We start from the raw sequence: 57,671 nt of genomic DNA on the forward strand, positions 1-57,671 counted from the left end.
ACGCTCCCATAATTGAGTAGCCACTGTCTCGAGAACCATCGTCCTCACGTGCATTTTCACCCAACGACGCACCAACCCCAGCTAATGGATAAAACGAGAAACGTCCCATAGGTTTGAGTGCCTTAATATAGCTGTAAGATACATCCATACTTTCGTCGGCAACCAAATTCGCATTCAGGTTATAGGTTGCGTCTATTTGAGTGGCACTCATGGTGGTTAAATCAACAGAAAAATTACGGAAACGAAATGAATCGATTGAGTCTGTAGTTTTGCTATCACTGTCCCAACCTAATGTATCTCCGTAGATCCCTTTTACTTCAATGACATTCATTCCTGCGGTAGTTGCAATACCGGTGTCGTATGCTTGACCAATTTTAAGGTTAAGGCCTTTATTGGTTGCACCTATACCCACCTGTGTATATACAGCGAGTGGATCCGACATATCCTGTACTGCTTTTTCGTCAGCGGCAACCACGCTAAGAGGCACACTCAATGAGCATAAAAGAACAGAAAAGTACTGTGAGTTCATGTGTTGTCCTTACACAAAATAGAGATAAAAAATAGGTACTTTAAGTACTTATAGTCTATTTGCTCGATGAGTTCAATAATCGAGCTGATAAAGTTAGTAGGTTACAAGCGAAGCATGGGATAGATCAATTTAGGGCAATTTATTCATGTAAAGAGCGTAAAAAAAACCAGTAAAAAATCCCCTCACCACACTGCTTACACCAGAGCCTTAAGTGCATGTTTAGCCGTTTATAAATTTACAAATAAGGGCTGCTAGCAGCGATATCCACTGTGCTGTCTCCTTCATTTCATACTTGATTGCTTATTTGGTTGCTGAATAGGCATTTCTAAATATTTAAAAGTTAATAAAATCAACTTATTAATAAGGGCTGTGTGGATAAAAGAAAAGTTGATTTAAATCGTGTTTGCCTAATTTAGAAACTAGAAATGGTGGCTTTTTCATCTATACTGATTGTTGATTCATCATGAGACTATGATGTTATTAACAATGAAAAAGGATGATTTATGAAAAAACTACTCGCGGCAGCTATTTGCAGCTTGGTGTCCACCATAAGCCTTGCTGCAGATAAACCAAACGTGTTGGCCATTATGGTTGATGACGTTGCCCCAATTTCACTTAGTGCATATTCGCATGGTATGACTTACCCGACCCCAAACATCGACCGAATTGCTAATGAGGGTGCGCTTTTCACAGATCATTATGCGCAACCAAGTTGTACAGCAGGGCGAGCGGCATTTTTAATGGGTCAGTTACCAATTCGTACAGGTTTAACAACGGTAGGCCAGCCCGGTAACCCGTTAGGAATTAAAGAAGCCGATCCTACATTGGCTGAATTCTTAAAAGACCGTGGTTACATGACTGCTCAGTATGGTAAAAATCATTTAGGCGATTTGGATGAACACTTACCAACTAAGCATGGCTTTGATGAGTTTTACGGTAACTTGTATCATTTAAATGTTTCTGAAGAGCCAGAACAAGCTGATTACCCTAAAGATCCGAAGTTTATAAAACAGTTTGGGCCACGAGGGGTTATTGAGTCATATGCTAATGGTAAAATTACGGATACAGGACCACTGACGCGTAAACGAATGGAAACGTTTGATGAAGAAGTGTTAGAGCGTTCGCTCAATTTTATGGAACGCGCTGTTAAAGCTAAAAAACCATTCTTTATTTGGCATGCCACTAGCCGCATGCATGTTTATACGCACTTAAAACCAGAAAGCCGTCATTTAGCAACCGATATTAGCTCGGAAGAAGATATTTTTGGTAGTGGTTTAATGGAGCATGATGGGCATGTTGGCAAACTGCTGGACAAACTGCTGGACAAACTGGATGAGCTAAAAATTGCAGATAACACCATTGTTATTTACACCAGTGACAATGGTCCAGAGCAATCAAGTTGGCCTGATGCAGGCACAACCTCGTTCCGTGGTGAAAAAATGACAACCTGGGAAGGGGGTGTTCGCGTCCCATTTTTGGTTCGTTGGCCTAACAAAATTCCGAAAGGCTTAAAGCTCAACGGTATTTCATCACATGAAGATGTTTTTCCGACTATTGCCGCTGCGCTCGGTGAGAAGAACTTACGTGAGAAACTGAAAAAATCAGATAAAGTTTATATCGATGGTGAAAATAACCTTGATTACTGGACTGGTAAAGCTGATAAATCTGCGCGTAACTTTTTCTTTTATTACTATGAGTCGCAGTTAACTGCTGTTCGTTTTGGCCCTTGGAAAATGCACTTTGCAACGAAGCCAACCGGTATTTACTACGATGATATGATCACTCACAGTATGCCCAAACTGTTCAACTTACGTAAAGACCCTTTAGAGCATTACGACGGGGTAACGGGTTTTCACCAAATCATGCGTAAGAGTTGGTTATTGCAACCTATTATTGCCAAGTTAAATGAGCATGTAAAAACGTTTGTTGAGTTCCCGCCTCGCCAAGAAGCAGCCTCACTGAATGTAAACGAAGCAATAGAAAAAGCGAAGTCATTAAATTATGGCCACTAAAGCCAAACAGAGTCTGTAATAAATAGGGCCTTTTTAGGCCCTTTTTATGGCGTGTTTATTTACCAATACTGTTCATCATTTCTAGTTGTTGAATAAACTGTTGAACTTGCTGATTGCTCGGTACAAGGCGCGCTAAGTTTCGTGCATAGAAGAGTGCTTGAGCGTAGTTTTCTTCACCAGCATACCACTGGGCTAAACTGTAACTGATGTCTGGGTTATTTGGTGCGAGTGTGAATGCATGTTCAAGGGCCGAAATGGCATGTGGCATGTCACCTAAGTCTTGCAACAACAACGCATAAGTAAAAGAGTAATTGGCATTGTTTTTTGCAAAATTAGCGGCATTTTTTAAGTGACCTAACGCAGCCTCTTTTTGCTTGGTGCGAATTAAGCTCATTGCCAATGCATAATGCAAATCGGCACTTTCATTATTTACATCTAAGCCTTGTTTCAAGGTTTTCTGGGCGGCCTCCTCATTTCCTTGATTCCGATATAAGTCGGCTAAGTTAACATAGGCAGGTGCAAAAATTGGCTCAATGCTGATTGCTTGCAGATAATGTGCTTTGGCTTCCTCTGGTTTTTGTAGAGTAAGGGCGAGATTACCTAAGTTGGTATGTGCGTACCCGCGCTCAGCTTGATACAGCTGGGTTTGTTTATATTCATTAAGGGCTTTATTCAGGCGCTCAGAGTCTGGTTCATTCAATCCACTTGGAAAAGCCTCCATTAGCATAGGCGCTAAGGCGCGGGCTGCTTCTGCTCTTATGGGAAGGTGCGTGTCATCAAGCAGTGGATTGAGCATTCGCCAGCGTTGGTTGATGTCAAAAGGCATTGCCGCTTCAATAGCTGCTTGGCGTTTCAGCGGCTCAGGATCTTTTACTGATCGCGCAATCGCAACTACGGCATTGTTATCGGGGCTGCTTGCTAAACGGCTCAGTGCCGATGCGCGAATAATGTCAGGAAATGATTTGTCTTGCACAATTTTTGTCAGCATGGCTGATGCATTGGGTAACCCATTATCAGCGACATGGAACGCCTGTGAAAAGTGCTCTTTGCCTAAATGTGCTGAATTTGGATGCCAGTTCCGTATCTGCTTTACTGCCCACTGAGGTGTTTTATCTTCATGGCAGCTATTACAGGCATTGGGTGCATTGGTTTTAAGAGTTAGGTCTGGACGAGGTACGCGAAAACTATGATCGCGTCTGGCATCAACTTGCATGTACGTAGTAGCGGGCATATGACAATCAACACATTGGCTACCTTCACTTTCGAGTTTATGACCGTGGTGCTCGGGTGTATCGAAATCGACTTGGCTGTGACACTGTGTACAGGTTTGGTTGCCGGGTAGTTTTAGCTTTCCTGAATGCGGGTTATGGCAATTACTACAGGTTACGCCTGCATTAAACATTTTACTTTGTAAGAATGAGCCCCACACATAATTTTCATCCCACACTTGGCCATCAACATGATAGAGCTCAGGCGTAAGCAGCGATCCGCGAAAATCCTGTAAAAAGCTATGGGGATCACTTCGGTCGTTAAGTTGCGAACGACGAGCATGACACGTTGCACAGACTTGAACTTGGTCGCTTTTTACGAGAGGTTGCACGCTTTTCATGCTGCCGTCTTTTTGGGTAGTGAACAACGGCGTTTGCGTATTTATATTGTTAGCAAAGCCTTTATCTGTTCTTTTTTTATCACCATTTGCCCATTTTAAGTGTTCAGTTGTATCGCCATGGCACGCTTTACAGCTGATGTTGATAGCGCTGTAGGTTGAATTAAAGCGGTTGGTGTTAAGATCGAATTGCTTTTTAAATTCAGTTGAATGGCAATCGGCACACATGTGATTCCAGTTTTGTCCTTTTTGTGACCAGTGAAATAAATCATGTTGTTTTTGCTCAGGATGAAGCACAAACCAGCGCTGCCCGCCGTTTTCCTTACTACGAGAATCCCACGCAAACGGAAAAAGCTGAATGTGGCCTCCTCCCATATCAAACATATATTGCTGCAGTGGCTCGTAACCAAATGTATATAAAACGGGATAGTCAGTCAGTGTGCCGTTAAGGTTTGGCATAGCAATAAATAGCTGTTGGTCGCGTGTATAAAAGCGTGCTTTTTGATCTTGGTATTCAAGTGTTTGATCATCAAAGTTGCCAAGCACTGTGGCCGGTGTGGCTTTTTCCATTGCATGAAAATGGTGTGATGTTTGCCAATCCTCGACCTGACTTTGATGACAATTAATACACGCAGGTTCTGCGAACACTTTCACAGCAACGAGACTGATAAAAATCCAGATTAGGCGCATCACTGAACAATTCCTTTTTATTTTTTTAGTAAACCTATTAATGAGTTATATCAGTTTGAGCTGCATAATCAAAGTACAGTATTAAATTAAAAACGCCCTGCTTTTTAAGGACAGGGCGTTTAGGGAAGTGCTTTATTCTGCTGCTTGTTTACGTGCTTTTAATTTTGCAGCATGGTCAATTTCAAATTCAGGCATGTCTTTATTACCCTTCATTAAATAGTTATCCATCCAGCGCATTAATCGTAAGCTGTAATCGTATTGAGCAGCCACTTTTCGGTTGCCGTGGCCTTCGCCTGGGTAATACACCAAACGCACATCTTTACCTTGTACTTTCATGTAGCGATATAGCTCCATTGATTGAGCAGGGTGTACGCGAGGATCATCTTTACCGTGCATAATAAGTAGCGGTGTTTTAGATTGACCAGCCCAATATATTGGGCTGCGCTCTAAGTACCACTGCCATTTATCCCACGGGTAAGAACGCGCGTGAACAAGGTTCATTTCATTCGAAATATCAGTTGTACCAAACTTAGAGAGTTGATTCGAAACACCCACAAACATGACGCTGGCAGCAAAGTGCTCGGTGAGCTTAGTTGCAGCCCATGCAGAGGCATAACCACCGTAAGAGCCACCGGTAATACCCACACGTTTGCTATCAACTAACCCCATTTCAACTAAATGGTTTTTAAAGTCGACAAGGTCATCAAACTCTTTACCTGCATAGTCGTTTTGGCCAAGCTTAGAGTAGTCAACCCCTTTACCTGTTGAACCGCGGTAGTTTGGATAAAACACTGCATAGCCGCGTGCTGCACCCATTTGCCCTGGGCGAGAGTAATTGGTTAACCAGCCATTTTTGTCATGACTTTCAGGCCCACCATGCACCGACATAATGAGTGGGTAACGGGTTCCTTCTTGGTAATCTAGTGGGTAAATTAATACCCCTTCAATGTCTACACCGTCGCGCGCTTTTAGCGAGATAGTCTCTTGCTTTGCAAAGCGTTTATCGCTCAACCAGCTGTTTGAATCGGTTAAGCGGGTGGCTTTATTACCGCGAATAATAAAGACTTCGTTCGGGTGCTGCGCCGTATTAGCGCGAACAGCAAGTGTTTTGTCTGAGTCAGATACGCTTAGGTTTGTGGCAATAAATTTGCCTTCTTTGATAATCTTTTTGTACTTATTGCTACCAGTTTTAATACTCGCAATAAAGCTTTCAGTGCCCACATTGGCTATAAAATTAAGTGTATTGCGTTTATGAGACCACTCAAAGTCAACAACATGCCCCATAAAGTTTGGCAGCCACTCAGTGATTTCGGCTGTATCAGTGTCGGCTATAAATAAGCGACCTGTGGCTGGGTCGTGTTTGTCTTCGGCCCCTAAAATAGCAATATATTTACCATCGGCAGACAGCTCAGCATCGCCTAGCTTGCCTTCTGTTTTAAAAGACAGAGTGACTTCATTGCTTGCAATATCATACAAGTGCCACATTGATTTAGTGTATTTATCATCAATAAGCGCTGTTGGTTGGGTTTTAACAAGTAGTTTTTGACCATTTGCAGACCAATTCATATCACTGACGTAGTCATTTACATTCAGTGCTGTAGGCTTTAATGGGGTGTTAGAGTTCGCTAAATCGACAATAAACAGCGCTTTATTATCCAGACCTAACTCATAAACTTCAGCCATAAAACCAAGTTTTTTTAGTTCTTTTTCAGACTTGTCTTTTGCTGGTAATGCCAAAATAGCCACATGTTGGTTATTTGGGCCTAATTTATAGCTTGAAATAGATGTGCCTTTTAACGACAACACTTTTTGCGCTTGGCCACCATCAACAGGGATTTGGTACAGGGAAGTGTATTCGTCATCATTCAATTTAGCTAAAAAGTACACCGTTTTGCTGTCGTTAGACCATTGAATGCTTTTGATATTGACCTTACCTGTAATGTAAGGACGTTCAACGCCTTTGTCGTCAACAATGAAAAGCTCACTGTAATTGTGGCCATTTTTATCTTTATATAATGTGCGCGGGACCGAGCGTGTAAAGGCAACATTATCGCCATCTGGGCTGACACTGGTTTGAACGACAGATTGAATCAATGGGATATCATCAATCGTGATAGTATCGTTGGCTACAGCAAATGTGCTAGACAAACCAACGGCTAAGGCTAAAACTGACTTTAGCATAGTGTTTTCCTTCGCTTGTTTTATTATTGTCACCGATTATAGCAATATGAAACAGGATTAGTAACGAATGCGGTTAATGACTATACCGAATGCCTAAATAGAAGCGACGACCATTTTTGTATATGCCTGTTGGAGCATACTGATTGCGCTCATAGGTATAGGTTGTTTCATTGGTGAGATTGATAGCATCAAAAATAATATCAAACTGTGTTGTCAGCTTAATAGTTAAGTTACCATCGAGTTGCCCAAAATTGTCCATTCTCTTGAATTCGAACTTATGTTTTATTATTTAGTTTTAAGTGCTTAGCTGCATACACAGAGCACTTAACGGGTGTCAAACTAACGCAACGTATAGCGTGCTTATTTTTCTTGCTCTGCCAAAAGGTAGCGCTGTCATAAAGTTTGAGTGGTTATTAAACGCTTTTCTTGATTGGGGAGTCTTGAATTTGAGTGAAAAGTTGTGAAATGTTAAAAATCAATTAAATTTAGACTTTTGTTTTGTTTAATATATTGATTTATTAGTATTTTTTATTTTTATTTTTGTTGGTTATTTTAATGAGTTAAATTTACTTATTGTTTTTTAGATAATTAAATAGCGGACATTCACAACTTTCAGATGAAAAAGTGGGCAAATTTAAAAACGATTCGATACTGATTAAAAGAAGCTGAGAATAAACACGAAGAAGGAAATTTTAAATTGTCGCGGGGCACCTAGGTATTTTGTTTGTATCAGTTATGCAGTAACCTCGTTTTTAATGCGAAGCTTTAATCCATGGCGAACTTGGTTTTCTTTAGAAGGGGTGTTTTCTTTACTTTACACGCTTGCTTACGACTGCCGGTAACCAAAAAGCCCGAGTAAACTCGGGCTTATATAAATTACAAACTCTTTTTCGGTGGCAGCGCAACGTTGGCGAAAATTAAACCCGCTACTAACGACATAAAAATCAAGAATGTTTGCTGACCTATGTGCTCGGCGTACACAAAATCTTGACCTTCAATCAGCGAGTTTAGGCCAATGTAGGTCTTGCTCCCCGGGACTAACACGATTAATCCTTGCATGGCGACGATAGAAGCAGGTGCATTCGCAACACGGTTAAACAGGTTACTAAAAATACCAACCGATAATGCCCCTACAAATGTACCCAAGGTGTAGTCAAGATACATTGCTGAGCCAATGCTTGTACCATATGCAATAAAACCTGATGCAATTGACCATAGCGCATGTTTAAGCTTGGTTCTAAATATCACGATTAAGCTGCTACATAACATGAAAATAGCCAGCCATGCGGTCCACTTGGGTAATGGTTCTGGTTGCACAAAATCGGCTTGTCCGAAAATCGCAAACCCGATACCAATACCAATAAAAGCACCAAAATAGAGTTTAAACAGCAACATAAAGGAATCCATGACTCTGGCTGTTCCCGACACCAAATGCCTCGCTGCAAGTTCGGCAAAGCCTAACGCTAAAGCAAGCCCCGGTATAAACACAATAATGGCAGAGAGAACAACTAACCGAATATTAATTTCGGCATCGAGGTACACACTCACTGCACACGCTAAAATAGCGGAAACAATGGCCACTAATGGTTCAAGCATATGAGCAACGCGCTTAGAACGTGTTGACCAAAGAACAAATAAATACACCACTAAAGTCAGCAGTGCAGACCAAAATACATCATTCCAACTGGTGCCCATTAGCATTGCAAATGCACCACCTGATGTTGCAAACGCAACGCCAGTGGTAAATTTGTTGTAAGGGTTTGGCATGGTGTAAATAATGTCGAGCTGTTTATCAACCTCTTGCAAGGTTAACTCGCCATTGAGCATTTTATTTACCAGATCATCGGTATCAGCAAGCGAGCCTAAGTCATGATCACCCGGATCAACGCGTGCAACATGGGTGTACTCTTCTTCGTGGCCATCTGTCCAGATCACAAACGTCACTGAAGTAGGCGACATGACGAAGGAGGATTTTAGGCCAAGATATGTTGCGACTTCCATTAAGTGCGCTTCAAGTCGATATGCTGGTGTGCCATATTTATGGAGCATTTTACCCAGCTTAACGATAAATTTTCGTTTTTCAGTAAACGTTGCGTTTTTCAAAGGCGTTTTGAACCAAAGGTTAAATTGTTCAGTTAAGGATAGACCAAATTTCAATAAGATATAGTCTGCAAAGCAGACTATAAAGCTTAAATTTACCAGCGCGATTTTAGCGACAAACGCTACTATGTCTAGTGTTATTTAGGGGTAATTTACTTATTTTTTGCTTCAATCCATTGCGCCATATATTGTGTTGAACGCATTGTGTGATGTTTCAGCATTTGCCCTGTGAAATTGTTGTGTCTATGGCTTATCAGTGACTCACTGACGTGTTCAATTTTAGCCATTAATTGCGCTTCAAGTTTTGATTTATCATAATATTTTTGCAATAACTGTTTGCCATATTGCTGAGCTTGAATAAACGCAGATTCATCTTTGTAAAGTGCTACGGCGGCGTCGGCAAATTGCTCTGCATTTTCGCAAACTGTACCTGGCCACGGCTCGTTTAGGTGCATGCCTTCACTGCCAATTGGGGTGGTGACACTCGGCGTTTGCATGATCATCGCTTCCAGTAACTTACCTTTAATACCGGCACCAAAGCGCAGTGGCGATAAGCATACGCGAGCATCTTCCATCACTTTATAGGCATCATCTGCCCAGCCTTTTATTAAAAATCCTGTTTTAGGGTTATTAAGTGCCGTTGCTTTAGGCGGTGGGTAAGAGCCATAAATATGTAATTCGGCGTCAGGTAACTGCTTGCGGATCAACGGCCAGATTTGTTGTAAGTAAAGGACTGCATCCCAATTTGGGGCATGGCGAAAGTTACCAATCGTCATAAAATGCTGGCGCTCATTAAAGGGTTTTGTGTTGGTCGGAAGCGCTTTTAAGTCGACTAAAAATGGCAAGTGATGCAATAACGCACTATCAACGTTGAATACATCGTTTAGTAATTGCATTTCATAGTGCGAGATGATCAAACTAATATCTGAGCGCAAAATAGCGGCTATTTCACGTTTGGCAATATCACTGTGTAAGTCTGCAAAGCTGAATGCACGTCCTGCTTTATGTGCCTCGTGGCGAGCGTTTCTTAAGCATTGCAAGTCTTCTGTGTCGAGGATTTTTAAAGCATTGGGACAGTATTTATCTACACGCCAACCAAATTGCTCTTCCATCATGAAGCGATCAAACATCACGATATCGGGATTATAAGCTTGTACATACTGATCAAAGCTGGCGCAGTTTAGGGCAATGACTTGGCTGGTTATGCCTTCGTTTGCAAGGTCAATCATGTGCTCTGTTTTTTGCGCTGGGCTGGCAAACTCGACCTGCCAGTTTTGTGCTCGAAAGGCGCGCAATAGCGACATCATGTGGGTGCCGGCGGCAGAGGAGTTTGGCTCTGGCCATACATAGCCGATCACTAACACTTTTTTCATTGACTTGAGTCTCGTATTTGTAAATTGACATCCACCAAAGTGCGGACAGGTGGTGTCGATTGATTAAGAAGTTCTTTTAAAACTTGGCAAGTGCGCTTACCAATTTCATCGGCATTTATTGCTATGGTTGAGAGCGATGGTAGCATTAATCGCGAATCTTCAAGATCATCAAAGCCAACAACTTTAATGTCTTTGCCCGGTTCTAATCCATGTTGGCGCATTGCTTCAATGGCACCATAAGCAATCACATCGTTAAAGCAAATAATCGCTTTGATATGTGGGGATTTTTTGATCAAACTGTTGAATGCTTCGCGGCCACCTTGACGATTTGTTTGTGCCTGAATAACACGTTTGTCTTCGCTTATATTAAATTGTTTAAGCGCTGATAAAAAACCACTCAGTCGCTCATGGTAGTCTGATATTTCATCTACACCACCTAAAAAAGCAATTTCTTCAATACCTTGCGACAGGATATGGCTGGTAGCAATATGAGTGCCTTTTTTGTTGTCGGGTAAAACGCACGGTGCTGCCGAAAAGGGAACCTCACGCATTATATTAATTACAGGAAAGCCGCTATTAATCAGGTCATCTTGCCAGCTTTGTTCGGTGCCAGGGGCCGGGCACATAATAAAAGCAGACACATTGTATTCTTTTAGAGTTTTTACAACTTGCTTTTGTCTTTCTACACATTCGGCAATATTTACCAACATAGGCAGCATCCCTAAATCGTAAATATGCTTCTCTAAGCCTACTGCTAGTTGCGCTGAGTAGGGGTTGGTTAGGTCATTAATTACCAGTGCGACAAGATTCGAGCGCTTACTTCGAAGTGCTGCGGCGTCTCGATTATATACATAACCAAGCTTATCGATGGCAGTCAGCACTTTTTCTTTACTTTTATTACTGACTTTATCACTGTTAGTGAGAACCAAAGACACGGTAGATTTTGATACTTGCGCTTCTTTGGCTACGTCCCAAATAGTGACTTTGCCCGTTGATTTTTTCATTTTTGTCTAGCGAAAAGTAGCGAATATAGTGTGCTTATATTAGCGTAATTTAGTGATTTAAGTCACTGATTAGCTGCCAAAAGAGTCGAAACTCTTTATAAAATGTCTTAAACTATTTTCTTAGTCGGAAATAAAAACGAAAAAAGGAACTAACATGAAAGCATTAAAATTGCTTTTTACGCTGATGATTGGCGTGTCAGTTTGTACTTCAAGTTTTGCCAATGAAGGGTATCAAACACCTTCACCTGCCTTGGCTTCGGTTGTCGATGCTAAATTAGCACCCAGTAGTTATTTATCAAATGATGCCGAGTGGTTGGCATTATTTGATAGAAAACGTATTGATACCCTACAAGATCTTGCGAAAGAAGAACTAAAACTCGCCGGAATTAAACTCAATCCTGCCAATTTTTCGCGCTCACGTGAGCGCGCTATATTTACGTCTCTGGTGCTAAAGCATGTTGAAACAGGGAGTGAAATTACGGTATCGGGTTTACCCAATGGTTTAATTCGCTCGCCCAGTTGGTCAAGCGATAGTCAATACTTAGCCTTTGTGATTGAACAAAAAAATAGTGCCAATTTATGGGTTTATAACGTCAGTACAAAACAAGCAAGGCAACTCAGTGATACGCCGTTAAACTCAGTATTAACGCGTACTCCTTACATGTGGTTACCCGATAGCAGTGCTATCGTTGCAAATGCGGCTGTTAATTTAGGTAAAACCCGTTTAACCAATGACAGCACGGCTGTCGTTCCGGTAATTCAACAAAGTACAGGTGAAAAAGCACCTGCGCGCACTTATCAAAATTTATTAAGCAGCCCCTTCGATGAAGCGCAGTTTAAGTTTTTTGGTCAAAGTCAGCTTACTTATATTCCATTGAGCGGCCAAGCGCAGCCAATTGGTCAAGCTGGGTTAATTAAGTCGTTTTCAGTATCGCCCGATTCAACCAATATTTTGGTGGGTATGATCGATGAGCCTTTTTCGTACCAAGTTCCATACCAACGCTTTGCTGCTACATGGCAAATTTGGGGAATGCGCGGTTACACCTTGGCTGAGCTGGCAAAACAGCCGCTAGCCGACAATATTCCCCAAGGTTACGACAGCGTTCGTACTGGCCGTCGAGATTTTCAGTGGCGTTCAGACCAAGGTGCCGAAGTCATATGGGCAGAAGCACAAGACGGTGGCGATATGAAAACAGACGTAGCGCACCATGATTACCTTTATAGTTTGCGCGCTCCGTTTAAACGTGAACCTAAGCTATTTGCTAAAGTTGAGCGTCGCTTCGACTCAATAGAGTGGGGCAGTAACAATGTTGCTTTATTATCTGAATGGCGTTTTAGCGACAGACAAATACGCACATTTGTTATACAACCTCGAAATGCCGATAAAAATCGCGTGCTCTTTTCTGAGCGCAGTTACAATGATGCTTATAAAGATCCAGGTTACCCAATCTACGAGAAAAACGACTTAGGTGAAAGTGTCATCAAAGTGGTTGGCGGTCGTTATATTTATTTCCGTGGTAATGGGGCGTCTGAGCAAGGAAATATCCCATTCTTAGACCGTTACGATGTAAAAACAAACTCAACAACCCGTGTTTGGCAATCAGCTGCACCTTATTACGAGCGTGTGCGTGCGATGTTAGACGATGAAGGCGAGCGTTTGATCACCATACGTGAATCAAAAACAGAGCAACCAAATTTCTTTATTCGTGATTTAGATAACGACAAACTCACTCAATTAACAACGTTTGAGCATCCTTACCCTGAGTTTAAAGGCGTAACTAAAGAGCTTATTCGTTATAAGAGAGAGGATGGTGTTGAACTGAGTGGCACACTTTACTTGCCGCCGGGCTATGACAAAACCCAAGGAACGTTACCTGTACTGATGTGGGCTTACCCGCTTGAATACAAAGATAAAGCGGTGGCATCGCAAGTGCGCGAATCACCGTATGAGTTTACTTACATTGGGTATTGGGGGCCTATGCCGTACCTTGCAAAAGGGATTGCGGTATTTGATGACCCTAAAATGCCAATTGTAGGTGTCGATGGTAAAGAGCCGAATGACCTTTTCCGTACTCAGCTAGTATCGAGTGCGCAAGCCGCTGTTGATGTATTGGTTGAAAAAGGCATTGCCGATAAAGACAAAATAGCGATTGCTGGTCACTCGTATGGTGCTTTTATGGTGGCTAATTTACTAGCACACAGCGACTTATTTAAAACGGGTATTGCCCGCAGTGGTGCTTACAATCGCACATTAACGCCATTTGGTTTTCAAGGTGAAGAACGTGATTTTTGGCAAGCTCAAGATGTGTATGCAGCAATGTCGCCATTTTTCCATGCTGAGAAAATCAATGAACCTATGTTGATGATACACGGCCAAGAAGATCCAAATTCAGGCACGTTTCCAATGCAAAGCGAGCGCATGTACGCCGCATTAAAAGGCCTTGGCAAAGAGGCTCGTTTAGTTATGTTGCCTTATGAGGCGCACGGCTACCGTGCCCGTAAGAGCTTATTGCATGTGCTTTGGGAGCAAGAGCAGTGGTTAGATAAATACTTATTAAGTGATGAAAAGGAAGCAGAGCCAGTTGCTGCTGAAGGTGTTACTCAGTAATTAGCAAAATACTTATATTAAGAATCCCCGCCTTTTAGCGGGGATTTTTTTGAGCGGCTAAAGCTGAAGTTAATGGTGGTCAGTATTACCAATTACGATTTAACGAGTTTGAGCTGCATAGAATTAGTTGTTGAAAAAATTAATCACTAATTTTTTAATTTTTATCAACGAGATATTTTTAAAGTCGCTAACTTAATTAATACAATTTATATAACGGTCGTTTTATATTTTTGGCGAACTTATCTGAGCTAAAAATAAATTGGTTAATAGCGTGTTGAAAAAATAATGCCGCTTAGAAAGCGGCATTGACTCTTTAATTGTTATTTACATAAAGTTGTAATCTAAACGTATGCCAATGCTACGCTCGGGTAAAAAATCTATGTATTTTTGAGCGGTTGTTCTATTACTACGACTTCGATCTCTTTTATACTTAATCGCATCATTATCGAAGACATTATTTAAGTGAACGCTTAATTTCACGTTTTCGTTGACCTCATAACGAGCTGATAAGTTAAATACTTCATAACCAGGCACTTCATCTCCAGGTTTGGTATCAAAGTGCGTGTTGTATTTACCATATGCTGAGACGTCACCACGAATAAAGAATGGCTTGTTATTAATGTCAAATTCCTTATCAATTGCGATATAAGCATTATATTTAGGCACCATCGTCATTTCTTGACCTTTAACGCCACCGATTGTTTCATTATCTTCAGTAAGTTCAGAGTTGGTATAAGAGGCATTTACAATTAATGCTAAAGTATCTGTTAAGCTTGCTTTTGACTCAAACTCAAGCCCTCTAGAACGTGCTTTTCCTGCATTTGCGGTATAAGAGAACCCACAAGAATCCATGTAAATACTCGTCTTAATATCACTCCAGTTTATTTGATAAATAGCAGAGCTAAAGTTGAACTTACCATCGAATAATGAGCCCTTTAAGCCAACTTCATAGTTATCGATTGAATCAGATGTGAAGCGAGCTTTACGATTCTTAGCATTAACATCATTTACACACGCTGCGGCTAGTGGGCTATTGTTACCACCTGGGCGGTATCCTTCAGAGTAAAGAGCATAAATTGAATAATCATCAGTAGGTTGCCAAGAAGCGCTAAATTTAAAGCGATTTCCTTGTTCTTCACCGCCTATCAGTGTTTTATCGTTTGACCACACACCAATTTCTTCAGTGCGTTCAAAATCTTCTAAATTGAAATGGCGAATACCCGCATTTAACTCAATATTGCCAAAATCGTCTGTTTCAATTTGGTACGCTACATCTGCAAACAGCGCAAACTCTTTTGCCCACTCGCTGAACACATGATAATTCCAAATTTTATTAGGATCGTCAAAGTTATCTAAACCGATTTGCTGGGCATCGTCCCCCCACCAGTAAAGTGCAGCAGCTGCTGTCCTGTCACCGCTTTCAATATATTGCCATTGATGACCTGGAGAGTCAGGTCGCCATGATTTATCCCAATAAGCACCGACAGTCCAACTTAAATTGCTATTTAAATCGAAGTTCTGAAGCCTAATTTCATGGGTAACGCGGGACAGCTCTTGATCGTTTATTATCCATGTTTTAAACATATCAGAAGCATCTAAACGAGACCAATCATCCAGCGAATCAGATTTTACTTTTCGGTATGAACCAGCATAAGTTAATGAAGCAACGTCGGCTATATTATCAACATCAACAGTTAAGCTATATAAATTTGTAGACTCTTTATCCCAACCATCGAGTAAATTATAGAGAGCATATTTATCATCAGCACCATGAATAAATCCACCACCTTGAATACAATCTGGGCGATTAAATGTCGGATCACATGTTATTTTAGTGTCTGAGATATCATAACCGTACTTAGCTGAAGCATCTTCATCATAAGATAATTCATAGTAATATCCTGGCTTTGAGGTATCTCCCAATGTTGCGCCATTAGCAGAATACTCATCATGCACATAGGTGAAGTTAAGTGCTAAATTATCAATTGGTTGCCATAATAATTGACTTCGAATAAAACTACTTTGACTTTTACTCTGTTGGCCTGTTGCTTGATTGACATAAGGACGGACATCGTTGGTTATATTACCTGTCACTCTTAATGCAAGGGTATCGTCTAATAGAGGTACATTAACACCTAAAGATAAGCTGCTGTCAAAACCATCTACATTATTTTCACTTGAGCCTTCAATCGTACCAAATAACTCAAATTCATCTAATTGTGGTTTTTTAGTGATAATGCGAACCGTACCACCGATTGCATTCGAACCGTATAATGTACCTTGTGGGCCGCGTAATACTTCAACTCGCTCAACATCTGTGAGGTTTGTAAATTCATACGGGATATCATCAGTGAATATGGCTGTTGTATCTGGCGATGCGCTATTCCCTCCGCTTAACCCTCTTAAAATTAACTGACCACGAGGTGCTGCAGCACCAGCTAAAGTACGGTAAATATCAGATGCATCAAGGTAGTTTCGATTGGCAATCTCAACTGCAGATACCGCTGAAATACTCATAGGTATTTCTAGGATTGTTTCAAGTTTTTTACGCGAAGTAACCGTTATTACTTCTAGATTTTCCTCTTTTTCAATTTTATCTTCTGTATCCATGGCTATTGCTGGAACTGCATATAAATGACCTAAAATCACAGTGGTTAAAATAGTTTGTTTTGTTAATAGAGTGTTTTTCATTGATGTTCCCAGTGTTTTTTTGTTGATATTCTATTAACGACGTTAATTTAAATATTGGTATTGTTCAATCTATTTAACCCTTTTTTGGGGAATTGTTTTTCTGATTGTTTTTTATTTTGGAATTAATTATGTCTTTTTGTTTATTTTTACATGCTAAATAATGAGATTGACCAACGTGTATATTGTTTTTGTGAGTCGTTAGTCGTGCTTACGGAATTGCTCATCAGGCAATGGTCTTTTTTTGGTGATGAGTTTTTTTAATTGTTCTCTCAAACTGCACATTCGAATCTTTCTTCAATTAAATTATCCCGTCAGATAAAGCTACAGAGCACTCATAGGTATTTTACAGAGAAGGTAAAAAGCTCAGCGCAACAAGTTTGCAGTGATCACAGGGGTCATTGCTGTTTAGGTAAAATACTAAATTCAGTTTCACGCGGAAAATTAGTTATAGTGTCTGTACTTATCGAAGCTATAAAGTAGAGCTGAGTTTAGTTGACTGAAGATGAAGCGCTTGTGCAATAGCCATCGCTATCACAAGAAATGGAGTCCGATACAATGACTACTCGTGGTCGCGCTGTATGTAATAATGATCTGGCTTGATTATTTGCTGCAATAGAATGTGTTGCCCAAGCTAATGGTATAGGCTTTTTGGTAGCTTATATTTTAGTAACGAAGATCGTGGGCTAACTAGCTCCCTATATTAATATTGCATTACCAGTTTTTATGAGCTTTAGCGCATTGAAATGTGAGTAATCGCGTGTTTGTTTGCTTATTTAATTGAATGTGTTTAAATCGCTTTCCTATTTTTTCAGTATTCATGATGTGATTGGTTTATGCTCGATTTAGCAGTACTTGCGGTTTTTATTCCTACTTTCTTTTTTGTCTCTATTACACCAGGTATGTGCATGACTTTAGCGATGACTCTGGGTATGAGTGTGGGGGTAAGGCGCACATTGTGGATGATGGTGGGTGAAGTGCTTGGTGTGGCAACGGTGGCAATTGCGGCTGTTGTGGGGGTTGCCAGTATTATGCTTAATTATCCTGCGTTGTTTGCGGTACTAAAATATGTTGGCGGTGCGTACCTTATTTACCTTGGAGTCAATATGTGGCGCGCAAAAGCCAGTTTTAAGCCCGAAAATGAAACCGAGCAGCAAATAGGGCGCGGACAACTGTTTTCACAAGGTTATATCACTGCCATCGCAAACCCAAAAGGGTGGGCGTTTATGATTTCACTCTTGCCCCCTTTTATAAATGTAGAATTAGCCGTTGCCCCGCAGCTTGCTGTATTAGTAAGCATTATTATGCTGAGCGAGTTTATCTGTATGTTAATTTATGCCATGGGTGGTAAAAGCTTGAGGTTATTTTTAGATAAAGGCGACAATTTAAAATGGCTAAATCGTATTGCCGGTGCGCTTATGATGTGTGTAGGTGTTTGGCTCGCACTTGGATAATACCCACGCGCTTATTTTAGCGAATTGGTATTATCCATACTGGCCTTAATCAACAAATTCAACCTGTTTCGATACATCATTAAAACAGTGTTTTATGGTTTCTATCGCTGTTTTGGTTTTTGCAGCTAAGCTGTCTCTTGCTGGGGTAACTGCATACACGGTGTAGTTTGGCATGGCCCATTCGGGCGCGATTTCGATGAGTTCTTTTGTTCTTAATAAGTGTCTCACTTCAGGCTCTGGCAACACGCCATAACCGACCCCATCACAGACCAGCGCAATTAAACTTTGCATGTTATTGACGTTTATTTTTGCCTTGGGCAGCGGTTTACTTTCAAGCGTTAGTGGATTAAATGCATTGCTGTCGGCGTATGTATGTGAAATACGGGCGAACTGATGTAAATCATCCCAACTGACTTTTTTAAACTTAGCGATAGGATGATCTCTGTGGGCGCAGAGCTTTAACGGCCAGGTTGCGAGCTTTCGTGCAATCAGATTTGAGTTTGTTAATGGGCCTATTGCAATGGCTAAATCTGCGCCACTTTTTATCATATCGATTGGCTCATCAGTTAAAATTAACTGAATACGTAAATCATCAAACTCGTTTATTAGGCGCTCGAGCGGTTCACTTAAAAGCCCTCCACCAAAACCGACGGGGGCCACTAACTTTAATTCGCCACTGGGTTTACTTTGTAAGTGTTGTAATTGCGTGCTGGCTTGATCTGCAAGTGCCAGCATCTTTAAACAGCTTTGATAATACAAATGACCGGCTTCGGTCAGCGTCAACTCTCGCGGGCTGCGATTAAATAAACTTAACCCGATTTCCTGTTCTAATTGTTTTATATGTTGGCTTACAGCCGATGTCGTCATTGATAACTCAGCAGCAGCACTGCTCATATTGCCTGTTTCAACAGTACGAGAAAATACGCGTAGTGTTTTGATTAGCTTGGAATTCATTGTTCAGGCCTTCTTAATTCAGTTTTAAGAAATCGTAAATTGTTAAAACGGGGACTTCTCATTAATATTGCAAACGCTAATTATTATCATTTATAAACAAAAAGTCACGGAGTATTATTATGACGAGGGTTGTTCCTTCTGTTTTACCTCTCACCGCTGCTGTCTTAGCAGGCCTATCTCATTTTGCATACGCTGATGATAAAAAACAAGACATGGAAGTGATTGTTGTTTCTGCATCTGGGTATGAGCAAATGCTAAAAGAGGCACCTGCAAGTATTAGCGTGATTGATCGTGAGCAGCTAGAAAAGCGTTTTTACCGTGACTTAACAGATGCCATGACCGACGTACCCGGTGTGGTTGTGACCGGTGGTGGTGATAGAAAAGATATCAGTTTGCGTGGTATGGCAAGCCAGTACACTTTGATTTTAATTGATGGCCAACGTCAAACCTCTCGCGAAACTCGTCCAAACAGTGATGGCCCAGGTGTTGAAGGGGCATGGACACCCCCTATTTCAGCCATTGACCGAATCGAAGTTATTCGTGGCCCTATGTCATCACTGTATGGCTCTGATGCCATTGGTGGGGTTATCAATATTATAACCCGTAAAACACCCGAAAAGTGGTATGGCGAACTGCGTTTAGACAGCACCATTCAAGAATCAAGCGAATCTGGCAACATTAATCAAGGTAGTTTTTTTACCGCGGGTGGCTTAATTCCAGAGTTGCTAGGAGTTCAGCTTTCTGGGCAGTTCTCTGAGCGTGATGAAGATGACTTTGTTGCTGGCTTTCGAGGTAAAGAGCAAAGCAATATCAAAGCGAAGTTTATTTTAACGCCATCAGATAACCACGAAATTATGTTTGAGGTGGGCTCGGCAAAACAAAAACTGGATGAAACTTTAGGTAAAACTGTCGCGCCTTTAGCGCAAGGCGAAAGCTGTGGCCGACGGGGGTGTCCTGAGTCGTCAACCACAGAGTACGACCAAGAAACTTATTCGCTTAGCCATAATGGCTTCTACGATTTTGGCTCATCGCGCAGCTATCTAAAATACGATAAGTTTGATAACACCTCGCGTGAAATGTATGTCGAAAATACCGACGCGCAAACAAGCTGGACACTGCCATTTACCAATCATAATGCAAGCGTTGGTGCGGCGTATTTAAAAGAAGAACTGGATGATTATACGAGTAATAGCATCAGTGATTTAACGCATGTGGAAAACGAGCAATGGTCGGTGTTTGCAGAAGATGAATGGTCTGTATCAAAGCAATTTAAACTGACCACAGGGCTTCGTTATGATCATGATGGTAACTTTGCGGGTCACTTTAGTCCGCGTTTATATGGTGTATACAATGCCACTAAGTCGCTGACTGTGAAAGGGGGAATTTCAACAGGCTTTAGAGCACCGAATATTCGCCAATCTACTCCAGCGTGGGGACAGGTAAGCCGTGGTGGTAATATTTATGGTAACCCAGACTTAATCCCTGAAAAGTCCGTAAACTACGAAATGGGGATTTATTATGATATCAGTCGCGATTTATCGCTCTCAAGTACGGTGTTCTACAACGAGTTTAAAGATAAAATTACGCGTATTTCTTGCCCATTAACGCAATGTACAGATGGTCCGAATCAGTTTGGTTCTCTGCCTACAACTTACACCAATGTTGATGAAGCAGTAACACAAGGGTTTGAGCTGTCGGTTTCTTACGATATTACCAGCGAGCTTGATGTGAGTGCTAATTACACCTACACCGATTCTGAGCAAAAAACTGGTGAATACAAAGGCAGTCCACTTAATCAATTACCTAAACACATTTTACAAACCTCACTTAATTGGCGCCCGGTAGATAAACTAGGAACGTGGCTGCGTGTGCATTATCGCGGTGAAGAAAGCCAACCTACGACAGGTCCATCGCAAAATAGCTTAATTGCGCCAGACTACACTTTGGCAGACATGGGGGGTAACTATGATTTAAGCCGACGAATTACACTTGGCTTTGGTGTGTATAACCTATTCGATAAAGAAATATCAGAGGCAGAGTATGGTTATGTAGAAGATGGTCGTCGCTACTGGTTGTCAGTGGGTGTTAACTTTTAAATGTGATGAGTAATATGAGTGTGGCGTAATTATGCCACACTCATATTTATCGAACGAGGTTGAGTGCATACCTGTGAGAGGTGAGTAACGATATAACTTACAGTGACATTGAAACCCAAAGCATGCACTCTAAAGTTAACGCAACTTATTTCAACTGAAATGCATCAGTTTTAAAATTTTGAGTAGCCAGCTGTTGTTCCAGCATCTGCAATTGTTGCTTGGGCTGCCATTCGCCTTTGAAAACCCAGTCAACAAGGTTGTTTTCTTCTATATTGAGCTGTTTCGGTTGGAAGTTATCATCTAACCAAGCATACGGGGCTTTGTTATTGGCGAAGAAATAACGGGATCCCCAACGATTTGGTTGGTCTCTTTGCTTATCCGCATAGGTTTTTTTAAAGATAGGTTTATCGGCCAAGTTATCAGAAAACTGATTTCCTAATAAATAAAACTGGGCATCATAATGATGTCTGCCAAGCCAAAAGCCTTCTACGCCATTAAATTCACTATTAGCAACAACAAACTTTTGTTCGCTACTCAATTCGCCATCATGCCAAAGAGTCGCGGTTTGTTTTAAGTTGTAAAATTGAGAATGCTCAATGAGGGCGGTACCTCTTGGGCAAACCATATCTGTAGCCCCAGTGAAAGAGCAGTAAGAGTGGTAATAAAGACCCTCTTTTTTGTTCCAAAGACTCACTGTATCAGCACCATAGGCCTGTACGTTACATTGATGAAAGATGATTCTTGATGCGTTTTCAAAGCCGCGGATCGCAAACTGATGTTCAAGTGTGTTATGAATTTTTCCGTAATCATTGATAACGGAGATATTGGCGAGTGTTATGTCACTGCCAGTGATGTTAACCACGGCAGCTCCCCAGTCACTGTCATTGTGTTCTCGCCAACTATTCCTCAACTGCGCGTAACGAATGATAGTATTAGCGGCGGATTCACCGACAATACTGAGGTTACTGCGGGTGATAAACAGTTTTTCGTTGTACTCACCAGCTGCAACAGTGATCACCACCTCTTTATAGGGGCTACTCGCATTAATTGCAGCTTGAATGCTGTTATAGGCATGCTTATTATTTTTTTCTACATGCATAAATGTGACAGGCTCGGTGCCAATTGCAGGCGTCGCAGCAAAAACACTCTGCGCAATAGATAACACCACGAGCAATAATAAAAATAAACGCATACTTGTCTCCTAAAGTGTGCTGTTTAGTATTGAGTTATCTATTGGGACGATGGCCCCTCGTTGTTGAATAACCTGTCCTGCAACGAGATTTCCAGCCTCTGCACAGCTTGCAATGTCATGGTCTAGCAACCAATAACTTAAAAACCCCGCATTAAATGAATCACCTGCTGCAGTGGTATCAACAACATTATCTACCAGTCTGGCATCATACTGATTGACAATACTGTGACTATTTTCACTGTATTGACATCCCTTTTCACCGGTTTTAATGACCAGCTGCCTTACACCTTGTTGATGCAAGTGCTCACGACATTCTGTGAGGTTGTTAAAGCCCCAAATTTGGGCTTCATCTTCAAATGTCACCAAGGCTAAATCAGCAAGCTGATACATACGGTTGTTGCTCTGTTGGCAATGAGATTGAGATGCCCAAAGCGTTGGCCGGTGGTTACTATCGTAGATAATTTTAACACCATGAACTTTTAGATCAGCCAATACATTAAGTAAAATATTACAATCATCGATGGGCAAAATTGCGAGTGAAATACCCGACAAATAAACTGCATCGACTGCTTTTAACTGGCTAACAATATCTGCAAATTTAGCATGGCGAACGAGGTATTTTGCCGCAGAATCATTACGCCAATATTGAAAAGTGCGTTCGCCATGGGCGTCAGTTTGGATCATGTATAAACCAGCATGCTTGTTACTGTCAGTTAATACTGTGTCACAGTTAACCTGGTAGTCTTGCCAGCGAGTAATCATTGCTTGGCTTAACGCATCCTCACCCATCACAGTGACGTAATTGACATCAATGCGTTCGCTTGCCAATTTTTTCATGTAAATGGCTGTATTCATGGTATCGCCACCAAAGTTTTGTTGCATTTCGCCAAAAATGGCCCCTGACAACTCCACCATACATTCCCCAATAATGGCAATTTTCTTTTTTGACATTAGAGGGTTACTCCTTTTTTCCAGATGGCTACTTCACGAATATCATTCACTTCATTACAGGTTGGTTTACCATTCACTACATCCACCAACAAATCGACAAATTCTTGATGAACTTCAGGCATGGTTTTGCCATTCACCAGCACACCAGCATCGAAGTCGATCCAGCGGGTTTTCTTTTTCGCAAGCTCTGAATTAGTGGCTATTTTTAAGGTAGGCACAAAACCACCGTAAGGCGTACCTCGCCCGGTGGTAAAGAGCACAATATGACAGCCCGCAGCTGCAAGTGCGCTGGTGGCAATGGGGTCATTGCCGGGGGCGTTGAGTAAATTGAGTCCTGGAGTACTTAATCGTTCACCATAATCGAGCACGGCCTGTACTTTGCTGGTACCTGCTTTTTGAGTACAGCCCAACGATTTGTCTTCTAATGTAGTTATGCCGCCTTTTTTGTTACCCGGAGACGGGTTTTCATAAATGGGTTGGTTATGCGCTTTATAGTAACCTTTAAAATTATTTACCATGCTGACAAGCTGGTTAAAGGTGTCTTCATCTTTACAGCGAGACATTAGTAAGGTTTCTGCACCAAACATTTCGGGTACTTCGGTCAGTACGGTCGTTCCACCTTGAGCAATTAAGTAATCAGAAAAATAACCTAGCATTGGGTTTGCTGTGATACCGGATAAACCATCACTGCCACCACACTCAAGACCAAACTTTACTTCACTCAGCAGACCGGGTTCACGTTTATCATGTTTAATTACATCGTAAATTTGTTCTAGCAGCGCGACACCATCTTCTACTTCGTCATCGGAATGTTGAGATATTAAAAATTTTATTCGATTCTCATCAATATCACCTAACCCCGCTTTAAAGGCGGCAAGCTGATTATTCTCGCATCCTAAACCGACAACTAATGCACCACCGGCATTAGGGTGTAATGCCATATCTTGCAGTAAAATTCTCGTGGTTTCTAAATCGTCACCTAACTGTGAACACCCAAATTGATGAGGAAATATATGAACCCCGTCAATGCCAAGATCGGGGTGATTCCGTAGAAACTCATCTTTCATTTGTTTGATCATACCGTTGACGCAGCCAACTGTTGGAATCAACCAAATTTCGTTACGTATACCAATTTCGCCATTCGCTCTTCGGTATATATTCACGGGGGGGGAGGGCTCAGCAGGAGCTTGACTGACAAATTCAGGCTGATATTGATACTCTAACTCATCATGCAGGGTCGTTTTAATGCTGTGGGTATGAACCCAAGCACCTTGCTTTATATCTTCAAGAGCAAAGCCAATTGGAGCGCCATATTTTATAACACGGTCATCTTTTGAAATTGCCTTTAACGCAATTTTATGTCCTTTTTCGATGTCGTCTAATGCGGTGAACGAGAAGTCTTCAAACTCAATGTGTTCACCCGCACTAATTGGGCTCAGGGCAATAGCAACATCATCAGTATTATGAAGTCTTAATAACTGTGCCATGATTATAATTCCACTTGTTTTGATAGTGTCTCTTCAACAGAGGTCGTAAGCATGCTGTTAAGCTGTTCTGTTACTAGATCAGTCAATCCTGTCAGTTCATTGAGATCTTTCTCCCAATGCCACTCAGCGCCAAGCACACTGCTGACAAGTTCTTTCAATGTTATCGCACCATCTTGGTGCTGTTGCCAAATGGATTTGAATAAAGTGATCCACTCAGGACTATCTGAGAGCTCAATGGGTTGACCATTCCGCTCGCCGCGGTAAAACAAAATTTGCCCCGCAATTGCTGTCGCAATAAGTGCTGGAACGGTTTTATTATCGACAATATACTGCTCTAACTGCGGCAGTAATCGCGTTTTAAATTTGGTCATACTATTCAGTGATATCGACATAAGTAAATGACAAATATACGGATTTCTAAAGCGATTAAGCACATCATTGGCAAATACCTGCAATTCATCTTTAGGTAAAGATAGCGTGGGAATAATCTCCTCAAAAATCAGTTTACTTACATATTTCTCGATTAATGGTGAGGCGAGCGCTTCGCCCACAGAGTCGATATTTGCCATATAGGCCAAAGGCACCATCGCAGTATGTGCACCGTTTAAAATAGCGACTTTACGTTGTTTGTAAGGGGCTATATCGTCAACAATTTTAATATTGACATCACTGCCTTCTAAACATAATACGTCAGCTAAATGTTGCGGCCCTTGAATAACAAATAAATGAAAATATTCAGCTGTGACCATGAAGTTGTCGTAGTAGCCAAATTGTTCTTGCAAGTGTTGATGTTCATCACGTGGGAAGCCCGTCACGATGCGGTCAACCAACGATGAGCAAAAATAATTATGCTCGTTAAGCCAGCTAACAAACTCGCTGGGTAAATCCCATAGTTGGCAGTACTTGAGGACAATTTCTTTTAATTTTTCACCATTATAATCAATTAGTTCACAAGGAATGATGATCATGCCGCGATCACTTGCACCGTTAAAGTGATTAAAGCGGTGAAATAACCATTGAGTTAATTTCGCAGGGAAGGCTTTTGCTGGCTTATCAGTGAGTGAGTCTTCGCTAATGTACTCGATGCCTGCTTCGGTTGTATTAGAAAAAATTAACTTTAGATCTTCACTTTCTGCGAGCTGTAAATATTTATCGAATTCTTTATAAATAGGAATTTCTTCGTTTACACAGCTAATAATGCGTTCATTAGATACCGATTCACCTTGCTCATTAATGCCTCGAATAATACTGGTATAGAGACCATCTTGAGTATTAAGTAGCGGTAATGTGTCGTAATCAATTGGTCTAATAATGGCGACACCCGCGTTTAAACCTGTTTGTTCATTTAATTTGTCGATTTGCCAATCCACAAAAGCGCGTAAGAAATTCCCCTCACCGAATTGCATTATAGTCGTCGGGTATTTGTTTTTATTGACGTTTTTTCTATTTAGTGTGTACATACATTTGACCCATTTTTAACCTTAATTGGCGTGTTGATTTTTACATCTTAGACATATTTGCCACCGGTGGCAAATAAAATTTGACAAATTGCCACCGGTAGCGAAGAATGGCTATTAACAACTTTGTGAATGTTTTTACAACTTGTTTATTAAAGTGGTGTTAAAACAGGCATTCAAACTTTTGTATCATCTTATTTGAAGAGTCTGATACAGAGAGTTAACAGATAAAAAGGTTAATTTTATGACAACACAGCTATTCGATTTAAAGGGGAAAACGGCTTTAGTAACAGGCGCGAGCCGTGGCTTAGGAAAGCAAATTGCAATGGGATTAGCCGCTGCTGGGGCTGATGTGATCTGTAGCAGTAGTCGTGAGCATGGTTGCGAAGAAACATGTAGCGAAATAGCTAAAAGCGCATCGAAAACATGGGATATTGCCGCTGATTTGAGCGATGCCAAAAGCGTGTCAGCATTAGCAGAACAAGCGTTATCGGTTAATGATGGCATCGATATTCTGGTCAATGTGGGTGGCACCATTTTTAGAAGTCCCGCTATCGATTACCCCTACGATGAATGGCAAAAGGTGATAAAGGTTAACCTTGATGCCAGCTTTTTACTTGCTCAGGCATTTGCACCGAAAATGATCGAAAAGGGTCAAGGTAAAATTATCAATATTGCATCCATGCTGTCATACAGTGGCGGAATGACTGTGCCCGCTTACACAGCAAGTAAACATGCTATTGCAGGCGTTACCAAAGCCTTAGCAAATGAATGGGCACAATATAATATTCAGGTTAACGCGATAGCACCTGGGTATTTTAGAACAGATAACACGCAAGCGCTTCAGGATGATCCTGGGCGTAATAGCGAAATAGAAAAACGTATCCCAGCAGGGCGCTGGGGAGAAGCTGAAGATTTAATTGGTACCGCAATCTTTTTATCATCACGAGCCAGTGATTATGTCAATGGACATATTTTGGCAGTTGATGGCGGATGGTTAGCACGTTAGTAGGAAAATAAAACAATGAACACAGAAATTGAATCACGTTACGCAGTAGGCCCAAATGAAGTAAAAGGGTTTGACACTGAGCAATTGAGAAACGAGTTTTTAGTCGACAAATTAATGCAAGCAGACAAAGTGTATTGGCTTTATACCCACTATGAACGTTTTATGGTTGGCAGTGCAGTACCTTTAAATAACGCATTAACGCTTGAAACATTAGATAACTTAAAAGCGGCCCATTTTCTTGATGGTCGCGAATTGGGCATTATCAATGTTGGGGGCAAAGGTAGTATTACAGCGGATGGTGAAACTTACTCATTAGACTATAAAGATGCACTTTACTTAGGTCGGGGTAACAAATCAGTGTCTTTTCGCAGTGATGATGCTAAAAACCCAGCTAAATTTTACTTAAATTCAGCACCTGCGCATCACAGTTACCCAAATAAACACGTTACTAAACAAGATGCTAATGTACTTCATTTAGGAAGTTTAGAGACATCGAATGAGCGTAATATCAACCAAATGCTCATCAATACAGTGGTACAAACGTGTCAACTGCAAATGGGCTTAACTGAACTTAAGCCCGGTAGTGTGTGGAATACCATGCCAGCTCATCAACATGATCGTCGTAACGAAGTGTATTTTTATTTCGAAATACCTCAAGAGCAAGCGGTCTGTCACTTTATGGGTGAGCCAACAGAAACGCGGCATTTATGGATTCATAATGAGCAAGCTGTGGTCTCGCCACCGTGGTCAATCCATTCTGGTGCAGGGACACAGAATTACAGCTTTATCTGGGGGATGGCTGGTGAAAACTTAGATTATGACGACATGGACAAGTATCAACCGCAACAATTGAGATAGTCCACATTTAACAGAACACACAATGAAGAAATAATAATGAATAGAAATCTTCTTTACAGCGTTTTTGTGGTTTTTACGCTTGGTTTTATAACCAGCTGCAGCAATGACAACAAAACCACACGCTTGACGCTTGCCCACACGCTGGATACCCGGCATGTGGTGCATCAAGCGATGGAGTATATGGCAAAACGTTTAGATTACTATTCCAACGGAAGTATGGAAATAGTGATCTATCCCGGTGGTCAATTAGGGTCAGAACGAGAGCTTATCGAGTTGCTACAAATAGGTAGTCTTGCTATTACCAAAGTGTCTGCGAGTCCACTTGAGGGCTTTGTGCCAGAAATGAAGGTGTTTGGTATTCCTTATCTGTTTAATGACAGTGCGCATTTTTGGCGCGTATTAAACAGTCAGTTAGGCCAAGACATGCTTGATAAAGTATCTTCTGCAAGACTCAAAGGGTTAGGTTATTACGATGCAGGCAGCCGAAGCTTTTATACGACCCAAAAACCCATTCACACGCCTGAGGATTTAATTGGTCAGAAAATTCGTGTATTAAATAGCCCCACGGCCGTTGCGACGGTACAAGCTCTGGGCGGTGCTGCAGCACCTATTGCGTGGGCTGAGCTGTATTCGGCTCTGCAGCAAGGGGTTGTTGACGGCGCTGAAAATAACCCACCCAGTTATTACTTATCTCGCCACTATGAAATTGCGAAGTACTACTCGTTAGATGAACATACCTTTGTGCCTGATGTTATTTTGGCCAGCCAAGAAGTGTGGGAGTCCTTGAGTGAACAACAGCAAACATGGCTAACTAAAGCCATGGCTGATTCTGTTGAATACCAACGTTCACTCTGGCAATCAGCATCGGATGAAGCGCTTAAAGCGGTTATTGAGGCCGGCGTTGAAGTTACCTACCCCGACAAAAAAGCGTTTCAGGATAAAGTCGCCGATTTTCATGCTTCATTTGCAGGTACGCCTGTTGAGCAACATATCAAGGCTATCAAAGCGATGGGGGAGGCAAAATGACAAAGCTAAATTCACATCTTAACTCATTGATAGAACGTATTTTGATAGTAGCGATGATCGCCATCGTGGCTGTCGTGACTTGGCAGGTGTTTTCGCGTTTTATTTTGCGTTCGCCAAGTTCATACACAGAAGAGTTAGCACGTTTTTTATTAATGTGGATTGGGGTTTTAGGCGCATCGTACGCATACAGAACTCGCGCCCATTTAGGACTTGATCTGTTCTATCAAAAAATGGTTCCGACACTACGCAGAAAATGCACCTTTATTATTGAATTATCGGTATTGATAACCGCATCTTGCATTTTAGTGTATGGAGGCAGTTTGTTAATGATGCTGAGTTTTGAGCTTGAACAAAGCTCGGCAGCTCTGGGTATTAATATGGGCTTTGTTTATGCTGTATTGCCGTTAAGTGGCCTATTAATTGTATTTAACTGCGTTGAAAATATTGTTAATTGCTTAATGAATGTGATGGAGGAATCATAATGGAAATAACAGCCATAATTCTAATTGTGTGTTTTTTCATCTTACTGTTTATTAATGTCCCTATTTCTATTTGTATCGCATTATCGACACTGATTGCGCTTACGTTACATATGGATTTTACGCCAGCAAGTATTACGATTTCCCAACAGATGATGGGCGGTCTGGATAGCTTTGCCTTGTTAGCCATCCCATTCTTTATTTTGTCTGGTTTAATTATGGGCCAAGGAGGCATAGCCAAGCGTTTAATTGAGTGTGCTATGGCAATGATTGGCTTCTTACCCGGTGGTTTAGCGCTTGTGAATGTAATGTCGTGCATGATGTTTGGTGCTATTTCGGGTTCTGCTGTTGCAGCTACGTCGGCTATCGGTAGTTTTATGGTGCCAGAAATGAAAAAGCACGGTTACAGCGAAAACTTTGCAGCAGCAGTCACAGCAAGTGCGGCAACAACAGGTATGCTAATACCCCCGAGTAATATTCTTATTATTTACGCTATTGCGAGTGGGGGAGTATCGATTGCAGCCTTATTTATTGCGGGTTATTTGCCGGGTATTTTACTCGGTTTAGCACTGATGATGGTGTGTGCAATTTATTCTATTAAGAACAATTACCCTGTGACAGCGCGACTGCCTTTTTCGGTCATGTTCGAAAAAATAATCGCAGCATTGCCCAGTTTATTACTTGTTTTTATTGTGATTGGGGGCATTATTGGTGGTGTTTTTACGGCGACAGAAGCCGGGGCCGTTGCCGTGATTTATGCTCTCGTCCTTGCTGTGTTTGTGTATAAAGAAATTCGTTTAAATGAAATGCCTCAGTTATTACTTAAGGCCTGCGAAACAACCGCCATTGTGATGCTTATTATTGCTGCATCTTCGGCAATGTCGTGGCTTTTGTCCTATACGCATATTCCACAAATGGTCAGTGAATTCTTTTTAACATTAAGTGATAACCCAATAATTATTTTGTTATTAATTAATTTAATTTTGATACTTGTGGGCGCATTCATTGATATGACGCCAGCTGTACTGATATTCACACCGATATTTTTACCGGTGGCAATGCAATTTGGTATGTCTCCTGTTCAGTTTGGTATCATGATTGTTCTCAATTTATCGATAGGATTAGTGTCTCCGCCAGTGGGGAGTGTATTATTTGTAAGTTGTGCAGTCGCAAAAACAGCGATACATAAAATAATAAAACCCATGATGCCACTCTATTTAGTGATGTTTCTGGTACTAATGTTGGTTACGTATGTACCTGCAATTAGTGAATTTTTACCACGCTTATTCGGTTTATTAGATTAAAATCACCAAAGAGGTGCATGTCGCCTCTTTTGTCATTTATAATGTAACGAATTTGTGTACTTTTAATAATTAAAAGCTGAACACTACTGTCGCTAAGTAGTTGACTCTGGAATTTTATATGTCTGTAACAATCAACGATATTGCTCGTTTATCAGGGGTCTCTAAACGCACTGTTTCGAGAGTGATAAACTGCTCACCGGCGGTCGGTAAAGCAACCCGTGAGCGGGTGTTAGAAATTATTAAAGAAACAGGGTTCTCGCCAGATAAGCAAGCGCGCGGTTTGGCGTCGAGTCGTTCTTACCTACTGGGCTTAATCTATGATAACCCCGATGCACTGTATATTGATGAAGTGCAACGTGGCGCATTGAGTGTTTGTGCTGAGCTTGGCTATGAGCTTGTTGTGCACCCTGGATCATCAAAACGCGATGACTTCATTAGTGATTGCCTTAGTTTTATTTCGCGCTCAAAACTAGATGGCGTGATTATTTTACCTCCTGTCTCTGAAAATAAAGCATTGGCAGCAGCGCTTCGAGAAATTAACTGTCCTTATGTTCGTCTTGCGTCAGTTGATTTAGATGATGCAGACAATATTGTTGTGTCTGATGAGCGTGCTGCAATGCGTGATATGGCGACACATTTAGTCGAGTTAGGTCATACAGATATTGGGTTTATTTCGGGCCCTCAACATTACCGCTCGTCGATTGAACGTTTAGCAGGCTTTTTGGCTGAGTTGCAGGTATATAACGTTAAGCTACCAACAGACCGCATAGTTGAAGGTAAAAACAATTATGACAGTGGTTTGGCGTGTGCTGAGCAATTACTTAATACTTTGCCAAGACCCACTGCAATCGTTGCAAATAACGATGAAATGGCAGCAGCGGTTCTTCGGGTTGCAAACAACTTAAATATTAGAGTGCCTGATGAGCTCTCTGTGGCTGGATTCGACGATAATATTTTGGCATCACGTATTATTCCCTCATTAACAACTATCCGACGCCCTGTGTTTAATATGGCGTGTTTGGCAGTCCAAAAGCTGATCAATAAATCCCGTAATAATCAGGAAAAGTTAGCCTTACAAAAGACAGTGACACCTAACCTCGTTACACGCGAGTCAACGGGAAGGGTCAACGGCTAACTGTTTATTAATAAACTCACTGATTAATTCAACCGTGTTATTTTGCCAAGGGTGAAATAGCCAAAAGCAATGGGGAGCCTCTTTAAACACATGCTCCTTGTTTGTAATGCCACGCTCAGTTAATTGTTCTTGAACTGTTTTTTTTCCTGCATAAAATCGCGCAAAGCCACCGTTGATGAATAAAGTCGCAGGGCTTGTGTTTGAGATGTAATTAATTGGGGATGCATGTTGCCAAATTGCAGGGACTTCTTCATAACGACCTCCTAACCACTTACTGGCAGATGTAACCGCCTTATTTTTATCATTCTCGTAGCGCAGCGCCAAAGGGGTAGTGAAATCAGACAGGCCATCAATGTTGATCAACACGCGCGCATTCACTGCCAATGAGGCACTTTGATTCAATAACTTGCCATGACTATAAGCCAGTAGGGCAGCTATTTGCCCGCCTGCTGAACTGCCTGCAAGGGTCAGTTTTTCAGCGTTTAAGTGAAAGCGTGAAGCGTTACTTTTTAACCACTGTGTTGCTAGTGCAATATCATGAATCGATGCAGGGTATTGCGCCTCATCCGAAAGTGTATAAGCAGGGGTTGCCACAACAAAGCCCTTAGCGGCAAGTTTTGCTGCGAGGGTTTGTAAAATGGCCGGTGAACCCGAGCCCCATCCACCACCATGCACCAATACAATCAGTGGTAATACGGTGTTGTTATTAGGTCGAATAATAGTGATTGACTGGGAGCGCAATTTACCTGGGTACGTATGTTGTTCGACGTTTAAATTACTGATTGGGCTGTCATCTGGTAGATGCAACTCGCTGTAGCGTGGTTTTAACTTTTTATATGTGTTTTCAAGAGTATAAGACGCACTATGAACGTGGTTTGATATTCCACTTAATAGAAAAGCGATAAGGGGGAGTGTGTGTTTCATTTATCAGCTACCTTAGAAAAGCGAATATAATCGTAATGTACAGAGTGAGAATTGCGACTGACCAACTTATTGACATTGAATAAGCCCACTTTGGCACCAACCCAACGGCCTTTTTTGGCACTAAAATGCTCTCCGATGGCCCGATATTGTGAGGCTTCTGACGTTTTATAACTAAATACCGCATGAGCGCCAGGTTGCACCAGTAATCTTAAATACATTGTCTCAGTGGTGACCTCTGTAATGATTGTTTTATGTTCTGTACATCCTTTTAGTGCTCCTTTGCATTGGCTATAAACAAGGTGGAGTGCGCCTTCATCTGAACGCGATATACCGATCCACGCATAGTCTTCGCCAAACAATAAAAGACCGCTGTCGCCCTGGTAAGTTTCTGGATTAAAGACTAATTTTGTTTCAACGAAAAAGCGCTCTGCCGGTAGTTTTTGCAATAACAGCGAAGGAGTAAGCCACAAACTGTCTGCTACTTCTTGCTGTTGGGATAGTGTTAAATAGCCAGCACTGTCAGTTAAAGAAAACCAGTGTGGCTGTGGATTTGCGTTCCATTGCCATTGTAAACCAAGTTGCTCAGCATTAAATTCATCGCTGTTGGGTATTTGAGTGCTTAAGAACCGTTTAGCTTTGGGTTTTCGATACTTTAAAACCGGCTCGCCGATGCCATCTTTATCGGGATCTCGGCCAATCACGGGCCAATCATTAAGCCATTGAAGCGGTTGTAAATGCACGATACGGCCGTAGGCATTTTTAGATTGAAAATGAACAAACCAATCTTGGCCATATGGCGTGTTGATCCAACTTCCTTGGTGTGGGCCGTTGGTTAGCGAGTTTCCTTGTGCCATTACAATTTTGTCTTCATACGGGCCTAGTATGTGTTTACTTCTAAAAACTGACTGCCAACCTAAATCGACTCCGCCAGCAGGAGCAAAAATGTAATAAAAGCCATTACGCTTGTAAAACTTAGGACCTTCTAAGGTACGATATGAGGGCAGGGTATTGCCATCGACGATATGCTGGTATTCGTCACTTACCCAACTGGCGTCAGCACTCATTTCACGAATTGAGAGAACATTGTTAAATCCGGCCCTGCTTTTTGCCCACGCATGGAGCAAGTAAGCTTTGCCATCATCGTCCCATAAGGGTGTAGGGTCGATAATTCCTTTCCCTTTTAGAATTAATGTGGGTGTTGACCATGCTTTAGCGGGGTCTTTGGCTGTAATAACATAGATCCCAAAATCTGGGTCAGGGTAAAAAATCCAAAATAAGCCATTATGATAACGAATATTGGGTGCCCAAACGCCATTACCATGTTGTGGCGTGTTGTAGTGCTCACGCGGTTGTTGAATAGGGAGTGCGTAATTTATGAGTTGCCAGTTAACTAAGTCGTTTGAATGTAAAATAGGCAACCCCGGCGCAGAGTTAAAACTTGATGCCGTCATGTAATAATCATCACCCAGGGCAACGATATCAGGATCTGAAAAGTCAGCATGAATGATAGGGTTTTGGTAATACCCATTTTCTAAATCTGCCTGCCAAATGAGCGGCATGTTATTTTTTTCAGTGGGGAACTCTATCAGTTCAATAGCCGGTAAAGTAACACTGACAAAAAAAAGGGTATTTATTAAGACATAAATCGCTTTCACTTGATTTCCTTATCTGCCTAATAAAAGACTCGCTAAAATAAAAGGCCCAACTGCTTTAGGGTCATTATCTCGGATATTTTCGCTTAAGTAATAATCATAGCTACCATCACGATATGGCTTGCCGCCAAGCCCTGCGACTTCACAGGCTGATGTGATTGAAATACGTTTTGTTTTTTTGTCGACAGCGATGAATTCATCGATTAATCCAGCATAACTTTGCTCTGCGTACACTAAGTAGTAGGCAGGTAAGGCATTATCTAATACTCCTTTGATGATTGCGTAGGTAAACATGCTGCTTCCAGAGGATTCAGGATAATTACCGGCTTCATCGCCTTTATCTGTGACTTGATACCAAGTTCCAGTGTCATTTTGATAATGTAATAAGCGATCGATTAAGTGTTTAAAGCGGCGAGATAACCATGCTTTTTCAGGATAATCATCTGGCAATTGCGCTAACACATCAACCATCGCCATGGCATACCAACCTATTGAACGTGACCAGTGATTTGCTGATTGTCCTGTGATTGGGTCAGCCCATTTTTGACTCTTTGACTCATCCCAGCCGTGAACAGGGAGTTGGGTATCAGGTCGGTATAAATGCTTTTCAATAAGTTGGAATTGCTTGATAACATCGCTAAATTGCTCTTTTTGACCATAACGACGAATGTACTCAGCGTAGAATGGTGCGCCCATGTATAAACCGTCGAGCCACATTTGTGAGGTGTAGCGTTTTTTATGCCAAAATCCCCCTTCTGTAGTGCGGGGATGCTTTTCTAATTGCTTTACTAGTGTGTCGATGGCGAGTCGATATTTTTTGTTGCCAGTTTCGTCATACATGAAAAACAATAACTTACCAGCATTGAGCATATCGATGTTGTATTTACTCTGTTGATAAGTCTTAATCGTGCCATCGTCCATAACGAGGCTATCAACATACTCTTTTATGTAATTGAAATAGCGTGTATCGCCTGTTTTTTGATAAAGCTTAGCAAATGCCATAAGTTCTAAGCCATGGGTATAGTCCCAGCGAGCAGCAGTGCGCCAGTCAATCAAATAGGCATGCGGATGACGTTGCATTTCTGATTCAGCCATCCATATCGACCACATAATAGGGGGTTTTTTAACATTGCTTGCAATGCTGTTTACTGACCAAAAAACGCTTAAAATACAGGTTAATAAAATCGATAAGTAGCGAAATGTTTGCATGATTATTTACTTTTCTGACGAAGCAATTTTACCATTTCTGTGCCAGCTAAAATATACGCCGCGTTGCCTTTAGGGTCGTTTGCAACAACAGGTTCACTCATGTAGTAGTCATAACTCCCATCACGGCCATAGCCAAGCCCCGCTACATAACATTGGTTAGTCATAGACACAGTGCCATCTTGGTGCAATAAGGTAAATTCGTTTAATAATCCCTGGTAGGCCTGATATGCAGTCGCAAGGTAATCGGTGCTTAAGTAGCCCTTATTTATTGCTTTTGCATAGAAGTAGGTAAACATCGCCGTTGCTGATGACTCTCTATAATTACCTATCGCATTGGGTTTATCCATTACCTGCCACCAAGTGCCGGTTGCTGGGTCTTGCGTTTTTTCTAGACTGTCGGCAATTTCTTGCACCATGGTAAGTAAGTGTTTTCGTTGCTGACTATTTTGTTCAGGAATATAATCAAGTACATCGACAACGGCCATCGCAAGCCAGCCCATTCCGCGAGCCCATACCTCGTGTGAAAGCCCCGTTGATTTATTAGCCCATGCCTGTTGTTTAAGCTCATCCCAGCCGTGATAGTAAAGCCCCGTTTGCGTATCTTTTAAAAACTCGCGGGTTAAGTTAAATTCGTTCACCACTTCGGCAAAGGTTTCTTGTTGTTGGTGACCCGATTCAAATAAGGCTGCGTACTCAGCTAAAAAAGGCATACCCATATACACACCATCAAGCCATACTTGGCCTTGGTATTTTTTCTTATGCCAAAAAGCCCCTGTCGACGTGCGAGGGTGTTTATGTAATTGCTCTCTTAACGCATGAATTGCTTTTAGATACTTTTGTTCATTTGTTTGCTGGTATAGCGTAATTAAATTGCGACCAGGCGGAATATTATCAATATTAAAATTGCTTTGTTTATAGGCTGAAATAAGGCCATCTTCAGAAATAAAGCTTCCGGTCACTTTTTCAATGACTTGTTTATATTCCGCATTATCTGTGAGTTCACCAAGTGTGTAATAAGCATACGGTTGAATACCAATAATGTCATATTCAAACTTTGGAGATCGCTTACGGTTAACATCCCATCCATTGTAGTGGTAGCCTAGCGTTTTACGCGCCAGTTCAGAATCTGCGAATGCTTGTGTCCACTTAAGTGCAGACTCTGCGGAGATAGACGCTTGCATTGTATTCTGTGTCAACGATGTTTTGAGCTGAATTCGAGGCTTAATGGTCAGCTTTTGCGCTTGTTGTTTAATATAATGCTCAAATTGTTCTACGGTATTAATACCGCTTTGGGCTTGCCATAAAGATGCAAAATAATAGTGAACTTGCTGACTGCCTTGCTGGCCTTTTGGCGTTAATTCTACTAAGTAGTTTTTATCATCTTGGCGTACTGTTTTTACATCCCCTTTTTTGAAAAAAACCACCATGCCTAGCGCCTTACCGTCGAGACTTTGTTTGCCCCAACTAGCAATATACCCATAGCCATAATTGCTCATGCTTTGTAAATCGGCTTTTAAAAAGGTTGTATCGGGATGTTTTACAAGGCCTGCGGTGATGTTATCAAGTGGTTTGTCGAGTTTTAAGGTGACTTCTGCCAGTGGAGAACCCGCTTGCATACTGATAAATGCACTGAGGTCTTGTTGCTGTACGCTGTTTTGCCAGCCATGGTAATCAAGTTGAATTTGGGCGAATAAATCGCCATTCGCAGTGATGCTTGCAGTACGAGTATCTACTTTGCTGACATGTTCAAGCTTACCTTTCTCATTGGTATAGGCAAAACCACCTGCACCTAGCGATCCTCCTACTTTTAATAAGTCCATTCCCCAATCTTGTAGCGAATGATACGACTTATAACCATCTAAACCAACGTTGTGCAATACGGGTTCTGGAGTCAGTTTTCCGAAGATATCAAAACCATTACGCCAATCGAGGTAAATGCGATAACCGACCTTATCTGATTCGATCCCTGGTCCTTCATAGCGGATCCAGTTTGAATGGTCTGTGTAATATTCAGGAGGGGTTATGGATTGAACATTTTTAAACTGGCCACCGACATATTCTTTCATTCCAGCATTTTGTTGGTGTTTTGGTGGGCGAGTATGAGGTACCCATTCACCACCCACTTTATGGGCTAAATCTGCTTGTACACGCTTTTTGGAAGGTGCGAGACGTGTTGTTGAGATTATCTCTGCGTGTATATTTTCACCTTTAGAAAGATCAGTAACGAACAAAATACCATCGTTCTTTCCATCCAAATCTTTATCAATCGCTTGATTGGCAACTTGATTATCGCCGATATTTACCGCAAGCGTTGTATTAGGTGCTACACCTAAGTCGTAGTAGCTTAAATAAATAGCTTCATCTTCGCGATTAAACGGACTGGGATTAGCAATATCAACAGTGGCAACAGAACCTGTCTGTGCTTCTTTTATGCTGTGATGCTGGGGTTGTTCTGCTTGTTGGCAAGCGGTAACAGACAAAGCAGCGAAAGTAATCAGTGATGTGTGTATCAGGTGACGTGAGGGTAAATGTTTCATTGTTGTTCTCCCCTGAAAAGGCCAAAGCAAAGCTTTGGCCTAAGTGTTTTTATTATAAGTTGTATGCTTTTTTCACTAAACCATAGGTTAACTGATAAGCGAGTTCATGCGCTGACTCAATACTAATTTGGTGATTAGCAACAAGTTCAGCTAAATAGCGACAATCCACACGACGCGCGACATCGTGGCGGGCCGGAATAGATAAAAATGCACGCGTATCATCATTAAAACCAACAGTATTATAGAAGCCCGCTGTTTCAGTGGTTTGTTGACGAAAACGCAGCATACCAGCCGGACTATCATGGAACCACCATGCAGGCCCTAGTTTTAGGCTAGGGTAGTGGCCTGCAAGTGGCGCAAGCTCGCGGCTATAGGTGGTTTCATCGAGAGTGAATAAGATGATTTTTAACTTTGGATGATTACCGTATTTACTCAATAGTGGTTTAAGCGCGTTTACATATTCTGTTTGGCTTGGGATATCTGCCCCTTTATCACGACCGAATTGATTGAAAATCGGTTGGTTATGGTTGCGGTGTGCACCTGGGTGGATTTGCATTACTAAACCATCCTCGATACTCATGCCTGCAAGCTCGGTCAGCATTTGTCCACGAAACAGTTCTTGTTCTTGCTCATTTGCGTGACCAGTTCGGCATTTTTCGAACAATGCTTCACATTCACTCAGTGACAAGTCGGCAGTTATTGCACTGGGGTGCCCATGGTCAGTGGCTGTTGCGCGACCTTCTTTTTTAAAGTACTCACGGCGAATACGTATAGCGTCTAAATACCCTTGCCATGTTGTGGTATCTTGCTCGGTTAGCTCCCCTAGTTTTGCGACATTATCGATAAAGTCTTCGCGACTTGCATCAACCACATCATCTGGTCTAAACGTTGTAATAACTCGCTTTGCCATGTTTGTGCCAGCCATGCCACGATGATGATCGAGCGAGTCTAGCGCACCTTCTGTGGTTGCAATTAGCTCAATATTGAAACGATCCATTAGCGCATGCGGTTTATAGGCATCAGTCGCCAGCTCTGCGGTGATTTTGTCATAATAGTCTTGCGCATTTTCTGAATTTAATTTTTCAGTAAAACCAAAAACATCGCTAAATACAGCGTCTAGCCAATAGCCACTGGGTGTACCTGCGAACAAGTAATAATTGTCCGCAAAAATTTGCCATGCTTTTTTTGGATCAACGCTTTTAGAACGCGCCATATCACCTTCTAGGCCATGCTCAGGAATTCCTAACGTTGTTAAGTCGATGCCTTGGCTGTAGAGCATTCTAAACACATAGTGATCTGGTTTTATGAAAAGCTCAGTAGCGTTACCAAAATGAGGGTTTTCATTAAACCATTTAGGGTCTGTGTGGCCGTGTGGGCTTACAATAGGGAGATCTTTAATTTCATTGTAAAGTTCACGGGCAATGCTTACGACAGCGGGATCGCTTGAAAATAGGCGATCAGGATGTAGTTTAAGAGACTGTGATTGACGAGTCATAGTGTTTCCTTTATTCATTTACTTATTAGCCACCGGTGGCAAAATAGGCCAATTTATTTTGTTAGTACGTTAGCGCAGGCTTGAGTGATACTTTGCCAGTCTTTTGTATTCACCCAATCAGGTTTTGCGACCCACGTTCCACCCACAGCAAATACATTATCTAATGCTAAAAAATCTTTGAAATTTTGAGCATTTACACCGCCTGTAGGACAAAAGCGTATCTCTTGAAAAACACTCGAGACAGCGTGTAAAAAATCGATTCCGCCACACAATGAAGCTGGGAATAACTTGTGTTCTGTAAAGCCATATTCACTGGCGAGAAGAATATCGGCATTATTCGATACGCCTGGTAAGCATGGTTTGCCACAACTTGCTAAAGCATCTAGCAAGCGAGGCGAAACTGCTGGCGTTACAATGTAATCAGCGCCTGCATTGATGGCGTTATTTAATGTGTCACTACGGGTAATTGTCCCCGCACCCACGATGAGATTTGGTAATGCCGATTTTATCGCTGTTATTGCAGCTAATGATTGCTCAGTGCGAAGTACAACTTCGACTAAATTAATACCAGCATCTTGCATAGCCCGAGCAACGGCGACTCCTTGCTGTGGATCATGTGCTTGGATGATTGGCAAAATCGGTTGTCCTGCCATTAATTTAGAAAATGCGCTCTGTGCCATTAGATTGACTCCGCTAATAATTGTTTTGCGCTAATTGATTGATTGTTCAAGGTGACGTTTTCAACATTGAAATCGGTGATATTTTTAACGATTGACTGTTTTGCGACGTTATCAAAGTGGCTATTTATAATTGTAAAATCTTTGATAGGTGCCCGCTCAAATCCATTTAAATAGAACGCTTTATCAAGCACGTTATTACAGTGCAGATTGTCTATAACGATATCGCGTACGGTGGGGTCAAATTGGCCTGCATCACCTTCTTCGTAAAAGAAATTAATAACAATTGCATTTTTTACTGTGCCAACTTCAACATTACGAATGCGAATATGCTCAATTAATCCACCGCGGACAGAATTGGTTTTAATACGGATGGCACGTTCTAAATGTGGACTGTCCATCGTGCAATCTTGTACGTAAACATTGTTCACACCGCCTGATATTTCACTGCCAATGACGACACCACCGTGACCTTCTTTCATATGACAGTTTTCGATCACTATATTGGCAGATGGCGTGTTGACGCGACGACCGTCAGCATTTCGCCCTGATTTAATTGCAATACAGTCATCACCTGTATCGAACGTACAGTCTTTTATATGCACATGATTGCAGCTTTCTGGGTCGCAACCATCGGAATTTGGCCCATGGCTTGAGAACGTGACACCACTGACTGTCACACTGTTACATAACACGGGGTTTACTAACCAAAAAGGAGAATTTTTGATAGTCACTCCCTCAATTAACACATTATTACAGCGGTAGGGTTGAATGAAAGGGGGGCGCAGATATGCACCATCAGCGTAGATTCGCTTAGCAACAGGTAAGGCGTTTTCAGCATCAACCATTAATTGTTTACGTGCTGGTTTTTGATCCATCAATTGACCATTTTCTTGGTATTGTAATTCCCAGTGTTTTTCTTTGTGCGGACCTTTCCATGGCCACCAAGTGGTATTATTCGCATTACCCTCTAGTACACCTTCGCCAGTGATAGCTATATTTTGTTGGCCATACGCATAAATTAAAGGGGAATACCCCATCATCTCGAGGCCTTCCCAGCGAGTGAATACTGCAGGTAGGTAGTCATCTGGATTAGTACTAAAACTTAGCACTGCGTTTTTTTCAAGGTGTAAATTAACGTTCGATAATAAGTGAATCGGGCCGGTATAAAATACCCCCTCAGGAATAATAACTTTTCCACCACCTTGCTGGTGGCAGGTTAAAATAGCCTTTTTTATAGCATGGCTATTATTAAACGTACCGCCACTTTGAGCGCCAAAGTCAACGATATTAAAAGCACTCTCGGCGAACTGTGGTACTTTAATGTTCTTTTTAATCGCTTCGGCTGCTGACCAATCATTATTATCTGTTGGCGTCAGTAACGTATTTACACTCGCACTTTTGCAGCCCATTAATGCAGCAGTACCTACTAAACTACTCGAGGCGAAGGCTTTAAGAAAAAATCGGCGATTATTGTTCATACTCAAGGTTCCTGTAGTCACAACATGTGTGCTAATTGTTTTTATAGTTGAAGTACTCTAGCAACAATTGCCACCGGTGGCAATTGTTGCTAGAGATTTTATAAAAAATAACCAACCACACAGTATTGGTTATTTGGAGGGGAGTCATTTGTTAAAATGATCCGCGCAAGCCGACTAAAAATTGGCGTCCTGATGATAAGCTTTCGTATGGGCGAGGTGTGTAAATATCATTCCACATCTCTTGCTTTTCATCAGTTAAGTTAACGGCTTCAAACGACAAGCTCATATTTTCTGTCAGTTCATAGCGAGCAGAGAAGTTGAGTTTTGCTTTGTCATCATAGCCACGTACAAACGTTGATTCATCTTTGTATTCATCGAGGTATTGTTTGTTATAACCACCACGATAGTTGTATGAGAAACGTGCTGACCAATTATCTACTTCATAATACATCGTTACATTGAAAGTGTTTTTAGACGTTTCTTCTTCGACTAAATTCAAAGGTGTACCATAAAAAGGGTCTTCGATATCGCGGGTATAGTCGATATATGTGTAGTTTGCTTGGATCCCTAAGTTATTAAAGGGCTCAGGCAAGAACGTAAATGGCTGCTGATAAATAAACTCAGCACCCCACATATCTTCAGCGTCGGTATTAGTAAGTTGGGTTACGGTCCAGGTAATATCTTCTGCGTTCATATCACCAATGTCGATACCCAAGCGATCTAACTCAGCCTGACTTAACACTTCATCACTACTTTCAGATGAAATACCGGTGATATTTTTAAAGAAAACAGAACCCGCAACCAGAGATTCATCTGCAAAGTACCACTCTAGACCTATATCGTATTGTTTTGCTTTGTACGGCTCAAGTGACGGACCCGCACCACGTTTAATTGTTGCGGTAGGGTCTTGCTCATCAGGGGTATTAACACTTATTGATGAACGTAAGTCAGATAGTTTTGGTCGGGTAATAGCGTGTGAGTAACTAAAACGACCGACTAAATCTTCAGTGATATCATAAGCTAGGTTAAGCGAAGGTAACCATTCATCACCTGTGCTAATCGATTCTCGCCAACCATAACCATTTTCAAAGTTAGCGCCATCACCTTTGCCTGCTGTGTAGCCATCTTTGTAAATATGATCCAGATTTACAATTCGGCTCGTGTTTTTGTTATCAACATAGCGAAGACCTAAATTACCCCTTAGTTCTGAATTGAATATATCTTTTCTAAAGTTAAGTTGAAGGTAGGCTGTGTTTACCTCTTCTTTTATATAATAGGCACGTTTGTACTCTTCCTTCGCTTCAAAAAAGGCGGCATTAGAAAATGCATCCATCATGGCATTGTAGTCAGGTGTTAGCCATGTAGAGCCAAATAGTGTTGAAGTGCTCGGTACTGAGGCATTATTACCAAAGTGAATACCGGTCTCATTAAGCGTGGTAGAAAATAAGTCTCCCGCTATTTGATCGGCATCTAAGTCAATAACTTGTGTTTCAGCTGATTTACCGCTGGTTTTGTTCGTTTCTATATCTAGGTTTTTCCACGCGTTGCGGAAGTCGTGTTGTTCAGTTTCAAAGCTACGCTGCCCTACACCAAATTTCACTGTGTATTCATCATTAAGTTCGTAGGCAAAATCAAGTTTAATGGTTGAGTTTTCGCTCTCAATAGTTTGTGCGCGGTTACGAACGAGCCCAGCACTGTAATTGCTAGCGTCTAGCATGGTGTTTTGTAATTGCTCTTTGGTAAACGCGTTTCCAGGAGCTTGTCCTGCTGCAAAAGCAAATGATGGCATTGTTGTGTTTAACTGCGCACTGCCTATCGCTTCACCACCGGGATTATTAATTAGAGAAAGTGGGTCAATATTACTGTCGTAACTGTAAGCAACGGTTGAGCCCTCTGCATCAAGTGCAAAAGTGCGAAGATAAGGTACATCCAAATCAGATTTTCCTTTACCTACTAAAAAGCTCATTTTTAAACGATCATTAATGTACCAATCACCCGTAAAGCTTACTTGATCAAAGTTTGATTCAGAGGAATCTTGTCGTGCTTCTGAACGTATAATTGCATTTGAAAACGCACCAGCAACAATTGTATTGTTAGGATCTGTATAGATGTTTTCAGGTACGATATTTTTTTGATCACGTAACAATACTGAGTATTGATATTCATCCATTGTCGTGTCTAGCTCTGCATGGAGAATATCTAAGTTCATTGAAAGATTATCAGTAGGAGCGTACTGGAAGGCGACGGTTGCACCTAGGCGTTTTTGCTCTTTTGAAAAGATAGAATAACGAGGTATACGGGGTAAATATAAACCATCCAGATTATCGTTTGTGTAATTGCCATTTTCTAACAAAATGGTCTTAGGTGCAGCTGATAGGTAGTTTGTACCTCCTTGACCAACGGGTGAACCGCCATCAACATAGTTTGGATTATTGACGGTCCAGCGAACCGTTGATGAACCTTCACTTTGGACGGTCCCATCACTGTATGCAACAGAGGCAAGTACACCGAATTTATTATCCCAGTTATTACTGAGCATAAATGACACGCGCGGCGATACATCCTCAGAAATATCGTTATAGCGGGCATTGACATTGTATGAGCCTTTAAAGCCTTCATATTGGAAAGGGCGCGCAGTCTGTAAATTGACATTACCTGAAATCCCGCCATCTTCTCTTTCTGCAGACACGGTCTTATCGATGTCTATTTGTGTAAAGAGTTCTGAAGCAAACACGTTATAATCAAAGGCGCGTGAAGTATTAGAGCCACCAGCCGCATCGGTTGCCGCTCCTGCTGAAGCTGATTCCATGCCATTAATCGTTGTTTTTACAAACCGAGAACCAAGACCCCTAATTGTTATTTGACGTCCTTCGCCAGCATCTTCTTCAATAGAGATACCGGGTACTCGAGCCAGGGAGTCGGCAACGTTTAGATCTGGAAACTTACCAATATCTTCAGCAATGATAGTTTCGCGTGTGCCTACCGCCTCACGCTTAGACATTAGCGCTGCATTAATACTGCCACGGTAGCCTTTAACCTGAATAATTTCGATGCCATCATCTTCTACTGCATTATTTTGTTGTTCTTGTGCATTAGCAGCATAACTTCCCATTACGCCACTGAGTAATAGTGAGGTCATAAGACAGCTTAGTTTGAATGTTTGCTTACTTGTTGTCATTGCTGTTCCAGTTGTAGTTTATTGTTATAAATTACATGACTTTCAAACGGCATAAGTCATATCCTGTTATTTTTTTATGCGATTGTGTGTTCAATTACGCAAAGAGTAAAATGCCACTTTAATCCTTGTTTTGCTACCGGTGGCATTTAGGTAGAAATTATACGTAAAAATTCGTGCTGTCAAACCAAATAAACCAAAAATATTAATATTTCCTTTACAAATTAACGTTTTTAAAACCGCCGAAAGTTACATGATGGTGCAATAGCGGGTTGATTTTATTTATTTATTTGCCACCGGTGGCAGTGTGTGCTAGGGTCATTTTTATTGAGTTAATTTTCTATAGTGAGAGTTCAATGTTTAAACATTTTTTAAGGTTTCTATACGTCGGTGTTGCGCTTTCGTCTACTGCTCAGGCTGATGAACAGATCAACGTTTTTATGGCGGGAGACTCTACAATGTCAATAAAAGAAGTGAAAGATTACCCAGAAACAGGGTGGGGAATGCCTTTTCAATACTTCTTTAATGATCAAGTACAGGTAATTAACCTGGCTAAAAATGGTCGCAGCACACGGACTTTTAAATCAGAAGGTCGTTGGCAAATGATTATGGACGAGATTAAGCCAGGGGACTATGTCATCATACAGTTTGGTCATAATGATCAATCAAAACAAAAAGTTGACCGCTACACATCCGTACCCGACTTTAAAGCAAATTTACTTGGCTTCATCAAAGATGTGCGCGAAAAGCAAGCTCACCCCCTGTTAATGACACCGATAACGCGCCGCTATTTTAATGAAGACGGAACGATTAAAGAGACGCACCCGTTGTATGCAGATGCGGTAAGAGATGTTGCTAAACAAACAAAGGTTGATTTTATTGACATGGAAGCAATTACTAAACGCTACTTTCAAGCGCTAGGTGATGACGGCTCTGCATTACGTTTCATGCATATTGCCCCTGATTTGCACCCTAATTACCCGTTAGGTGTAACAGATGACACCCATTTGAACCAACTGGGTGCAACGGAGGTTGCTCAACTTGTGTTAACAGAATTAAAGAAGATGAATCACCCCTTGGTTGCAAAAGTTAGGAAGCCAGATCCTAAACACCTAAAGCGTTAAATTTGAGCGTTAAGTTGTATTTTTTACTGAAAGCCTAACAATAAGATTGTGAGGCTTTTTTATTGGGTTTTGTTAATCGGTTTTCGTGTAATTTCACATATTGACATTATAAACGCGTTGCTTCTTTTGGCTTTATTGTCCTTAATTTTATAGCACTATAGTTATAGTTCGCTTTTTTAATTGTTCTACTACATTGGGTTAGTCATCAACTGACAGACAGCAATGATAACAACTATAAAGGCTATATATGCAAAAAATAACACAATTATGTAAACGAAAATCAGCATCGTTTACGCCTGTGGCCGTGCTCTGCGCTGCTATTTTCTCACAGTCAAGTTTTGCAGGTAGTTGGCAGCAAAATGTCAGCATCGGCGGTTTCAATAATGTTCATATTTACACGCCAGATACGCAGTCGAGTATCGGTGATGGTCATTCATTAATGTTAGTCCTGCATGGCTGTGTGCAACCAATCAATAACTATTTAAGTGCCAATTTAGAAGAGGCCGCAGAGGCTCATGGTATGGTGATAGCCGTGCCTGATGCGATGAATAAAGCGGGGTATAGCTGCTGGTCCTATTGGCAAGGTGCAATAAACCGCAGCTCTGGCGATTATAAGAATTTGATTAATTTAGCCAATGCTTTAAGTGGTGATGTAGCCCGTAATATCGACCCGAAACAGGTCTATATTGCTGGCTTATCATCTGGGGCTGCGATGGCCGCGCAAACAGCATGTGTGGCACCTGATGTATTTGCAGGGGTTGCACCCAGTGCGGGTCCTACTATAGGTACCAGTTCAAGTGGCGCAATTTCGACCTGTGAAACAGTCTCTGAAAATACGTTTGTATCACGTTGTGAAAGTTATGCTGGTAGCTATAAAAATAGTTTTGAAACACAAATTGCAGTGGTTGCTCACGGCACAGCCGATACCACAGTAAACACATGTTATAACCAACAAAATGCCAATGGGTTTGCAGCGCTTTATGGGGTTAGTCAGTTATCGGGGACAACAACGATTAGCGACGACGCCACTCGCACGGCAGAGCAATCACGCTGGCAAGATAATCGAGTCGCTATGCTGTGGTTGAATAATTTAGATCACTCATGGTCAGGTGGGCAAGGTGCTTCGGGTGATTATGTGGCAGCAAATAGCATTAACTTTGCAACATATTTAGGCGAGTATTTTACAGCGAACAATAAACGTGTTGATCGCAACTCTGGCCCCGAAATCAGTAATTTAAATGCCACAGACAGTAACAGTCAGCTCACCATTACAGGCAGCGCAATCGACCCTGAAGGCAGTGTAACGAGTGTGAATATAAATGTGTATAGCCTGGCCGCAGGGATGACAAGTTTAATTGAATCTCTCAATGTGCAAGTCGATGCGAATAATGCCTTTAGCGGGGTGACAAGTGCACTCACCGATGGTCTTTATGAAGTGCGTGTAAGTGCCACAGATAATGAAGCTAAACAAGGTAATGAAGCAAATCTTACTGTACGTGTTGGGCCAGAACCTGCGGCCACAGCACCTGTACTCAGTGATACTGCGGCTAGTGTAAATGGGCAATGCGCTACAGTAACAGGCACCGTTATCGATGATAATCAAAACGTAAGCACGGTTGTGGTTAGCTTTAGCAATGGTGATGTGACTGCTACGGTGAATGGGCTTGAGTACTTTGCTGAGCAATGCAATCTAGCGGGTGGCAATAATACCGCAGTGATCACAGCAAGCGATGATACAGCCCTTACATCAACTGACAGCATTAGTTTTGTCATTGATGCTGGGGTTACTGGCGATTATAACTTGCACATTAATGAAGGCCATATTACGTGGGGAGAAGGTTATTCGGCGTGTTATTTAGCGTTTGGTACCGCAAGCTTCACGATGCGGGAGTATGCGGCAGGAACAGAACAATGTCAGTGGATTGCAGATGATGATTCAAGTTGCACTGGCCCATTACAAGCATGTAAAACCACGACAGAGCCAAATAATGATGCTGATAATGATGGGGTATTAGATGGCGTGGATAATTGTCCGAATGTAGCAAATGCTGATCAAGCTGATAATGACAATGACGGTATTGGTAATGTGTGCGACAGCACACCCGACGGTGAAACGAGCGACTTTGACAGTGATGGGGTGAGTGATAGCCTTGATAACTGTCCGCTTGTGGCAAATAGTGATCAGTTAGATAGTGATGCCGATGGTGTGGGTGATGCGTGTGATTCAACACCTAATGGTGATTATATGTGTACAGAGACGACTTCAAGTAACTATGCACATGTACAGGCTAATCGTGCGACGACGAACGGATCATACGCTTATGCGTTGGGCTCAGGTGATAACTTAGGTCTTTACAACACTTTTTATACCAGCACCTTAGCGCAAACTAGTGCGGGGTATTACGAGTTAGGCAATTGCCCTAATTAATAAAATTGTGTCGCCCCGATGGGCGACACATCCACCCAGTTAAAACTTATAAGTTAAGGTTAGGCTGCCGTTTGTAGGCGCACCATAATAACCCACGGTTTGTAAACTATTAATGTACTGCTCGTCAGTGATGTTGTTGACGTTTGCTTGTATGTCAATGTTGTCGTTGATATTCCATCGAGCAAAGGCATTAAGTAAGCCATAACTTCCTTGTTTTACATTGTAGTCAGTGCTTTCGATTTTAGATTGCCAACGGCCATTTAAGCCCACAACCACCGCATCGGTCACCGCATAATCGACTGTTACACCTATAACATCACGAGGCGCCCATTTATTGGTATCATCACCATTTTCATCAGTTACATCAATATGTGTATAAGAAGCGACGATATTGATGTTGTCGGTAATCTTTCCAGTGACTTCAAATTCATAGCCTTCTGACTCAATAGACACGCCTTTATAGTAATAAATACCATCTTCTGTCAGGCCCGCGTATTGAGCAAAGTTATCTTGCTCAGCAGTAAAATAGGCAAACGTTGTCATTAGTGCATCGTCAAACCAAGAAGCCTTAACACCTGTTTCAAAGTTTGTGCCTTTGGTGGGGGCTAAGTATTGGCCGTTGTAATCTGCTTGTTCTTGCGGCTGATAAATATCCGAGTAACTTGCATATAAGTTTAAATCGTCGTTTAACTTATAAGTAAAACCAACATAGGGGCTCGTCTCGCTCTCGTCATTATCAATTGATGCACCGGCATTCATGCCTGAGCGCTCAAATTCAATAGTGTTAAAACCAACTACGGTAAATAATTTATCAGTAATGTTTAACTGAGCAGAGCCAAAGTAACGCGTTAGCTTTTGTTCGATATCAGAATATAAAACAGGCGCTAACCAATCTGGCTCAGGTATAGCATCTAAGTCATATGGAAATGCTGGGGTTGGACCATAGGCCGGTGTGTTTGCAAAATCAAATGGGTGTTGATACATCACGTCATCACTTTTTGCATGGCTTACACCAACGCTTGCCTGGTGTTCTTTACCAAATAATTCAAAGGCACCAAATGCTTTGATTTCAAATAAGTCTGCATCTATATCACTGTCATAACGACCCGGCCAACCACTTAAGCCTAAGTGCGTGTCTTTATCAATCGTGCCGCTGGCATAAAATAGCTTGTCTTGCTCTTCAAAACCGCGGAAGTTATAGCTTGCTTGCAGTTGCCAAGCGTTAGCAAAAATATAGTTGTATTCAATAAATGCAGAAGTGTTGATGGTGTCCCACATTGTCCATTCTTGGGTGGTTGTGTCGCTCACATCCCATTTTGCTTGGCTGCCATCTGTGTAGTTATACACCAGCCCACCCCATGTATTACCATCGGTATCAGCATCTTGATAAGAATAACCAGCGGTAACAGTAGAGTTATCTGTTAATTGACCATCAACAATAACAGAGAAAAACTCACGGTTATTTTCAAGCCCGTCAAGGTAAGATTCTTTATCTTCAGCAGCCGCAACAAAGCGGGCTGCCCAGCTACCCGAATCAGTTAAAAGCAAAGAGTAATCTGCTTGAAGACGTTTAAAGTCCCATGAGCCAAATGAAACACCTACTTCACCACCATTTTCATTTTTTGGGCGCTTACGAACATAGTTAATCGTGCCCGATGCATTACCAACACCCGTTAAAAGGCCATTTGCTCCACGGATAACTTCAATGTTTTCGTAGCCATAGGCTTCCATAGCCCCGGTTACAATACCCCAATCATTTGGCAAACCAACCCCATCAATTTGGGTGTTTTTAATTTCAAAGCCACGCGACGTGTAGTTAGTACGATTTGTTTCCCATTCTTCAACATTGATGCCTGGGGCTAAACGTAGCGCATCGTTGATATTAAAGGCTGAATAGTTTTTTAGTTGCTCTGCGGAGATGATACTGATTGATTGTGGTGTTTCATCAATCTCTAGTGCAAGGCCAGTTGCGCCTTCACTTATGCGATTTTGGCGAACACCCACAATCTCAAGTGTTTCAATATTCGCTTCAGCCTCAGCAGTTTGCTGTGCGAAACTGAGTTGTGGATTCAATGCATAAATAATAGCGGTTGCAAGTGGCAACTGAGTTAATTTCATTCTTATCTCCGCGTGTTGTGAGCAGTAAATGGCGATGGTTGATTATTGTTTTGATTAAAATAATTCGCGGTAAACTTATCACAACTGATAATAATTATCATCAAGATTTAACTCTAAAGTGTTATGTTAATACAAATAAATGTAACAAAATATGTCAGTTTATTGTGTAAGAGGGCAGCTTATAAGGCGTATTTCATTTTGTGCTTACCGTCTATTTTAATAGTGGCTTATCGCTGCTTAGCAACATGTAAAATTATGAGCAATTTTAAGGAGATATCACTATTTTATTCTTGGTCCAAATGGTTAGCGGAACAACGTGTGAAAGAGGATGTATTGCGTGTGCTAAATGATGACATTATAAAATAAGCCACTGGCATAAAATCGAAGCCGTTGTGTAGGCTAGGTAAATAAAGTGCGGCGTCCAGAGTCGCTATTTTAAAGTTAATTCAGTATGCGTTATAAGGTTAATAAAGTGGGGGCATACAAAAATTGGGTATTTGAGGAGTAAAATCGTCTTTATGTACTAGTATGAAATAACAATCTTCATTATAAAAGGAATAGGCATGCTCAGCGCTTATCAAAAACAGTTAGTTCAAAATAGCTTTAAAAAGGTAGCCCCCATAGCCGACGACGCAGCAGCCATTTTTTATGCCAAATTATTTGAGTATGATCCTAAACTTAAAACACTCTTTAAAAGCGACTTAAGGTCACAAGGAAAAAAATTAATGATGACCTTAGGTATTGCAGTTAAAGGGCTCGACAATTTAGATGAGCTCGTGCCAGTACTTGAACAACTTGCACGAAAACATATTGACTACGGTGTAAGCGTGGATGATTACACACCGGTAGGAAATGCATTGTTATATACGCTAAAAACAGGCTTGGGGGATGATTTTACCCCTGAATGCAGAAAAGCATGGGTCATTACTTTTAAGGCCATTGCTGATGTAATGCGAACTGCGGCATACCCCAGTTTTGACCCCGCAACTTACAAAAATGTTAAGTATTATCACAAATAATTTTATTGAATCGGGTGTATTGATATAAAGCCCATTGCTCATGGGCTTTATAGTGAAAGTTTTAAGCGTTACTTTCAACTTTTGTTTGTTTTGAGGTCGACATTGAGCTTCCGACCGATGCGGTGATAACGAGCAAAATGGCTAACCATTGCCATACACTTAAAAACTCAGCCAAGATAATAAAGCCAGCGAGGGCTGCTACCGCAGGCTCCAAACTCATCATGATACTGAAACCCTGTGCGGGCATATTTCTAAGTGCAACCATTTCAAGTGTATAAGGCAGGGCACTTGACATAATGGCAACTAGAATACCTAAAGGTAAAACGTCCCAACTTAATAGCGCCATGCCTTGTGAAGCTGCACCATAGGGAACAAGTACAATAGCTGCAATGCTCATACCTAAAGCGACGGTCATGCCGCCTGAGCCTTGATTGCCCGTTTTTTTACCGAATAAAATATAAAATGCCCAACAGGCTCCTGCCGCTAGCGCTAAAATGACCCCAACAGGGTCGAGACTTTCCTCACCTTTCATATCAGGTAATAACAGCACAATACCTGCTATGGCGCAGGCAACCCAAAATAAGTCGCGCTTTTTACGAGATGATAAAAGTGCGACCGCTAATGGACCAGTAAATTCCAGTGCGACACCAATACCCAGCGGAATACGCTCGATAGCGTAGTAAAAAAGTATATTCATACCCCCTAAGCTTAAGCCGTAAATAATAATCGGCATGCGCTGGCCAATAGGAGGAAAGGCTCTCCAAGGCTTAAAAACTAAACACAGAATCGCCGCCGAAAAACCGAGGCGCAATGCAGTGGTCCCTTCAGGGCCAATCAATGGGAATAATTGCTTAGCGACAGATGCACCTGACTGAATGGTGACCATGGCTAATAACACGCAAATAACAGCAATCAAAAACGGGGGGATGGTACGCTGCATCACTGTCCTTATGAATAAATAAGAGCTGAAGTTTGGGGGCGATTTTACTGATGTTTTGATGATTAAGAAATGTTTTTCGTTAAACGGTAGCCGATTTTCGATGAAACCTAAGTTGTGGGGCATTCATAACTGTAATGTATTGATTATCAGAGATAAAGTGCATTTTCAGGTGCTCAGTCGCAACGGACTGAAAAACGCACGTCAGGTGAGCAAAAATTTATCTCAAGAGTACCCGGCAGTATTTATTGTGATTATTTACTCGCGAACAAGCGATGTCTGAACAATGCGTCATTTCTAATTATAATATACTAGTAAATTGGTATGGGTTTTGCACTGTTTAAGTTTTTTTGCCAAGGAAGACAAAATGTTGACGATCAATTCGCCACGACTACGTACGCCTAACTCACTACAAAACACGCAATCAATTACCTCGACTTATGAGAAGTTAGCCTCGGGTAAACGCATTAACTCTGCGAAAGATGACGCCGCAGGCTTACAGATAAGCCACCGCTTAACAACGCAAATCGCGGTGAAGCAACAAACGCTTCGAAACTTACAAGACGGTATTAGCTACGGACAGGTTGCCGATGCGGGTTTATCGGCGCTCACCGATGCGCTTCAAAGAATGCGAACATTAGCTCTGCAAGCTGCTAATGGCTCTAATACGGATATTGATAGAGCCGCTCTAAATGAAGAGTTTTCGCAATTAAGGGAGCATATAAATACCGTTGTAGCCGACACTGAAATTTTTGGTAAAAAGCCATTAATGTCAAAGCCAGAGCAGGAAACTAACTTGGACAATGTGCCGGTATTAAATGAGGTATTCTCGAATAATATGAGCTTAACTATGAGCTCAGGTGAAGTTTCATTAGGTTTAATTCCAGCTGGGTCTACAAATGTAAGAATTCAGATTGATAGTTTTTCTATGAATGATGATATCAATCTTTTCTCACAGTTTGGAGAGCACTTAGTTGGGCAAGACTTATCAAGTATGAAAGATGTTATTGAAAGTAATTTATTTACCCCCGCGAATGGTTATCAGGGAACAGAAACATACGATAATACTGATTTATTTAATGGTGATGGTTTTAATTATCCTGCGACAAATTCACAAACAGTGAAAGGAATGAACTTTAGGTACTCTGGAAATGGTAATCCAGGAAATAACTTTGAAGAAATTATAGTTGATTCAGTGACCGAGCCATTGTTATTAACTGTTATTGGTAGTGGCTCTTTTAATATTACTGCTAGCTGGGACACGTTGGGAAGCTTAAATTCCTCGTCAGCTGAGTCGAGTGACGGCCCGATGTTAGTTACATCAACCGACCGTGCTATTGGCGAAGAGGGGTATATTATGTTTGAAGATATTGATGCCAGTGCGAGTTCTTTAACAATTGATGGTATTACCATAAGCAGCGAAAATTTAGCGCAAAATGCAATAACGAGAATAGACACCGCATTGTCACGTATTGGTGGCTTTAGGGCTGAAATAGGCGCAAAAATAAATGCGATTGAATCGACCATCCGTAATGAATCAAACCAGTCGTTGATGCTAAGTTCAGCGAATCAGCGTATTGAAGACACCGATTTTGCAAAAGTCATGGCTGAGAAAATATCACTCGATATCGTTCAGCAAGCGGGAGTAAGTGTTGCCATGCAAGCTCGCAATATTACAAAAGAGGGTATTTTGAGTTTGCTAGGGCAACTAGAGTAGTTGCCCTCAAGACTTATTAGCCATTATCAGCAGGATACACGACACCTAATTGAGCTCTCGCTGTATCCAGCACGTTCATAACCTGTTTTGATAAGGTGTGTGTGTTTACAGCAGACTCAATGTGTCCGGCTTTGGCTGCTGCTATAAAGTGACTTACTTCATAGCGCATAAAATGCTCGTCAAATGGCTGAGCAAGTTCTTCAACCGTGCCATCATTACCAATAAACTGCATACGTTTTAACAAAGAAACCGCTTCGATTCTAATGCGGCCTTTTTCACCTTGAATTTCGGTAAAGTTGTCGCCTTGAGAAATTTTAGAATAACTAATAACTGCTTGTTTATCGGCATAATTTAATAGTACATCACCTGCACCATCAACCCCAGTTTCCAGCAAAACTCCACTGGCTTGCACATTCTGTGGGGCACCCCAAAGAGCTAACAAAACATACAAAGGATAGATCCCTAAATCAACCAAAGCGCCGTTAGCAAATTCAGGCAAAAAGGTATTGGGTCTCTCCCCATTTTTGTATTTGTCGTAACGCGAAGAGTACTGACTATATTGACCTATATATTTGCGCGGCGTGCCTATTTTGGTAAGTGCGTGTTTAAGAATGGCGAAATTAGGCAGGTGAGTGGTCATCATCGCTTCCATATATAGGCGCTGATGCTTTTTTGCCGCGAGAATAATTTCATTTAACTCAGTACTATTTGCCGCTGATGGTTTTTCACCCAGTACATGTTTGCCTGCGGCTAAACACATAACCGCGTAGTGTTTATGCAGACTATTTGGCGCAGCAATGTAAACAGCTTCAACCTGATTATCTTGGCACACTTCGTCGATACTCGTGAAAACTTTGGCATTATTGCTGGTATGTTTAGCTAAAAACGAACGAGCAGTGCTCTCTTGACGAGAACATACGCCGTATAAATCGAATTCTTCAACATGGGTTGCTGCGTCTAAAAAAGTGTCGCTGATAAAATTAGTACCCACAATGACAAATTTCATGTTTACTCCTCGCTATTAAGTGCAAGCCAAGCCTGCCAGTCTTGTTCAAACTTTTCCATTTGCAGGTGTTTTTTGCTGCGCAAATGTTTGTCTTCGTCTTCTTTTGCCATGTAGGGACCCACACGACACAATGCACAGTGTTTTTCACCCAAGTATGGGGGAATCGTTAGCATTGAGCAGATGTCGTTGTCTTTTTTACTGCTAAACACATACGTGATGCCGCTGGTGTCTTTTACATGCTTATCACGGTCGACGTTGCGAATTTTGTAACCTGGGAAACGGCTAATATCAAACGGCATTTGGCCAATATAATGACACGGTAAAGCTTGGTTTAAACTCCCTTCAATGTTCCATTCTCGGTAAGGTTTAACGTCTTTTGAAGTAATAAAACACAGCATAGGGCCGTTTTTATCAAGTGCAAAGCGATGCGCATATTTTAAGTATTGATAAAGCAATGCGCGATTCAGCACATTCATGCTTCCAGAGCCTGTTTGCGCTTTAAAGGCGGCTTCACCTTTGAATGCAGGAATGAGTGGAAATTGAAAAATAACCACATCAAAACGTTGTTGGTCAAGGCGTTGCCAAGCACTGGGTTTCGTTACATCAAACTCTGTGAGCACACGAATACCTAACGTACGCAGTTGTGAAAGGGCGTTGTCGGCGTATTTATCTTCTATTGTCTGTGCTGCATCATAGGTTGAAGCAGTAAGCTGTGCTGGTTTTACATGCTTGGCAATGGCATGCGAAAACGATAAATCGCCATCACCGACCGTTAAAATACGCCACGTTGGATCCAAAAACATGGAATCAGTGACCTTGCTCAGCGAGGTCGCTATTTTCTAGTTTAGGGCACAAGGCTAAACGTGTTTTTAAACCCTCAATAGCGATTTGCTTTAAGATGAGGTTAAAACTTAACAGCACCGCAATCACAATATGAATAGGGCCGTGCGTAAATCCTGCATCAGTATCGAAGAGCATTAAGCCAAACAATAAAAACATAACGGCTAAGAATATTTCGATAAGTTGATTCGAGTAAAAGGTGATGAGCCCCTGATTTTTATGATCTTTCTTTATATGGATTGCACAAAAAAAAGGGATCACCTTTATTTTAAAGTGTGCACCTTTTTCAACGTAGTTCTCACCAAGATGGTCTAGTTTAGCGCGTAGTTGATCTATCATACCAAGTCCTTAAACAACTGAGCCGCGGATGTTACCGCAAACACACTGAAAGGGCTACTCAGGATAGACGCTAATACCAATTACAAATATATGGCAGACAAACACCACGCCGGTAAGTACAAAGCGCATTTTTTGATAGTCAATGTGGTAGTTTTGCCATTGAGGTGTGCTCTTTTCAAATAATAACACCAGCCAAAAGCTGGCTGCGAGCCAAGCCAGAATCCATGCTGGCGGTAGAAAGCTCAAAAAGGCAATAGGTATAATAGGCAAAACGGCTTTGATGGCATCGGCATAAGTTTGCTGGCCCGCATGCCATAAATTACCGGCCATAAATGCCAAAATAGCTATGCTGTAGAAAGTGAAAAATTCTAAATTAATGGCACTACTGCCCGTGATCAGCGGCCAGCCTACGCAGCCTAAAAACGGAAGTAGACCTAAGTAACCAAGTTGAATGTGATTGATGAACTTTTCCATAATTGCCTTTTAAACCGACATAAAATAAGTAAAAGCATACCTGCGGGTATGCTTTTTCTTTTAATCAAACTCGTTGTATTTTATACCAGTTAAGCGCCTAAAACGATCGCTTTATTATTTACGTAATTCACGACGCAATATTTTGCCAACCGTTGACTTGGGCAATTCTTCCATAAAAATAATCGACTTGGGTACTTTATAAGCACTTAAGTTTTCACGGCAATAGTCTGTTACTTGTTGCTCATCAATTGGCTCTTTTAAGGTGATGTAGGCACACACTCGCTCACCTGTTTTTTCGTCTTGAGCGCCAATCACAGCCGCTTCAC

The 57,671-nt window shown here is 41.5% G+C and carries 42 protein-coding genes (2 of these 42 cut by a window edge); 14 read left to right on the forward strand and 28 right to left on the reverse strand.

Going from position 1 to position 57,671, the window contains the following annotated elements:
- Positions 1-529: the 5' portion of a hypothetical protein gene (locus tag ACSSVW_RS00475; RefSeq protein ID WP_454178610.1), read on the reverse strand. 266 nt of this gene lie to the left of the window's left edge; only the first 529 of its 795 coding nucleotides appear in the window; it begins with the start codon at positions 527-529; its stop codon lies off the left edge, out of view.
- A 503-nt stretch (positions 530-1,032) separates the two neighbouring features.
- Here ACSSVW_RS00475 and ACSSVW_RS00480 point away from each other — a divergent pair.
- Positions 1,033-2,541, forward strand: coding sequence for an arylsulfatase (locus ACSSVW_RS00480; protein ID WP_454178611.1), 1,509 nt, complete (start codon positions 1,033-1,035; stop codon positions 2,539-2,541).
- A gap of 55 nt (positions 2,542-2,596) precedes the next feature.
- On the opposite strand, the gene ACSSVW_RS00485 is transcribed toward ACSSVW_RS00480, so the two are convergent.
- The 6 genes from ACSSVW_RS00485 to ACSSVW_RS00510 form a co-directional block, all read right to left on the reverse strand.
- Entirely contained in the window at positions 2,597-4,837 is a 2,241-nt protein-coding gene (locus tag ACSSVW_RS00485; RefSeq protein ID WP_454178804.1) for a tetratricopeptide repeat protein, read from the reverse strand.
- A gap of 132 nt (positions 4,838-4,969) precedes the next feature.
- Positions 4,970-7,018 (reverse strand): alpha/beta hydrolase family protein, encoded by a 2,049-nt coding sequence (locus tag ACSSVW_RS00490; protein ID WP_036972302.1) that lies wholly within the window; start codon positions 7,016-7,018, stop codon positions 4,970-4,972.
- A gap of 73 nt (positions 7,019-7,091) precedes the next feature.
- The gene (locus tag ACSSVW_RS00495) at positions 7,092-7,277 is read right to left on the reverse strand and encodes a TonB-dependent receptor (RefSeq protein ID WP_036972301.1); all 186 of its coding nucleotides are present in this window, start codon (positions 7,275-7,277) and stop codon (positions 7,092-7,094) included.
- Positions 7,278-7,894: 617 nt separating this feature from the next.
- Positions 7,895-9,121: a threonine/serine exporter family protein gene (locus ACSSVW_RS00500; protein ID WP_036972924.1), complete on the reverse strand. Its 1,227-nt coding sequence runs from the start codon at positions 9,119-9,121 to the stop codon at positions 7,895-7,897.
- A 149-nt stretch (positions 9,122-9,270) separates the two neighbouring features.
- A complete protein-coding gene (locus ACSSVW_RS00505; RefSeq protein ID WP_074988719.1) occupies positions 9,271-10,491 on the reverse strand; it encodes a glycosyltransferase in 1,221 nt (406 codons plus the stop codon).
- Complete coding sequence (locus tag ACSSVW_RS00510; RefSeq protein WP_036972298.1) at positions 10,488-11,495, reverse strand: LacI family DNA-binding transcriptional regulator; 1,008 nt, start codon at positions 11,493-11,495, stop codon at positions 10,488-10,490. Before ACSSVW_RS00510 ends, ACSSVW_RS00505 begins: the two co-directional genes overlap by 4 nt.
- Before the next feature lie 184 nt (positions 11,496-11,679).
- Between ACSSVW_RS00510 and ACSSVW_RS00515 the strand changes: the two genes are divergently transcribed.
- Positions 11,680-14,103 (forward strand): S9 family peptidase, encoded by a 2,424-nt coding sequence (locus tag ACSSVW_RS00515; protein WP_454178805.1) that lies wholly within the window; start codon positions 11,680-11,682, stop codon positions 14,101-14,103.
- Positions 14,104-14,427: 324 nt separating this feature from the next.
- On the opposite strand, the gene ACSSVW_RS00520 is transcribed toward ACSSVW_RS00515, so the two are convergent.
- Positions 14,428-16,794 carry a TonB-dependent receptor gene (locus tag ACSSVW_RS00520; protein WP_421420178.1) on the reverse strand — a complete coding sequence of 789 codons (2,367 nt, stop codon included), beginning with the start codon at positions 16,792-16,794 and terminating at the stop codon, positions 14,428-14,430.
- Positions 16,795-17,627: 833 nt separating this feature from the next.
- Here ACSSVW_RS00520 and ACSSVW_RS00525 point away from each other — a divergent pair.
- Positions 17,628-18,245 carry a LysE family translocator gene (locus ACSSVW_RS00525; RefSeq protein ID WP_454178612.1) on the forward strand — a complete coding sequence of 206 codons (618 nt, stop codon included), beginning with the start codon at positions 17,628-17,630 and terminating at the stop codon, positions 18,243-18,245.
- A gap of 45 nt (positions 18,246-18,290) precedes the next feature.
- On the opposite strand, the gene ACSSVW_RS00530 is transcribed toward ACSSVW_RS00525, so the two are convergent.
- Positions 18,291-19,199, reverse strand: coding sequence for a LysR family transcriptional regulator (locus ACSSVW_RS00530; protein ID WP_065978962.1), 909 nt, complete (start codon positions 19,197-19,199; stop codon positions 18,291-18,293).
- Positions 19,200-19,318: 119 nt separating this feature from the next.
- Here ACSSVW_RS00530 and ACSSVW_RS00535 point away from each other — a divergent pair, with 119 nt between their 5' ends.
- On the forward strand, positions 19,319-21,295 hold the full coding sequence (locus tag ACSSVW_RS00535) for a ligand-gated channel protein (protein WP_421420183.1): 1,977 nt from the start codon (positions 19,319-19,321) through the stop codon (positions 21,293-21,295).
- A gap of 145 nt (positions 21,296-21,440) precedes the next feature.
- On the opposite strand, the gene ACSSVW_RS00540 is transcribed toward ACSSVW_RS00535, so the two are convergent.
- Genes ACSSVW_RS00540 through ACSSVW_RS00555 form a run of 4 tightly spaced genes read right to left on the reverse strand, consistent with a single transcriptional unit; the run spans position 21,441 to position 26,385 of the window.
- Positions 21,441-22,487 (reverse strand): pectinesterase family protein, encoded by a 1,047-nt coding sequence (locus ACSSVW_RS00540; RefSeq protein WP_421420185.1) that lies wholly within the window; start codon positions 22,485-22,487, stop codon positions 21,441-21,443.
- Between the two features lie 9 nt (positions 22,488-22,496).
- Positions 22,497-23,438: a sugar kinase gene (locus tag ACSSVW_RS00545; protein ID WP_421420187.1), complete on the reverse strand. Its 942-nt coding sequence runs from the start codon at positions 23,436-23,438 to the stop codon at positions 22,497-22,499.
- Positions 23,438-24,925: a UxaA family hydrolase gene (locus ACSSVW_RS00550; RefSeq protein ID WP_421420189.1), complete on the reverse strand. Its 1,488-nt coding sequence runs from the start codon at positions 24,923-24,925 to the stop codon at positions 23,438-23,440. Before ACSSVW_RS00550 ends, ACSSVW_RS00545 begins: the two co-directional genes overlap by 1 nt.
- A 2-nt stretch (positions 24,926-24,927) precedes the next feature.
- Positions 24,928-26,385, reverse strand: a complete 1,458-nt coding sequence (locus tag ACSSVW_RS00555) for a tagaturonate reductase (RefSeq protein WP_454178613.1) — start codon at positions 26,383-26,385, stop codon at positions 24,928-24,930.
- Positions 26,386-26,626: 241 nt separating this feature from the next.
- Here ACSSVW_RS00555 and kduD point away from each other — a divergent pair, with 241 nt between their 5' ends.
- From kduD to ACSSVW_RS00585, 6 genes are all read left to right on the forward strand, one after another.
- Positions 26,627-27,391 carry a 2-dehydro-3-deoxy-D-gluconate 5-dehydrogenase KduD gene (gene kduD, locus ACSSVW_RS00560; protein WP_118845217.1) on the forward strand — a complete coding sequence of 255 codons (765 nt, stop codon included), beginning with the start codon at positions 26,627-26,629 and terminating at the stop codon, positions 27,389-27,391.
- Between the two features lie 15 nt (positions 27,392-27,406).
- On the forward strand, positions 27,407-28,249 hold the full coding sequence (gene kduI, locus ACSSVW_RS00565; protein WP_036972286.1) for a 5-dehydro-4-deoxy-D-glucuronate isomerase: 843 nt from the start codon (positions 27,407-27,409) through the stop codon (positions 28,247-28,249).
- A gap of 36 nt (positions 28,250-28,285) precedes the next feature.
- The gene (locus ACSSVW_RS00570) at positions 28,286-29,275 is read left to right on the forward strand and encodes a TRAP transporter substrate-binding protein (RefSeq protein WP_036972284.1); all 990 of its coding nucleotides are present in this window, start codon (positions 28,286-28,288) and stop codon (positions 29,273-29,275) included.
- A complete protein-coding gene (locus tag ACSSVW_RS00575; RefSeq protein ID WP_036972283.1) occupies positions 29,272-29,757 on the forward strand; it encodes a TRAP transporter small permease in 486 nt (161 codons plus the stop codon). The genes ACSSVW_RS00570 and ACSSVW_RS00575 overlap by 4 nt, the downstream gene beginning before the upstream one ends.
- Positions 29,757-31,058 (forward strand): TRAP transporter large permease, encoded by a 1,302-nt coding sequence (locus ACSSVW_RS00580; RefSeq protein WP_421420195.1) that lies wholly within the window; start codon positions 29,757-29,759, stop codon positions 31,056-31,058. The genes ACSSVW_RS00575 and ACSSVW_RS00580 overlap by 1 nt, the downstream gene beginning before the upstream one ends.
- Positions 31,059-31,176: 118 nt before the next feature.
- A complete protein-coding gene (locus ACSSVW_RS00585; protein ID WP_036972278.1) occupies positions 31,177-32,193 on the forward strand; it encodes a LacI family DNA-binding transcriptional regulator in 1,017 nt (338 codons plus the stop codon).
- On the opposite strand, the gene ACSSVW_RS00590 is transcribed toward ACSSVW_RS00585, so the two are convergent.
- The 8 genes from ACSSVW_RS00590 to ACSSVW_RS00625 form a co-directional block, all read right to left on the reverse strand.
- Positions 32,170-33,117, reverse strand: a complete 948-nt coding sequence (locus ACSSVW_RS00590) for an alpha/beta hydrolase fold domain-containing protein (RefSeq protein ID WP_421420197.1) — start codon at positions 33,115-33,117, stop codon at positions 32,170-32,172. The two genes, ACSSVW_RS00585 and ACSSVW_RS00590, sit on opposite strands and share 24 nt — an antisense overlap.
- Positions 33,114-34,772, reverse strand: a complete 1,659-nt coding sequence (locus ACSSVW_RS00595) for a glycoside hydrolase family 43 protein (protein WP_421420199.1) — start codon at positions 34,770-34,772, stop codon at positions 33,114-33,116. Before ACSSVW_RS00595 ends, ACSSVW_RS00590 begins: the two co-directional genes overlap by 4 nt.
- A gap of 9 nt (positions 34,773-34,781) precedes the next feature.
- Positions 34,782-35,978, reverse strand: a complete 1,197-nt coding sequence (locus ACSSVW_RS00600; protein ID WP_036972276.1) for a glycoside hydrolase family 88/105 protein — start codon at positions 35,976-35,978, stop codon at positions 34,782-34,784.
- Positions 35,979-35,980: 2 nt separating this feature from the next.
- Positions 35,981-38,515 (reverse strand): glycoside hydrolase family 88 protein, encoded by a 2,535-nt coding sequence (locus ACSSVW_RS00605; RefSeq protein ID WP_454178614.1) that lies wholly within the window; start codon positions 38,513-38,515, stop codon positions 35,981-35,983.
- 52 nt (positions 38,516-38,567) lie between these two features.
- The gene (gene uxaC / locus ACSSVW_RS00610) at positions 38,568-40,010 is read right to left on the reverse strand and encodes a glucuronate isomerase (protein WP_421420203.1); all 1,443 of its coding nucleotides are present in this window, start codon (positions 40,008-40,010) and stop codon (positions 38,568-38,570) included.
- Between the two features lie 53 nt (positions 40,011-40,063).
- Positions 40,064-40,690 (reverse strand): bifunctional 4-hydroxy-2-oxoglutarate aldolase/2-dehydro-3-deoxy-phosphogluconate aldolase, encoded by a 627-nt coding sequence (eda, locus tag ACSSVW_RS00615; RefSeq protein ID WP_065978971.1) that lies wholly within the window; start codon positions 40,688-40,690, stop codon positions 40,064-40,066.
- Entirely contained in the window at positions 40,690-42,168 is a 1,479-nt protein-coding gene (locus ACSSVW_RS00620; RefSeq protein WP_454178615.1) for a glycoside hydrolase family 28 protein, read from the reverse strand. Before ACSSVW_RS00620 ends, eda begins: the two co-directional genes overlap by 1 nt.
- Positions 42,169-42,319: 151 nt before the next feature.
- Positions 42,320-45,346 (reverse strand): TonB-dependent receptor, encoded by a 3,027-nt coding sequence (locus tag ACSSVW_RS00625; protein ID WP_118845233.1) that lies wholly within the window; start codon positions 45,344-45,346, stop codon positions 42,320-42,322.
- Between the two features lie 353 nt (positions 45,347-45,699).
- Between ACSSVW_RS00625 and ACSSVW_RS00630 the strand changes: the two genes are divergently transcribed.
- Complete coding sequence (locus tag ACSSVW_RS00630; protein ID WP_065978974.1) at positions 45,700-46,467, forward strand: rhamnogalacturonan acetylesterase; 768 nt, start codon at positions 45,700-45,702, stop codon at positions 46,465-46,467.
- Positions 46,468-46,714: 247 nt separating this feature from the next.
- Complete coding sequence (locus tag ACSSVW_RS00635; RefSeq protein ID WP_454178616.1) at positions 46,715-48,895, forward strand: extracellular catalytic domain type 1 short-chain-length polyhydroxyalkanoate depolymerase; 2,181 nt, start codon at positions 46,715-46,717, stop codon at positions 48,893-48,895.
- 39 nt (positions 48,896-48,934) lie between these two features.
- Here ACSSVW_RS00635 and ACSSVW_RS00640 read toward each other — a convergent pair whose 3' ends face one another.
- The gene (locus tag ACSSVW_RS00640) at positions 48,935-51,013 is read right to left on the reverse strand and encodes a TonB-dependent siderophore receptor (protein ID WP_421420206.1); all 2,079 of its coding nucleotides are present in this window, start codon (positions 51,011-51,013) and stop codon (positions 48,935-48,937) included.
- 563 nt (positions 51,014-51,576) lie between these two features.
- Here ACSSVW_RS00640 and ACSSVW_RS00645 point away from each other — a divergent pair.
- The gene (locus tag ACSSVW_RS00645; protein ID WP_036972258.1) at positions 51,577-52,032 is read left to right on the forward strand and encodes a globin family protein; all 456 of its coding nucleotides are present in this window, start codon (positions 51,577-51,579) and stop codon (positions 52,030-52,032) included.
- Positions 52,033-52,093: 61 nt separating this feature from the next.
- On the opposite strand, the gene ACSSVW_RS00650 is transcribed toward ACSSVW_RS00645, so the two are convergent.
- Positions 52,094-52,972, reverse strand: a complete 879-nt coding sequence (locus tag ACSSVW_RS00650; RefSeq protein ID WP_036972256.1) for an EamA family transporter — start codon at positions 52,970-52,972, stop codon at positions 52,094-52,096.
- Between the two features lie 364 nt (positions 52,973-53,336).
- Here ACSSVW_RS00650 and ACSSVW_RS00655 point away from each other — a divergent pair, with 364 nt between their 5' ends.
- Positions 53,337-54,686, forward strand: a complete 1,350-nt coding sequence (locus ACSSVW_RS00655) for a flagellin N-terminal helical domain-containing protein (RefSeq protein WP_421420209.1) — start codon at positions 53,337-53,339, stop codon at positions 54,684-54,686.
- Between the two features lie 16 nt (positions 54,687-54,702).
- Here the strand turns inward: ACSSVW_RS00655 and ACSSVW_RS00660 are convergent, their stop codons facing one another.
- The 5 genes from ACSSVW_RS00660 to ACSSVW_RS00680 form a co-directional block, all read right to left on the reverse strand.
- On the reverse strand, positions 54,703-55,692 hold the full coding sequence (locus ACSSVW_RS00660) for a Gfo/Idh/MocA family protein (protein ID WP_454178617.1): 990 nt from the start codon (positions 55,690-55,692) through the stop codon (positions 54,703-54,705).
- Between the two features lie 2 nt (positions 55,693-55,694).
- Positions 55,695-56,495: a class I SAM-dependent methyltransferase gene (locus ACSSVW_RS00665; protein ID WP_454178618.1), complete on the reverse strand. Its 801-nt coding sequence runs from the start codon at positions 56,493-56,495 to the stop codon at positions 55,695-55,697.
- A gap of 4 nt (positions 56,496-56,499) precedes the next feature.
- A complete protein-coding gene (locus ACSSVW_RS00670) occupies positions 56,500-56,871 on the reverse strand; it encodes a hypothetical protein (protein ID WP_036972250.1) in 372 nt (123 codons plus the stop codon).
- A 54-nt stretch (positions 56,872-56,925) separates the two neighbouring features.
- Positions 56,926-57,345, reverse strand: coding sequence for a DUF3429 domain-containing protein (locus ACSSVW_RS00675; RefSeq protein WP_118845246.1), 420 nt, complete (start codon positions 57,343-57,345; stop codon positions 56,926-56,928).
- Positions 57,346-57,459: 114 nt separating this feature from the next.
- Positions 57,460-57,671 carry the 3' end of an AMP-binding protein gene (locus tag ACSSVW_RS00680; protein WP_454178619.1) on the reverse strand. The gene runs 1,324 nt beyond the window's last position, so 212 of the gene's 1,536 nt are visible here — the last part of the coding sequence; its start codon lies off the right edge, out of view; the stop codon is at positions 57,460-57,462.

The sequence above is a fragment of the Pseudoalteromonas sp. MBR-15 genome (assembly GCF_053628915.1).

Bases quoted from the DNA above. Each gene is read 5' to 3' on its own strand.
- ACSSVW_RS00480 (WP_454178611.1), top strand. From the start codon at position 1,033: ATGAAAAAACTACTCGCGGCAGCTATTTGCAGCTTGGTGTCCACCATA.
- ACSSVW_RS00485 (WP_454178804.1), bottom strand. From the start codon at position 4,837: ATGCGCCTAATCTGGATTTTTATCAGTCTCGTTGCTGTGAAAGTGTTC.
- ACSSVW_RS00490 (WP_036972302.1), bottom strand. From the start codon at position 7,018: ATGCTAAAGTCAGTTTTAGCCTTAGCCGTTGGTTTGTCTAGCACATTT.
- ACSSVW_RS00495 (WP_036972301.1), bottom strand. From the start codon at position 7,277: ATGGACAATTTTGGGCAACTCGATGGTAACTTAACTATTAAGCTGACA.
- ACSSVW_RS00505 (WP_074988719.1), bottom strand. From the start codon at position 10,491: ATGAAAAAAGTGTTAGTGATCGGCTATGTATGGCCAGAGCCAAACTCC.
- ACSSVW_RS00510 (WP_036972298.1), bottom strand. From the start codon at position 11,495: ATGAAAAAATCAACGGGCAAAGTCACTATTTGGGACGTAGCCAAAGAA.
- ACSSVW_RS00515 (WP_454178805.1), top strand. From the start codon at position 11,680: ATGATTGGCGTGTCAGTTTGTACTTCAAGTTTTGCCAATGAAGGGTAT.
- ACSSVW_RS00520 (WP_421420178.1), bottom strand. From the start codon at position 16,794: ATGAAAAACACTCTATTAACAAAACAAACTATTTTAACCACTGTGATT.
- ACSSVW_RS00525 (WP_454178612.1), top strand. From the start codon at position 17,628: ATGCTCGATTTAGCAGTACTTGCGGTTTTTATTCCTACTTTCTTTTTT.
- ACSSVW_RS00530 (WP_065978962.1), bottom strand. From the start codon at position 19,199: ATGAATTCCAAGCTAATCAAAACACTACGCGTATTTTCTCGTACTGTT.
- ACSSVW_RS00535 (WP_421420183.1), top strand. From the start codon at position 19,319: ATGACGAGGGTTGTTCCTTCTGTTTTACCTCTCACCGCTGCTGTCTTA.
- ACSSVW_RS00540 (WP_421420185.1), bottom strand. From the start codon at position 22,487: ATGCGTTTATTTTTATTATTGCTCGTGGTGTTATCTATTGCGCAGAGT.
- ACSSVW_RS00545 (WP_421420187.1), bottom strand. From the start codon at position 23,438: ATGTCAAAAAAGAAAATTGCCATTATTGGGGAATGTATGGTGGAGTTG.
- ACSSVW_RS00550 (WP_421420189.1), bottom strand. From the start codon at position 24,925: ATGGCACAGTTATTAAGACTTCATAATACTGATGATGTTGCTATTGCC.
- ACSSVW_RS00555 (WP_454178613.1), bottom strand. From the start codon at position 26,385: ATGTACACACTAAATAGAAAAAACGTCAATAAAAACAAATACCCGACG.
- kduD (WP_118845217.1), top strand. From the start codon at position 26,627: ATGACAACACAGCTATTCGATTTAAAGGGGAAAACGGCTTTAGTAACA.
- kduI (WP_036972286.1), top strand. From the start codon at position 27,407: ATGAACACAGAAATTGAATCACGTTACGCAGTAGGCCCAAATGAAGTA.
- ACSSVW_RS00570 (WP_036972284.1), top strand. From the start codon at position 28,286: ATGAATAGAAATCTTCTTTACAGCGTTTTTGTGGTTTTTACGCTTGGT.
- ACSSVW_RS00575 (WP_036972283.1), top strand. From the start codon at position 29,272: ATGACAAAGCTAAATTCACATCTTAACTCATTGATAGAACGTATTTTG.
- ACSSVW_RS00580 (WP_421420195.1), top strand. From the start codon at position 29,757: ATGGAAATAACAGCCATAATTCTAATTGTGTGTTTTTTCATCTTACTG.
- ACSSVW_RS00585 (WP_036972278.1), top strand. From the start codon at position 31,177: ATGTCTGTAACAATCAACGATATTGCTCGTTTATCAGGGGTCTCTAAA.
- ACSSVW_RS00590 (WP_421420197.1), bottom strand. From the start codon at position 33,117: ATGAAACACACACTCCCCCTTATCGCTTTTCTATTAAGTGGAATATCA.
- ACSSVW_RS00600 (WP_036972276.1), bottom strand. From the start codon at position 35,978: ATGCAAACATTTCGCTACTTATCGATTTTATTAACCTGTATTTTAAGC.
- ACSSVW_RS00605 (WP_454178614.1), bottom strand. From the start codon at position 38,515: ATGAAACATTTACCCTCACGTCACCTGATACACACATCACTGATTACT.
- uxaC (WP_421420203.1), bottom strand. From the start codon at position 40,010: ATGACTCGTCAATCACAGTCTCTTAAACTACATCCTGATCGCCTATTT.
- eda (WP_065978971.1), bottom strand. From the start codon at position 40,690: ATGGCACAGAGCGCATTTTCTAAATTAATGGCAGGACAACCGATTTTG.
- ACSSVW_RS00620 (WP_454178615.1), bottom strand. From the start codon at position 42,168: ATGAACAATAATCGCCGATTTTTTCTTAAAGCCTTCGCCTCGAGTAGT.
- ACSSVW_RS00625 (WP_118845233.1), bottom strand. From the start codon at position 45,346: ATGACAACAAGTAAGCAAACATTCAAACTAAGCTGTCTTATGACCTCA.
- ACSSVW_RS00630 (WP_065978974.1), top strand. From the start codon at position 45,700: ATGTTTAAACATTTTTTAAGGTTTCTATACGTCGGTGTTGCGCTTTCG.
- ACSSVW_RS00635 (WP_454178616.1), top strand. From the start codon at position 46,715: ATGCAAAAAATAACACAATTATGTAAACGAAAATCAGCATCGTTTACG.
- ACSSVW_RS00640 (WP_421420206.1), bottom strand. From the start codon at position 51,013: ATGAAATTAACTCAGTTGCCACTTGCAACCGCTATTATTTATGCATTG.
- ACSSVW_RS00645 (WP_036972258.1), top strand. From the start codon at position 51,577: ATGCTCAGCGCTTATCAAAAACAGTTAGTTCAAAATAGCTTTAAAAAG.
- ACSSVW_RS00650 (WP_036972256.1), bottom strand. From the start codon at position 52,972: ATGCAGCGTACCATCCCCCCGTTTTTGATTGCTGTTATTTGCGTGTTA.
- ACSSVW_RS00655 (WP_421420209.1), top strand. From the start codon at position 53,337: ATGTTGACGATCAATTCGCCACGACTACGTACGCCTAACTCACTACAA.
- ACSSVW_RS00660 (WP_454178617.1), bottom strand. From the start codon at position 55,692: ATGAAATTTGTCATTGTGGGTACTAATTTTATCAGCGACACTTTTTTA.
- ACSSVW_RS00665 (WP_454178618.1), bottom strand. From the start codon at position 56,495: ATGTTTTTGGATCCAACGTGGCGTATTTTAACGGTCGGTGATGGCGAT.
- ACSSVW_RS00670 (WP_036972250.1), bottom strand. From the start codon at position 56,871: ATGATAGATCAACTACGCGCTAAACTAGACCATCTTGGTGAGAACTAC.
- ACSSVW_RS00675 (WP_118845246.1), bottom strand. From the start codon at position 57,345: ATGGAAAAGTTCATCAATCACATTCAACTTGGTTACTTAGGTCTACTT.